We start from the raw sequence: 57,041 nt of genomic DNA on the forward strand, positions 1-57,041 counted from the left end.
AGCTCGTCAGGCTCATAACCTGAAGGTCGTAGGTTCAAATCCTACTCCCGCAACCAAATTTAGAGCCAGATAACAAAAGCTAACAAGCCGCCCCCGGGCGGTGTTTCTATTTGCACCGCCACCACTGGAAGCACTGTGGAAGCAAACGGGATACCCCGGGTAGGGGCTAGGTCGGGCGCTTTCAACCTGTTTTGCAGAGTGTGATCTAATTGCGGTCTGCTCAACGATGTGAGTGACGTGACACCAATATACGATGGCGCATGCCTCGCAACTGTTTCTGTTTGCCCCCGACGGCCAGATGCGGACGTTCTGGCAATACGGAACCACCGGCGAAGATATCCTGACGGATCTGCGACGGGAAATCGGAGCATGATCGTGCGCTTGAAATCGGATGTGTCATTGCCACTGCCTGAGATCATCTACACAGGAATCTGACCCTTGAAAGCTCTTCTAACCGCATTTCTGACATTTTTGGCTCTGACTTCGTCGGGGTTCGCCCAGAGTGCCAAGATTGAAGCCATTGACCCATGGGCGCGCGCCTCGATCGGGGTCAATCGTCCCGGTGCGGCGTATCTGACCCTGCGCAATACGGGTGAGGACCCGGTTGTGTTGACAGGTGTTGCCACTGATCTGGCCGGGCGACCCGAAGTGCACAACACTACGACAGACGCAAATGGGGTCAGTTCGATGGCTCCCGCCGGTCCCATCGAGATCCCACCGGGGGGAGAAGTGACGCTGGAGCCCGGTGGGTTTCATGTCATGCTGATGATGCTGAAACGTCCCATGGCGGAAGGCGAGAGCTTTACCCTCACGCTGGAATTCGAAGACGGCAATACTCGGGATGTCGACATTCCGATCTTTGCCCTTGCGGCGCGAGGTCCAAAGAAATGATCTGGTTGCGCCGATCTGTCCTTGGCCTTGTGGTGCTGGCCGCAATGCTGGCTTTCGGCTGGTGGCGGACGGATGGCCCCGGCGCGCAGGATGTAAACGACCTGCTGCCACGCGCCCTAAGCGAGATGCAGTTTCGCCTGACGGATCACGATGGGGCAATCGTTGGCCCGCAATCTCTGATTGGTCAGCCGACACTGGTGTTTTTCGGCTTCACCTATTGTCCGGCGGTCTGCCCCACCACTCTGGCCGATATCTCGGGATGGCTGGATGAACTGGGACCTCAGGCAGAGGGCATGAATGTTGTCCTGATCAGCGTTGACCCTGAACGCGACACGCCTGACGCACTGGCCGAATATGTCACCTGGTTCCACCCGACCATTCGCGGCTGGACGGGTGAGCCGGATCAGATCGCACGCGCCGCAAGCGGGTTTCGTGCCGAATTTGAACGGGTCGAACTGGAAGACGGAGACTACACCATGAACCACACGGCGGGCGTGTTTGTCTTCGATGCGAAAGGCGCGTGGAGATCGATCATAGATTTCCACGAACCACGTGAATTCGCGGTGCCCAAGATCCTTCGCGCCATCGACCGCGCGCAGCCGGTGACGGGTTAGGCCTGAACAGACCCTCAAAAATACCTCATTCCGCAGGACACGATCATGCAAGAGACCAGCCCCCAATCATCGCGCCCGAGCGGTTGACCGGTTGCTGCGGCAGTGCGGCGAAAACCAGCGCGACCACGCATGATATCCCGGCGGCCTCCTGCTGTGGTCCGGCTGATATCTCGGCTCCGCGATGGAAGCGAGTTGACTGGCTGTTGTGGGGATTTCCGGGATCATTGCGCTGTCATACTTCGCAGCTTTCCTGATCAGCGTCCTTGACGAAGGACACCATTAACCCTTGGCGTGGGGCGCAAGATCAAAGATGTCGGCTGCCTCGCCCTTAGTCAGCGACCCAAGTCCGGGATCATACGAGATCGAGATAGAAAGCGCTTTTCTCATAAGTGGCCGTTCCATGAGCCAAATCGACCGATGCTGCAATACGCATAGATGCGCTTTTGCGATGTTGCTGTATATCGTCCTTATCCTACTTGGTGCACACGCTAAGTGTATGTGCAGAGGTCGAATTGACGACGCTGAACGGAAACACTTTTGCCTCGGAGTATATCGGCTTTGGACTTAGGTCGCACGAACTAGACGATGCACATAGATCAGATAGCTAGAAGCAGCTTCGTTCGCCTCTCGGAAATTGCAAAGCTCACTTTTGAATGTCCAGTTTGGGCTGTCTCCAGTCAAAAATGCAAGCCGCAGAAAATGGCGACACTGAGCCCACACTGTGAATTTCGTTTTCTCGCTGCATGCGCGCGCAGCACAATAAGTGCTGCATCTGCAAGCTTCGCAACGCTGCGATGTGGCGGGGATAACGGTCATTGATGCGCAGGGCCGCGAAGATTGGCGCCACAATTTACTGGTCGCTTACAAACTCTATTTCAATGGGATGCGCAAAGGTCTGCATGCCTGCTAACTTGCGGCGTCGGCCAATGCCTGATCAAGACTTTTGGTCACCTGATCAACGTCATCCATGGAAAGACACAGCGGTGGCACCATGCGCAAACATTGCTGGAACGGTCCGGATTTCGACAGAATGATGCTCTGGGAGCGACAGGCCTCGAACACCTCGGTGGTCATCTCCCGGTCGGGTTCTTTGCTATCACGATCCTTGACGAACTCCACCGCCAGCATTAGACCCTTGCCCCGCACATCGCCGATGGCTTTGTGTTTGTCTTTCAGGTCGTGCAGGCGCTCCAGCAGCTTACCGCCAACATTAGCGGCGCTCTCTTGCAGGCCCTCGTCGTGCATCACGGCCAGCACAGCGCGCGCCGCGGCGGCCGAGGTTGGGTTGGCACCATAGGTATGGAACATGAATTTCTCGGCCATCGGCTCGGCGATGTGCTTCTTAGCGACAACCGCACCGATGGGGAAGCCATTGCCTAGACCCTTGGCCATGACGACGATATCAGGCACCACGCCATCGGCCTCGAAGCCCCAGAAATTGGCGCCGGTGCGGCCAAAGCCCGACTGCACCTCGTCAGCGATGTAAAGCCCACCCGCTGCACGCACTTTCTTGGCAGCGCCGGACATGTAGCCTTTGGGCATTTCGATGATCCCGCCATAGCCCTGCACGCTTTCGACGAACATGCCTGCAACCTTGCCGGAGGTCGCCGTGTTGATGGTGCGGTCGATCTCATCAAGGTAAGGCTGTGTGCCTTCGCCAAAGATGCCACGATATTGGTTGGGTTCGGGCACGAAGGCCACGTTGCCGGGCATGCCGGGGTGACGCCATCCCGAGATGCCGGTGATCGACTGCGCCGCAGCGGTCGGCCCATGATAGGCCGTGCGCAGCGCCAGAAGGTCGAGATTGCCGGTATAGGTTCGCGCCATGGTCATGGCCAGGTCGACCGCCTCAGATCCTGAATTGGTCAGATGCACCACCCAGTCATAACCTTTGGGCATGGTCGCGGCCAGTTCCTCGGCCAGATGGGCGGGCATGGGGTGGTAGAACATGGTAGTGCAGTGGGTCAGTTCTTGGGCCTGCGCTGTCGCAGCCGCCACCACGCGCGGGTGCGAATGGCCGACCGAGATGCAGACATTCATGCCCAGCAGGTCGGTATATTTGCGCCCATCCGTGTCCCACAGATACTGTCCCTGCCCTTTCTGGAACACGATCGGTTCGCGGAAGGGGGTAAAGCGGGTCAGCGAGGCGGCGTAGTACTGATCACGCCGGGCTGCGGTGTTCGAGAAATCCCAGTCGGTGTGCAGGGGGTGATCAGTCATGTGTTTGCTCCGGCTGTCAGTCGTGAGTTGCTTGGATCGAAGGGGGCTTCGGGAAGAATGGTCGCAGTACGATGCTGGCCGAGGATCGAGATTGTCAGCCCGTCGCGCGCGGTTGCATCACGCAGATAGGCCAGCGCCAACACCTTGCCGGTGCGGTGGCCATAAGCGCCCGAGGTGGCGATGCCCACCGGCTGGCCGTCGTGCCAAATGGTATGGGCGTAGAAGGGATCAACCTCGCCTGCCTCAACTTCCAACAACACCATGTCCCAGGCGTTCTCGCGGGCCAGCCCCGCGCGCAGGTCTTTGCGCACGAAAGGCGTCAATCCGGCCTCAAGCGGGCTGCGCTCGGTGGTCAGGTCGCTGCCCCACCCGCGATAGCCCTTTTCCAGCCGCATCGAATTGGCAGCATAGGCCCCATAGAAGCCAAGGCCATGGGGTTTGGCGGCCTCTTCGAGCTTGCTGAAGAGCGCGACGGCCTGGTCGCGCGCTACATGAAGCTCCCACCCGCATTCCCCTATGTAGGAGACCCGCAGGGCGCGCACAGGGATCCCGGCAACTTCGGCTTCCTGTACAGTGAGCCAGAGCATGGCGGCAAGCTCTGGCAATACCTCGGGCGATTTCGGCCCCATGACGCCGATCACCGCTAGGTCTTCGCAACGGTTGGTGACGGTGACGTCGAACGCTGCGGCGATCTTGGTCAGCTGGTCGAGGTCGATTTCCTCGGCTGCCGCGGCTGAGGTCAGATAGGCGTGATCCTCGGCCAGCCGGGTGACGGTGAATTCCGACAAAACCCCGCCCGCCGGTGTCAGCGCATGGGTCAGACCGATACGCCCCGGTTTCACGGCGCGATTGGCCCCAAGCGCTTCAAGGAAGCCCGCGACATCCGGCCCGGTGACATCGAATTTCGAGAAGACCGACAGATCGGCCATGGCCACGCGGTTGGTGGCGGCGTCAACTTCGACGGCCACGGCATCGAACCAATTGGCGCGGCGGAAGGTCTCATCGGTTATGGCACCGGGCATATCGGTGAACCAGTTGGGCCGCTCCCAGCCATGGGCCGCGCCCATCACCGCGCCGCGTTCGACCATCAGCTCATGCAGGGGGGAAAGGCGCAGACCCCGCCCGGCGGGGCGTTCCTCATGCGGGTAGTGCACGCCGAATTGCAGGCCGAAACATTCAATGGCTTTGGCCACACGATAGTCCCGATCTGCCCACGACCCGAACCGGCGGCTATCTACCGCCAGAGCATCCATCGGCGGCGCGCCATGCGTCATCCAATGGGCCAGGAACCAGCCCGCGCCGCCGCCCTCCATCACGCCCATGCTTGAGCCGGTCAACAGCCACGCGTTCTGCAATCCATGGGCCGGGCCGATCAGCGGGTTGGCGTCCGGGGTAAAGGTAATGGGCCCGTTGATCACCGATTTGACTCCGCCAGTTTCCAGCGCCGGGATGCGCTCCATCGCGGCCATGATGATATGTTCCACCCGGTCCAGATCGGGCGGCATCAGGTCAGCACCAAATTCCGGCGGAACGCCATCGACGGACCAAACCTGCGCCTCTTTTTCGTAAGGTCCAAGGATCAGCCCATCGCGTTCCTGACGCACATACCAGCTTTCTTCCGGGTCGCGGATCATCGGCAGCTCGGGCAGGCCCCGGGCAATCCGGTCGGCCACCACGCCTACGGTATCGGTCACCAGATATTGATGCAGCACGGGGACCGAGGGGATGTTCAGCCCCATCATATGCCCGATTTCCCAGCCCCAGGTGCCCGCAGCGTTGACCACATGGGTCGAGGTGACCTCGCCCTTGGGGGTATCGATCAGCCAATGATCGCCCTCGCGCCGGATGGCAGTCACCGGGCAATTGCGCCAGATCTGCGCGCCGCCTTTGCGCGCCACATCGGCCATGGCATTTGTGGCAAGGGTGGGATCGACATGGCCGTCATCGGGTTCATAGATACCCCCCAACAACCCGTCGAGCTTTACGAGCGGGTGCAGCTCGGCAATGCGGTCGGGCGTCAGAACCTCAAGCGGGTAACCGGTGAACTCGGACAGGCCCGCGACATGGCGGAACTCGTCCATGCGGTCGGGGTTGCGGGTGATGCGCATCGCACCCGAGCGGTGAAAGCCGCAATCATGGCCGGTCTCTTGGGGCAGGATATCGCGGTAGAGCCGCACCGAGGTTGCCCGCAACTCCTGAATCGTCGGGTTATGGGCGAAATGGGTGCATAGCCCCGCCGCGTGCCAGGTCGAGCCGTGGGTCAGGTCGTTTTTCTCGACCAGCAGCACATCGGACCAACCGGCCTTGACCAGATGATACATCAGCGACACGCCCATGGCGCCGCCCCCGATGATGGTAACCTGCGCTTTTGTCATGCGCGCATCCTTTCGCCTGAGGGATCAAAGGGCGGACGGCGCAGCGGCTCTGCGCTGTAGTCCTGCCCGGCGACCCGGATCGTGAATTTCCGCTCGCAGGTCTGAGTGAGCGTCTCGCCCGGTGCGACCGCGACCATGGCAAAGCAGAGGTTCAACCCCGTGCGTGGCCCCCTTCCGCCCGAGGTGGTCAGCCCTACATGGCTGTCGCCTTCGAAAACAGGTTCGTCATGCAGCATCAGGGCCTCGCCCTCAACGCTCAGCAGTATCAGACGTTGCGAGACGCCTTCAGCCTTTTGACGTTCCAGCGCCGCCTTGCCTGCGAAATCCTTGGACCAGTTGATGGTGAAGCCAAGCCCCGCCTCCAGTGGCGTGATCTCTGGCCCCAGCTCATGCCCCCAATGTTTAAAGCCCTTTTCCAGACGACAAGCATCGAGCGCATAGTGCCCAAGGGGTTTCGCACCCGCGCCAATCAGCGCATCGAACAGCGCTGGGGCGTCAGCATTGGCAACCGTCAGTTCCCAGCCAAGTTCGCCTACGAAACTGACGCGGGTGGTCCGGCAGGGAGTGCCGTTTAAGCGGGCCTCGGCAGCATGGCCGAACGCCATCTCGGGCAACTGACCCAGGCTTTGCAGCAACGCCCGGCTGCCCGCGCCCATGACGCCGATGGTGCAGAAATCCTCGGTCACGTCGCGGAGTGTGACATCACCCGTCAGGTGACGGCGCAGGTAGGCAAGATCGCGGGCACGGGTGGCGGCGCCCGATGTCAGGTGGAACGCCTCTGCCCCCAGCCGCGTCACGGTCACATCCATCTCGATCCCGCCGCGCATATTGACGATCTGAGTGTAGACCGCACGGCCCTCAGGCACATCCATTTGCGCCGTGGTCAGGTGGTTGAGCGCCGCCAGCGCGCTGGGACCGGTGATGTCTAGCTTGGTGAAGGGCGAAAGCTCGATCAAAGCCGTGCCTTGATCCATCACTGCCGCTTCGGCCCGTGCCAGCGACCACCAGCCCTGCGCGCCAACGGAGTATTCCCGCGCCGCGCCGTAATAAAGACCGCGTTCCCATCCGGCGGTGAGGCCGAAATGTGCTCCTTGCGCGGCCCAGTGGTCATGCAACGCACTTTTGCGCAGCCCGCGCCCGGAATTGGGTTGCTTATAGGGCCAGTGCAGGTTGAAGAGGTCGGCGACGGCCTCTTGCATCCGATCGGCCATGTGCTTGGGCGTCGCGGTGGCGGGATCGACGCGGGCGATATCGACCTCCCACATATCCATCGGGGGGGTGCCATCAACCATCCAATCGGCCATCGCGCGGCCGATCCCGGCCGAGGACATCACACCGACCGAGTTCATGCCAGCGGCCACAAACAGCCCGTCAATCTCGGTCTCACCCACCAAGGGCCGCGTGTCGGCGGTAAAGCTTTCCGGTCCGTTCATGAAGTGCTGAATGCCCGTGGTTTCCAGCATCGGGCACAGCTCCAGCGCGGCTTCCATGAAGGGGGCGAATTGGTCCCAATCTTCGGCCATTTCCAGGAAGGGGCGGTCGCCCTCGGGGCCATAAGCATCCCAGCATTTGGCATCGGGTTCAAAGCCGCCAATCACCAGCTTGCCCGCGTCGCCCTTGATATAAATTCCCCGATCCAGATCGCGGATCACCGGGAAGGGATTGGGCAGGTCGGGGATGGCTTCGGTCACCGCATACATATGCTCGACCGCCTGAAGGGGCAGCGCCACACCAACGCTGGCGGCCAGCTCACGCGACCAGGCACCAGTAGCGATGACCACCTGATCGGCGCCCAGTTCGGTGCCGTCGTTGAGGGTGACGCCAGTGATACGTCCGCCCTCTTTGCGCAAGTTTTGAACTCCGGTGTTTTCGCGGATCACCACGCCCCGATCCCGCGCGCCCTTGGCATAGGCCATACACAAGTCGACCGGGTTCACATTGGCATCCTCGGGCACATATAGCGCACCGACATGGTTGCTCAGTTCCAGTTGCGGCAGAGGAACCTCGGAAGCTTCTATGACACGGGGGTTCAGGCCTTGCGTCTGACCCAGATCGGCAATCCGGCGCAGCTCATCAAGGCGGGCGGGCTCGCGAGCCAGCCAGTAGCCCTCGGTCTGACGATACCCTGTGGACATGCCGGTCTCGGCCTCAAGCGCCGGAAAGACCTCCAGCGCGGCCATAGCCAGTTGTGTCATGTTGGGTGTGGCGCGCAGCGGGCCGACAATGCCCGCCGCATGCCACGAGGTGCCCGAGGTCAGTTGATTGCGCTCAAGAAGCGTCACCTGATCGGCGCCGCGTTTGGCCAGATGATAGGCAATGCTGAGCCCGATGGCACCGCCACCAATGATCACGATGCGCGCCATCAGAAATAATCCCGGTCGGGCTGTTCGGCCTTGCGCATGGCGATGTAGTCGCGCAGCGCGGCGTCGGTTTCGGGGTCAAGGCCGGGGTCTTCATAACCTGCCAGACGCTCTTTCCAAATCCCGTTGGCGCGGGTGGCGGCATCTTTCTCGCCATCGGCATGCCATTGCTCGAACGAGTTGTCATCGGGCGTCCATGGGCGGAACAGCGCGGTCATGAAATTGGCCTGAGTATGCTCGGACCCAAGGAAATGCGCGCCGGGGCCGGTGGCAGCAATCGCCTCCATCGCCTGTGCATTCTCGCTCATGTCGATGCCGTTGAAGAAGCGCCCGATCTTGCCGCAGATATCATGGTCGAGGATGGTTTTCTCGAACGAGGTCACCAGCCCGCCCTCCAGCCAACCGGTGGAATGGTTGATCAGATTGGCACCCGCAAACATCGACATCATCAGGCCCCAGACGGCCTCTTGCTGGCTCTGTCCGTCGGGCAGTTTCGAGGCGCTGAGCGTGCCCACCGTGTGCAGCGGCACCCCTAGACGGCGCGCGAGTTGACCGGCGGCGAGAACCATCAGCCCGGCTTCCGGCGTGCCAAAGGTGGGCGCGCCGGATTTCATTGACATCGTTGATGCAAAGCTGCCCATCAGGCAGGGCGCGCCGGGATTGACCAGTTGTGTCAGGGCCATCGTCGCCATGGTTTCGGCCAACACTTGCGCCAGCGTTCCGGCCACGGTCGAGGGCGACATGGCCCCGGTCAGCACCCAAGGGGTACAGGCCACGGGCTGCCCGGCGCGGGCATAGGTTTTCAGCGCGCCTGACATATGGCTGTCCATCACCAACGGGGCGTTGGTGTTTGAGACGCAGTAGAGCACCGGGTTTTGGTTCACGAACTCTTCGCCAAAGACGATCTTGGCCATGTCGATTGCGTGACCAGCCCGCTCAGCGCCGATGAACGCCCCCATAAAGGCACGATCAGAATGGCGGATATGGCTATAAAGCATGTCCAGATGGCGTTTGTTCGCGGGTAGGTCCACCGGTTCGCACACCACACCGCCCGAATGGTGCAACCAAGGCAGTGTATGATGCAGCTTGATCAGATCTGTGAAATCCTCATGCGATGCATAGCGCCGCCCCCGGTCCAGATCATGCACGAAGGGCGGGCCCCATGCGGGGCAGAGAACGCTGGCATCGCCGCCAAGCTGGACGTTGTTGGCCGGATTGCGCGCATGCTGTGTGAACTGAGTGGGGGCGGTAGCGGTAATGGTCCTGCGACAAAAGCCAGGGGAGAAACGCACGCGGGTGCCGTCCACATCGCACCCGGCATCTGCAAAAATCTGCAGGATCTCGAGGTCGTCCTGAAACTCCATTCCGGTCTCGGACAGGATGGTATCGGCATTGGCCTCGATCTGCTCCAGCCCCGCCTCGCTCAGCACATTGAAGGTTGAAAGCCTGCGCAGGATGAAAGGCGTGCGCGGCTCCTGCGCTCCAAGATGATTGGCAGGTTTGCGGCGGCGAGAAGTGCGTTGACGTGTCATGCCAGAACTCTTGACCAGAGCTTGACACAAACCAAGAAAATACGACCAGTATAAACTATTCTTATACTAAGGATGCGTTATGCTGGATCGCCGGAAACTGTCACCAAGCCTGATGCGCTCGCTTGAAGTCTTCGTTGCAGTTGCGGAGACAGGACAGATGCGGGCCGGGGCAAAACTACTTAACCTTTCACAACCCGCAGCTTCGCAACATATCACAGCGCTTGAGAAGGCCTTCGATACCACTTTGCTGGATCGCAGCACCCGCCCGGCGCGATTGACTTATGCGGGTGCGCGCCTGCATGGCAAAGCCCAGAAAATTCTGCATGCCATGTCAGATATGGAAACCGAATTGCGCCATGTAGGTCAGAACCCTTTGACCCTTCTGCGTGTCAGCATGCAAGCGTCAATCGCAACTACACTGACACCGGCTTTGATTGATCTTGCACAGCAGGACTTTCAGATCGAAGACATCATGCTGCACGCCGGTCAAAGTGGAAATCACGAACACCTCTTGCGCACCAAACAAGCAGACCTGGCGATCACCTCGAACCCGTTCCTTGATATGGATGGGTTGGAGCGTCACCAAGTGCTGAGTGAACGATACCTGCTGGTGCTTCCTGAGACCTATGATGGTCCGACAGACACTCTTGAGGCGATTCAATCGCAGCTGCCGCTGGTGCGGTTCGGAGACACCACAAACGCGGGACGCCAGATTGCTCAACACCTGCGTCGACTCAGGTTCGAACCTGACAGAGTCATTCAGGCAGATCGCTCAAGTATGGTCACATCCTGTGTATCTGCCGGTCAGGGGTTTAGCCTGCTGACACCAACGCTGCTGATTGATGGGCTTGTGGAAAACATGAGGCTCAAGCTGTTGGAACTCCCCGTTTCCGGCCTCTCCCGGACTTTAACAGTGGTTGCTAGAAAAGGAGAGTTGCAGGATCTACCAAAGGTGTTTGCTGAGACGTCTGGCAGAATACTGTTCCAACAAATCGCACAGCAGATGGGTGACATCGCCGAGTTGAACGTGGATCGCGGGTGACACTGGCTAAACAGTTCAATCACGGCCTCTTCGCAACAATCTCTGCAGCGCAAGAGAGCCGATGCCACAAACGAGAATAAATGCCAAATCAGCCATAGTTCAAAGTTGATTGACGGCAAAGTCCCGCGTCTGGTTTATCGAAATAGGTTGTGGCGAAAGCTCGGTTTTGACTTGGGTCAAATCTCAACCAACAAACGTCCAGTTTGGCAACATCGGCTGCACTGCAGCGTGAATTGTGCAGCGCCTGCAAGTAAATGCTGCGTCAGCAATGGCCGCAGGCGCACAAGTCGGCTTTGTCCGCTCCTTAGAGTTTTACAAATCTTACAGTACCAAGACTTCAAAATCCCGATTTTTGGAGCAGACGGTTGCGTAGTACGATATGTCTTGGTCAAGACTCTGCAAAAAGCCAAAAAACCAAATTGACTCACAAATCACGTCTTCAAAAGAATTGCGCGAATACTACTGCTGCAATCGAACGTAGGCGTTGAAATCACAAGCCGCGCCATGATGGTAGCTGCATTCAGGCCCTTGTTCTGTCTGGAAGCTGGTGGTGCTGTCCGGGATGATTGCAATCGCGCACTGTGTCTCGTTGTAGAGATCATCGACCAGATAGAGTTGACCGGCATCATTGCGTGCCAGTTTCCCCTCAACGACACCAAGGCAACCGTTGGCCAGGATCGAAGCTGTCGCGCGCTTGCCTTGGATATTCACAACAACCGTTGTGTTGTACTCGGTGTCGCCGCGATAGGTTCCTTGTTGGAGTTCCTGCGCTTCAGCAACAACCGGTGAGACTATGGCCACAGCAGCCAATGTTTTCCAAAAATAGGACATCGTTACCAAACTCCCTTGGGAAAATGACTTGGGATGGCAGCTCTCAATCAAAGAAACCGCCACCTTTCTTTTTCTTCTTTTTGGGACCAAAGAGCGTCATTTCGGTATCGTCCTTTTCACCGAACGCCGTCATGATCTTCCCTTCTTTCTTCTTGGTGTCGAAAGGATTGGTCTTGGACAAATTGACTTCCATACCCATGACATCCGTCGTGGCACCTTTGTCTCCGAAGGTCACGCCACCAACCTTGTAGTTGAGGCCCCGATCCGTAACTGAGACGTTCTCGCCCAGACCCACGGTCAGTTCTCCGTCACCGGACATGTACGTGCCACCGATCTGGATACCCAGTGGATCCACCAGCCTGCCAGTCTGTACCGGGAAGTCACGCTTGGGTACGCTCTCCGCCTTAGCATCAGTCTTCAATGCCTCTGGAATACCTTCCTCGTTAGACGCACTGGCCCCATTGCCTTGCTCGGCCTTAAAGAAGTGATCATGGATGGCGCGAGCAGAGACCAGAACACCATCGTTCCCCACGTTGCGCATCATCACGGCCGGGTTGATCCCGATGAGGTTATCTCCTGAATCCTGTGCCTGAAGCTCAACGTCGACCATCGCTTCAGCAGTCAGGCTTGAGTACCCCTTGCCTTCAACACTCTCTGGCATCTGGATACCGGCCATACTTGGGCCCCAATACATGGCGCTGCCGCCGTTCAAATGGGCGTAATCCCAGTTCTCATCCAGATTGAGGTAATGGACCTCACCAGCAAGCCATTTGGCGTCTCCAAGTTCCTCTCCGGTCTCCTGAAGATACTCTTCGACAATCTTATGTTCATTCCATGCGACTTGCTTCCAGACATTGGCTGTCATCGGGGCATAGAAGGTGATGCGACCCACCTGAAACTTGGTGTCCTCTGTCTCCTCGATTGTGGGATACATAACGACCAAAGAGCCTTCTGGAACCACCATCTTGCGACCTGCATATGCGATAGCAAAGGAACAATCAGCAAAGAAGTATTCCCATTCGAGCCTGGTTGGTGTCAGCAAAAACTTGCAGCCCTCTGGAAGCCCTGACGGCTTGGTGGCTGTGTATGGTAGTCCTTGCTGAGCCGTACGCTTGCCGGCCCCTTGCGTGGTCCCAGCGGCTTTGTTCACCGATGACGAGGAACCCCCGTTCTGGGTCTTCATGGTGTTCACAACCCCGACCCCGGCCGCAATCAGCAAAACCACACCGGTCAGGAACGGCCACTGAATATCAACCCAGGTGTACAGGGCCAAAGCAAGCAGGCCGCCGACGATCCATGCGTGCAGAACTTTCTTCTCCTTGGCCAACCAAGCCAGGCATCCCAAGGAGATCACCAATAGTATCGTCAAAAACATGTACTCAGTCCTTAAAATGCGTCGCGAATAGTTCTTTGTGCTTCTTCTTCAGTTCATCACTGAAAACCGATGGGTCTTCCTGTGCGAGGCGGAGAGCAATGAATAAAGATCTGGAGAAATTTGTAGATTTTCCGGTGACAGACTGGTGGCGGAATTCGAACCACTTCGCCTCATCTTCCGTGTCCGGTGCATGACGCTGAAATACGTCCTCCATACCCCGGAACAATGCGACGATCCCCAACGATCGCGTTTGACCGTCCTCCAGGATGACACTGCGCAGATCACCAGCTTCATAGGATGCGAATTCCGCAGAAGCTGTCTTGTAGATTTCGTCTATGACAGATGTGTCTTCGGGGATTTCAACGGCCAGCATGTTGTAGCTGTATTCCAGCTCGTAGTCTTCTGGTGTTGGCATATTGTGTCCTTAAAACAAAAAAACTCGGTAGACTGAGCCGAGCTTAATGGGTTTCATTGTTGAATCAATATGTTTGTTTACAGGGACTTAATGCACATCCGAGGCGCAGACATAAGTCTCATTATGATAATACAAAAGAAAAAGGGAAGCTTGTGGCTCCCCCTGTTGCCTTTAGAAGTTCCAGTCTGCGTCTTCGGTCGCGACGGCCTTCCACGCTTCCTTGTTTACGTCATAGGGAAGGAAGAACTTGCCCCTGCCGTTGCCCTCATAGCGGTTGGCAACCAGCACGGGCACACCCGTTTTGTTGCGGTAAACATGCTGGCTGTCAGCCGTACCAGCTGTCGGGTGCCGAAGGTCGGGTAGCGCGTTCATGCCTGCACTCCCAGACGCTGGGCCAGTGCACGGGCGGCCTGTCCCTGCTGCACCCCGTTCAGATAGGCAAAAAGGCTGATGGCATCGCCGCCTTTGTCATCCGTCGCGAAGTCGGCCCAAAGACCATCATGATTGATGCAACCTACCTAAAAGTGCATCGCACGGCGTCCAGCCTGCGGCTGAAAAAGGGGGGCGGTCGACTGATCGGGTGTACCATGGGCGGCATGAATACGAAGTTGCACGCCGTAGCCAACAGTGTCGGACGCCCCATCCGCTTCTTCATATCCGCTGGGCAGGTCAGCGATTATACGGGAGCCAGGGCACTGGTGAACAGTCTGCCATCGGCTGATTGGTTGCCGGGTGATCGCGGTTATGATGCGGACTGGTTCCGCGAAGCGGTTTGTCAGGACCGACTTCGCTGAACAGATCACTTTGCGCCAAGCGGTCGATATTGGCTTTGATCTCTGCTTGCAGGCTTTCCGGGTAGCACGGCGTAGTTACTTCACTGTTACCTACTCAGAGATCAGGCCGGACCCTGAATGTGTAAGTCAATGAAATTATGTATTTTTCAGTTTTGGCTTGTGATTTGTCCCCGCCGCAGCCAGACCGTTCATGATCCTGGCGAACACACCCATATCGCTCCATCGCTTCCACCGGGTGTACAGCGTTTTTGGTGGCCCATACTCACGAGGAGCATTGGACCATCGCAACCCATTGCGGTTAATGAAGATAATCCCGCTCAAACCACGGCGATCATCAACTCTCGGTTTGCCATAGCTCTTTGGAACGTAAGGCTGAAGGCGCGCCATCTGTTTGTCAGTCAGCGAGAATAGGTTGCTCACGATACACCCCTCAAACTCGGGGACTTGAATCATGCAACCGAACTAGCGGCAACAAAATTAATGGATCCAGAACCTAATCCAAACATACGCAATTGAGAAAATCGTCAAAGTACTTTTATGAGCTCTGCACAGTCAATTATTCCTGATCCCATTCTCCATTCGGCGGGTGTTGCGCGGTCATCTCGTTTGGTATAACCGACAACTTTAGCTGAATCGCGAATTTTTTCAATTAGTTCAGCAGGTTTCAGGGCCGTTGGGCTCCTGCGCCTTCTTACAGCGGCGACGACTCCAGCAGCGACGGCACAAGCGCCGGAAGTACCAGTCAGCGCAGCGTGTCTGTCGTGGGTTTCGCAAAACCACGTTGGAGCACAGATATCTGGTTTTCGTTGGGTCTTGGTGCCAATAGGTAGCAGCCCAGTAGGTTCTGGCCCTTGAGAACTCTCTCCGATCCATCTTCCGGTAGCGTCCACTGCACCAACGGTAAGAACAGACGGCAAACCGTTTGATCCCATAATGCTTAGGAAGGGGCCTCGATCCATGTACCCGCTTCTCAAATCGGGCCAAAATTGACCACTGTTGCCAGCTGAAAAGACAACATCGACATTATTTTTTACAAGGAATTTAAAGAGTGATGACAGCGGATGTTTGTGGCTGTCCGCATAAGTACCAAGGGGGCGGTCATACTTGCGAGCCAGTAGACCCCAAGCGCACACCACAACCCATGCCTCGCCAGGACGTTCGCCTATCAATTTCCACAACCTAAGAACCATGTCGAGTACATTCCAAGTGTACTTACCGACATGATCAATACGATCAGGTAAGATGGGCGCATCGATAAGGTGTATATGCGGTGCGATCGAAAGAATGCTACGGGCCACAGCGTTAGCGTGTCTCCGGCTTTGCCGTGCGTATGTCGGGTTCCTATTAACCAAAGGACCTTGAAGAGAAATCAAAGGGTTAGAATACCCAATCGACTTCAAATAGTCTTCGTCCAAACCCCCATCCACAATCACGACATTCACGCGTTGTGCACCCGAAGAGGCAAAGTTTCGGATTGCAGAGGCATCTATCAGATTCTCGGCGCCAAACCGGTCAAATGAGGCAGGTCCGGGCGGAATGTTACGCCGTCCGTTGTAATCTGCAAAATCGATCGGCGCATCAATTCCAACCAAGAACTCACCCGCGACGGTGACTCCTCCGGACACCGTCACGTCCGGTGCAATGATTTGGCCATCAATTAGAAACCTGTTGAAAACGTTGCGCACCTCGTCCTCAGTTGCTGGTGCGACGACAAAGTCTTCCGTTTCTGCGATAAGCAATTCTGCCCGCTCGAGATTGTCAATCCAGTCGATAATATCTGGGTCAGAGATTCCCCGCCAAATGATGTATCTGTTAATCTGGGACATGGCCGTGGCCTCACAAATGAGCGGAATTTAAGCTCTGGTCGAAAAATCCTTGAAATTAGTGTAAAGAAAAGAGGTCTGTTTATCAATTTTTGGCCCGTAAGCGGATATGGTTGAGCAAACGCTACTTAGCTGGAACACAGAATCTGCGGCTCAAGATCCTGCAAAAAGACTTGCGGCGATCATGTTTGCGGATGCCGTTGGTTTTACCTCGTGGACATCCAAAAATGAAGATCACGCTTTTGCGGTGCTTGATGATTTCTTGACGTCCATAGCATATCCGATGTTGGAGCAACTTGATGCAAAAACACGGAAAAACTTGGGCGATGGGTTGCTTGCGACGTTCAAAAGCGTGAAGTCAGCCGTAGCCTTTGCTGAGAATATTCATAAGGTCTTGATTGCAGATCGGTCATCAGGCCATCCCCGATGGAACGGGTTGAGGTTTCGTATAGGAATTAATTTTTCTACTGTTCTGTTTACTGACGATGACGTCTTCGGCGATGGCGTGAATTTGGCCAAACGCTTACAAGAAACCGCAGCAGCAGATTCTGTGATTCTATCTCACGCTGCCTGTGAGTTCATCCGCGAGTCGCGTTCGTCAGAGGTTCGCGACCTCGGGTTCATTGCTCTTAAGGGTTTTGAAAGACCAGTACGCGCGTATGCTCTGAACTCGGATCTGGAAACAGCCACGAGCGGGTCACGCGCGGGAGATGAAATACCATCCATTGCAATAATGCCATTTGAGAGTCTCGGCGCAACGGACGAAGACAGATACTTCTCAGATGGGCTTGTCGAGGACTTAATTAGTTCCCTTTCCGGTTTGCATGAAATGGTGGTGATTGCGAGAGCGTCCACCCTCGGTTTTCGGGATTGCCAGATCGATCCAAGGGAGGCGCGGCGCGTTCTGGGTGTGCGTTATGTTCTTCAGGGTACCTTTAGACGCCAAAATAAGAAGATAAGGTTATCGGTGACTTTAAGTGAATCCGAGAGCGGCGCGACCATGTTGTCAAAACGTTCCGAGATTGAGCAGGATCAAATTTTTGATCAACAAGATCAGCTGGTGGCGGAAATTATTGCGAATATTGCTCCGCATGTGCGCCACGCCGAATTGGACCGTGCGCTCCGTAAGCCTGCCGAAGTGTTCTCGGCCTATGACTGTCAGCTCAAAGCATTGGACTTGATGAGGCATTTGACGCGTGAAAGTTATACAGAAGCGCGCGCGTTTCTGGATCAGGCAATTGTAGACGACCCAAACTTTGCGGCAGCGCATTGTTGGCGTGCCGCTTGGTGGATCATGATGGTTGTTCAGGGATGGGTTCAAGACCGTGATTTTGCAACATCCGCCGCAGAAAAAGATGCGAAACGCGCGGTGGAACTAGATGACACAAATGCACAAGCGATTGCGGTCCTTGCTCAAACCAAGGCGTTTATGCTCGGCGATCACGAGGCGGCTTTGGCCCTGATGGAGCGGGCTAGGCACATCGGACCTGGAAACACTTTTGTGCTCATGATTTCTGCTGGAACCATGGCGTATGTTGGTCGCGGACAAGATGCGGTGAAGTACGCTGAACAGGCACATCAACTTATACCACTCGACCAAATCCCGTTTCGGGAGTTTGATTGGCTTTCGATTGCACATTATTCGGCCGGAAACTACGCGCGCGCTGCGTACTGGGCCCGCCGAGCTCTTGATGAACAAGCCGGGCACCTACCATCGTTGCGATTGCTGGCGGCTTCGCTTGCTGCAGAGGGCGATTCAACTGAAGCAAAAGACGCGGCAGACACTTTGTTGCAGTACGCTCCTGCTTTCCGCGTAGATGAATACGCAACGGCGCATTCAACATTTGCAGACGAACAGCTTCAACTGGCATGGTTAGAGCACCTTCGCGCGTCTGGACTACCGAATTAGGCGAGTTTTTATCAGTTTTTTTAAGGGGGAAGTAAAATGCACAATTCCAATAACTCTAATAACTCCAACAATTCCAATAACTCCAATAATTCGAACAACTCCAACAATTCGAACTCCTCGATGACGGGGTCTGCCGGCGGTGCTGGCGGTGGGAGGGTGCTGGGGATAACCGCAGATATCCTGCCCTCTAATGATCCAAAATCGAAAAATCCGAACCTTTGGTGGTGGCGTGGGCAGTCTTGGCCTCACGTCGATCCGAAAATTACCCACCGAACAGGTGGTGATATTAATACGGATCGCCCCCTGCATCTGCACGAGTTTTATAACTTAAAGATTGTCGGATCTTGGACTGATGCGCATTGGGCTCCATACAACTACGCCCGCAGTTTGCTACCTGAATTTGATCGGGCAATTCAGGCGTGGGCTCCGGTCTCAGGTCGGCCTGATAAGCTTGGTTTTCCCGCCTCCCAGGCTGGTCCGTTTAAGTTCGATCCGGTCGCTCTGGCTGATGCACCCTATGAAGAACTGCGGGCTTGGCCTGATCCAACACTGATTGGTATGCCAATCCTCCTTGATCAGGAGCTTGTCGAATTGGTCGGCCTCATTGAGTACCGGGCAGGGGTTTTGGATGAGGCGCTTGAGCAGGCGGTTTCGATCGACCAGTGTTTCAGCGGGATCATAACCTTCAATCGCATCACCCATCCCTACACCGCAAAGTTGGTGGCGTTCGCAATCGAAGCTGGTACTCACTTAGCCATGCTGTTCAAGGCATTTTACAATCGCCCGCGCCCTTCGCAGTTGTGCCCAACCCTGATGCCACCTATCGATCCACCGGAGCATTCTTCCTTCCCAAGCGGGCACGCAACTCAAGCGTGGCTAACAGCGCTGCTACTTAATGCAGCCATGGCGGAAAAACTGGAGCCTACCCCGATCCTTAACGTCACGATCTCGCCGGGACGGGTAAATCCACTCTTTGACATGGCACACCGGATTTCCAGAAATCGTGAGATTCTTGGATTGCATTTTCCCTCCGACAGTGAAGCCGGTCGGCGGTTGGCGCACGCCGCATATGCGTCGATCATTCGTAGTGCTGGTCGTATTGGTGAACTTATGACAAATGCGCGACGGGAATGGGACGCCGGGCCAATGTCCCAGCCGCGCAAGCCATGGCCATAGCGACAAAGCGTACTTAGGAAGTGGCATCACTGACCGCAACTTAATATTTGTTTTTGACGACGGTGACGCAAGTAGCGGCTAGTTTGGATTGTGGGAGAACTGTCGTCATACGGCTCAGCTTGGGCAAAACTAGGCCAACTCGCTATAGGTTTTTGTTAAACAATGACCTTTGGGCGAGGCAGCGCTTTCCTTCCGACCTGATAGTTCAATCACCCGCAGTTTACTCTGTTGTTAATTGCCATGCTTTCTTCCTCAGAGGAAATAACTCTGCCACAGCCTCCCGCTGCCGTAGTCCATCCCCGCTGGAAGCCACGGACGTGATCCATCTGCCGATCTTCTAGTCAATCTGCCAACTCACCCGAGATGTAACTCGACCTGTTGTCACTAAGCAGCAGCGGCTTGTGCAGAACTGTCGCCTGCGGTTCTTGTCGCGTTGGAGGAATCCTCTTGAATCAAGCTCTGCACCAGCGTCGTCAATACGGAGTAATAGCCGACAAATCGTCGTGAAACTCCGATGTTTCGTCAATCTGTCCTCTGCAGAATGACGATGTTCTCCGCCACTCTGGATTGAAAACCAGAATGAGGAGGCGCGTTATGAGCTGGAAAATTTGCATCGTCGGGGCTGGCAAGATCGGACAGATGATTGCCATGCTGTTGAAGGGGTCGCCAAACTATAGCGTTACGGTTGCGGATCATGATCTCAAGGCCTTGGGCGATATTGCCAAAATGGGCGTGGCGACCAAGCAGATTGACGCCTCGGATATTGAAGGTCTGTCGCAAGGGCTAAAGACGTTTAACGCGGTGATCTCAGCCGCTCCGTTCTTTTTGACACCGAATATCGCGCAAGCCGCCCAGCAGGCCGGGGCGCATTATTTTGATCTGACCGAAGACGTCGCGGCCACGAATGCCGTGCGCGCTCTGGCGGAAAACAGCAAGACCGCTTTCATGCCGCAATGCGGGTTGGCGCCCGGTTTTGTCGGGATCGCGGGGGCATCGCTGGCGGCTGAGTTTGATGAGATCGACAGCCTGCATATGCGGGTCGGGGCCTTGCCTCTCTTTCCGACCAACGCGTTGAAATACAACCTGACCTGGTCGACCGATGGGTTGATCAACGAATACTGCAACCCGTGCGATGCCATCGTGAACGGCGAACGGGTGAAGACCGCCCCGCTGGAAGACTATGAAGTTCTGGGCCATGACGGGGTGGAGTATGAATGTTTCAACACCTCAGGCGGTCTTGGAACCCTTCCCGAAACTCTCGAGGGCAAGGCACGGGCGGTGTCCTATCGTTCAATCCGGTATCCGGGTCATTGCGACATCCTGAAACTGTTGTTGAACGATCTGGGGCTGGGTCAACGCCGCGATCTTCTGAAAGGGATTTTTGAGGCCGCCCTGCCGCGCACCGATCAGGATGTTGTGCTTGTCTATTGCACCGCCAGGGGCAGAATCGACGGTACGCTGCGCGAAAAATCCCTGATCAACAAAAGCTTCGCGCGCGAGATCAACGGACAGGTCTGGAGCGCAATTCAGGTCACCACTGCAGCGGGCGTTCTGGGCGTGGTTGATCTGATGCGTACGGGCGTTCTGCCCTCGACCGGTTTTGTCCGGCAAGAGCAGGTGAAGCTGTCCGACTTCCTGAACACCGAATTTGGCCAGCTCTACCGGGCGGGCGACGTAACCCCACAGAACAAGGCGGCGTAAAAGATGAAAGACGTTGTGATGACTGCAGAAACCACTCTGGCCAATCTGGACCTGACCGCAGCGGAGCTGACAGGCGGCACATTGGCGGTAAGGTCTCCGATCGATGGGCACACCCTGGCCGAAGTACATGAAACATCAGCCTCTGAAATGGAGGCCATACTGACCAATGCCAAAACCGCTTTTAAAGCGTGGCGCACTGTTCCCGCCCCACGGCGGGGTGAGCTGATCCGTCTGCTGGGTGAGGAGCTGCGGGCGGCCAAGGACGATCTGGGCGCTTTGGTCAGCTGGGAGGCGGGTAAGATCACCTCGGAAGGTCTGGGCGAAGTGCAGGAGATGATCGACATTTGCGACTTTGCCGTTGGCCTGTCGCGGCAGCTCTATGGTCTGACCATAGCCTCGGAACGTCCCGGCCACCGGATGATGGAGACATGGCACCCGGCGGGCCCGGTCGGCGTGATCTCGGCCTTCAATTTCCCGGTTGCGGTCTGGTCGTGGAACGCGGCGCTGGCGCTTGTCTGCGGCGATCCAGTGATCTGGAAACCGTCCGAGAAATCGCCTCTGACCGCGATGGCCTGCCAGAAGATCTTTGAACGTGCGCTTGCCCGCTTCGGGGATGCGCCCGACAACCTGCTGCAAACGCTGATTGGCGGCGCTGCTCTGGGTGAGGCCCTGGTGGCCAGCGAAGACGTGCCAGTGATCTCGGCCACCGGATCGACGCGTATGGGCCGAGCGGTTGCGCCGATTGTGGCGGCGCGGTTCGGCAAGTGCATTCTGGAGCTTGGCGGCAACAACGCGATGATTGTCGGCCCGTCGGCCGATCTGGAAATGGCGGTGCGGGCGATTGTTTTCTCGGCCGTTGGAACGGCGGGTCAGCGCTGTACAACCTTGCGTCGCCTGATCGTCCACAACTCGATCAAGGATGAGCTGGTCGCACGTCTGAAGAAAGCCTATGCCGGATTGCCCATTGGTGATCCGATGGCCGAGGGCACATTGATCGGCCCGCTGGTCGATGAGGCCTCGGGCGCGGCGATGACAGCGGCGCTGAAAGCCGCCGAAGCCGAAGGCGGCGTGGTCTTTGGCGGAAAGCGCGTCACCGAGGGCGTTCCGAGTGGCGTTTACATGGAGCCTGCCATTGTTGAGATGCCCGGTCAGACAGCAACGGTGAAAACCGAGACCTTCGCGCCGATCCTCTATGTCATGGGCTATGACGATTTCAACGAGGCCATCGAGATCCAGAACGGTGTGCCGCAGGGCCTGTCCTCGTGCGTCTTCACCCTGAACATGCGCGAGGCCGAGCAATTCCTGACCGCAGCCGGATCGGATTGCGGTATCGCAAACGTCAATATCGGCCCGTCCGGTGCCGAGATCGGTGGCGCGTTCGGGGGTGAAAAGGAAACCGGCGGTGGACGCGAAAGCGGCTCGGACGCGTGGAAGGCCTATATGCGGCGTCAGACCAACACGGTGAACTATTCGGCAGAGCTGCCGCTGGCGCAGGGTGTGAAGTTCGACATCTGAACGCACGTCCGGCGACATGATCGCGCCGCCGGGCCGTCAATCTGAGAACAGGTAGCCCAATTGCATAATGGATTGGGCTGTCTCGGAATTCACCCCGAGGAACTTGGTGATTGCGGCCTCATTCTCGGCCCGATCCGATGTCTCGCGCAGGCGGAGATAGCCATCAATTCCGGCTTTACGGATTTGCTCGGATTCGTGTGCCAGATCATTGCGCAGCGTGGGCAGCAGGCGCGAGACGGTCTCGGATGGGCTGTTTTCACCCGCCAGGCCGACACGGCGCGCATGGCCGATCAGGTAGTCGTCGGAATACTGACACTCGATTTCCAACACATGGGTCTTGGCAACGTCGCCGCAGAAATCCTGAATGGCGTCCAGATTGGCCGGATCAAGGCACAACACCAGCCGGTTCGATCCGAAATGATCGAACAGCATCCGCACAACCGCCCGCCTGTGGCGTGAGCGTTTGGTCAGAGTCGTCTCGATCCCGCCGAGATCAGGCAACGGAGTGTCCTGCTCGTTGAACAGGTATTCGACGCAGGGGATGTCGGTGATCGAAGCGATCTGATCCACCAACCGCTTTGCCACATGCCACTTTTTGCAAACGATCAGAAACAGCTCTCGCTCTGGGCCCAGCGTATTACCGGCCTCCCAGAACCGCTGACCAAACCGGCGGCCCACACGCCCTCGCCCGGCAAGAAAGGCATAGAGGTTGCGCCCCTCATCCGAGATCGGGAAATCGACACCGGTGCTGGCGTAAAGTGTGCCGAGGCGCTCTTTCAACTCATGCGCTTCGGGGCTGATCTTTCGGGCAAACAGGTGGTTCTGGCCCAGCAGCATGTCGAAGTGATCATTATAGAAGGTTACCGGCATCCCGTAGTCCGAGAACATCAGGAAAGTCAGGGTGCGGTTTTCGACTTCGTCCTTCGGGATCAGATGGCGGACCAGCGTCTGAAAGAAGGTCTCGTCCGGAATCCAGGTAGAGGAGAAAAACCGGATCACGTCGCGCCGCTGTTTCAGGAAATCCAGAATCATCTCGACCGTGCGGCGGCGCAGGCACCACCATTGGCTGCCGATCATCACCTGGATATCGTCAGGGATGTCGCGCGTGATGTTGAAGCGTTTCTGCAACTCGTAAGAGGTGTAAAAGCGTTTGGGCTGTGTGCGTTCGTTGAAGTAGTGGCGATAGATCAGCCGGTCTTCCTTCATGCCGGTCTTGATCCAGTTGCTGGCAAAAAAGTCGTGGCTTTCGATGAAATCCTTGTCGTGTTCGTCCAGAAAGCGATGGGCGTATTCTGCGGTCTTGATGGCCATGCAATCGCCGGACAGCATGTAGAAATGCGTGGCACGCGGAAACGCGCTTTCGGCTGCTTGCAGGGCAAGTAGGGTGGCCTGCACCAAAGACCACTCTCCCCAGCCGCATTTGATGCGTTTGGCGGCAAAGGTGACGTTGGGGTTGTTTTTCAGTGCGGTGCGGATGCGGTCATAGTCCGATGCCTTTGCCCGGGCGTCGAAATGGATCGCCATACAATCATCGACGGCGGTCAGCTGCTCAGCCTGCGCGATGATCGCGTCGGGGTCTTTGTGACACAGCAAAATGTAGGCAATCTTTGCCATCTGGATTACGCGATTTCCGTTTCTGCCCGTTTGCTCCCGTGATACTGACGATGAGCGATTGAATAAACAGTATAATTTTGGTTCTTTGGTTTCAAAATTAGATTCACGTAAAGAGTTCTGACCCGTTGAGGAGGCATAGCAGATGGGGTTCCCCGGCACCTGGATGACCGAGAGCGAGAGCATGGTGTACCGTGTTGTGCCCAAATGTGCCTGCTCGACCATTGGTCAGATCATGTATTATTCCGACCATGGCCAGTTCTTTGATGGCGACATTCATGACGCCAAGGACGGGATGCACAAATGGGCCTTTGACCATAGCCAGGGCATGATCTCGGCCAATGTGCGCAATCATGGGTCTTATGCGTTCACCTGCGTGCGCAATCCCTATACGCGCATTCTCAGCTCATTCTTCGATAAGATCTGTGGCATTCAGCGCAATGGCAAGCGATACCGGGGCAAGCTGGTTCCGACGCTGGTCTATAACTATGGGATCGAGGTTGGCGGTGAGGATGGAAAAGGTGAGTTCGACCAGATCGCCAGTTTCCGTCGTTTCCTTCTGTTTGCGCGGGATACGATCCGGTGGCGCAGGCCGATGGACCCCGATATCCACTGGTCGGCCATGTCGGGTCACGTGTCGACCTTTGTGGTCAACGGCGGGCGCTACGACAACATTTTCTGGACCGAGACGTTCAACGACGGAATGCAGGACGTTCTGGACCATATCGAAACCGCACATCCCGTGGTGCTGTCCGAGATCCCGAGGTTCAACGAATCCGAAGGCCACGGACCCAAGCGCGCGCACCCGGTCGCGGATTATTTCGACGATCTTTCGATGCATCTGGTCTATGAGATCTACAAACAGGATTTCGAGCTGTTCAAATACGATTTCGAAAACCCGGCCAACAAGATGCCAATCGGTGAGATTGATCTGGACGAGGTACACGCCAAGCTGGGTGACTGAGCAGAAATAGGTGCTCCGGGCAGAGATGCATCTGCTTAGAACACGATTTGCAAGTCAGTGTCTGCTTTGAGCCCCAATCGACCTCAGTTAGTAGCCACGTTTCACTGGACGTTGAGGTAAGTAAGGCAGTCCAAATCATGGCTCCCTTCCGCCGCAAGCGCGAAAAGAATGTCCTTTTCAGTTTGAGTTGTAGAAGTCGACACGCGGTGTTTGACCAATTCGCTCGGACGTTCATAGCTACCCCCGCACACAAAAGGGCTGAAACACAGTTGATATTGGTAGAAGAAGGCTTCCGAGAAGCTAAGGTCCGAAATTTCCAGTTCCAACATTCCAAATTGAGTACCTGCCTCAATTAATCTGTCTATTACCGGGAAAAACTCTTCTCGATTCTCGGTGCACTGCCCCGAATTAATAGGAAACGCATCAATCTCGCCCCAAAAGTCGTTCGCAATCGAAAGGAGAGTGCCAAGCAAGCCGTTGGACACACTAGGTTTGGCTCCCATGTTCAGGAGCGTTTCAATTGCTTCTAAGTCAACTGAAACACCGAGAGGTGCATTTGAATCTTCATGAAACACGTACCGAAATTCGTGAAACAAGTCGTCACCGGTTTCGGTTCGATGGTCCAATACACTAGGGTTTTCTTCAATGATGGAACCGAGCAGGGCGTAGTCACGTTTCTCGGCTGCTGAAATTGCGTTTTGAAACGCTTTTTCTTGAACAGTCGTATTGACTTCTTGAGCCAAACTTGCCGGAACAAGAAACGATCCCAGAAGCCAGATGCTTAAGTAAGCTCTTAAGTCTATTCTCATTTTTGACCAGCAACCTTGCTTTGCATTGGCGTAACGGTATCAACAACTGCTGTGCTGTCCAATGACCGAAAAGTCCACACAGCAGAACAAAAACGGCCCACCGAATGGGTGGGCCGTTTTCGTTGAGCATTTTCTAACTCAAACCTGACGCACGGCTCCTTTTGCTGCGCTGGTGGTCAGCTTGGCATAAGCTTTCAGCGCGGTGGACACTTTGCGTTTGCGCGGTGCTGCCGGGGCCCAGCCTTTTTCGTCCTGTGCCTCGCGCCGTTCGGCCAGATCCTCATCCGAGACCGCCAGATGGATCGAACGCTTGGGGATGTCGATTTCGATCTTGTCGCCGGTTTGCACCAGCCCGATGACGCCACCTTCAGCCGCTTCGGGCGAGACGTGACCAATGGACAGACCCGATGTACCCCCCGAGAAACGGCCATCGGTCAGCAGCGCGCAGGCTTTGCCCAGACCTTTGGATTTCAGGTACGAGGTCGGGTATAGCATCTCTTGCATGCCCGGCCCGCCGCGTGGGCCCTCATAGCGGATAACAACCACGTCGCCCTCTTTCACCTTGCCGGTCAGGATGTCGCTGACTGCCTGATCCTGGCTTTCGCAGACATAGGCCGTACCGGTGAATTGCAGGATGTTGGCATCAACGCCTGCGGTTTTCACGATACAACCGTCACGGGCGATGTTGCCGAACAGAACCGCCAGACCGCCGTCCTGACTGAACGCGTGTTCCTTGGAGCGGATCACGCCACCTTCGCGGTCGGTGTCCAGCTCTTTATACCGGTTCGACTGGCTGAAGGCCTGTGTGGTGCGCACGCCACCGGGGGCCGCCTTGAACAACTCCTGCGCCTTCGGGTTATTGGCGATCTTGATGTCCCAGTTGGCAATCGCCTCGCCCATCGTGGTCGAGTGTACGGTCGCGCAGTCTTCGTGCAGCAGCCCGGCGCGGCTCAGCTCTCCGAGAATCGAGAAGATGCCGCCTGCGCGGTGGACGTCTTCCATATGCACGTTCTCGGTGTTGGGCGCGACCTTGCACAAGCAAGGCACCTTGCGGCTGAGGCGGTCCATGTCGGACATATCAAAATCGACGCCGCCCTCATAGGCGATGGCCAGCAGGTGCAGAACGGTGTTGGTCGATCCACCCATGGCGATATCCAGCGACATCGCGTTCTCGAATGCATCAAAGGTGGCGATTTCGCGCGGCAGGAAGCCCTTCTCGTCCAGATCGTAGTGCCGTTTGGTGATCTCGACGATGCGGCGACCGGCTTCAAGGAACAGCTCTTTGCGGTCCGAGTGGGTGGCCAGGGTCGAGCCATTGCCCGGCAGGGCCAGACCCAGCGCCTCGGCCAGACAGTTCATCGAGTTCGCGGTGAACATGCCCGAGCAGGACCCGCAGGTGGGGCAGGCGTTTTCCTCGATATGCTGAACCTGTTCATCGGTGAACTTGTCATCCGCTGCGGCAACCATGGCATCCACGAGGTCGATCTTCTTGGCGTCCAGATCGGCAAGGTCGATCTTGCCGGCCTCCATCGGACCGCCCGAGACAAAGATCGCCGGAATGTTCAGGCGCATCGCGGCCATCAGCATGCCGGGCGTGATCTTGTCGCAGTTCGAAATACAGACCATCGCGTCGGCACAGTGCGCGTTGACCATGTATTCCACCGAATCCGCGATCACCTCACGCGAGGGCAGGGAATACAGCATCCCGTCATGGCCCATGGCAATACCGTCATCCACGGCGATGGTGTTGAATTCCTTGGCGACGCCACCGGCGGCCTCAACCTCACGCGCGACCATCTGGCCCAGATCCTTCAGGTGCACGTGACCGGGCACGAACTGGGTGAACGAGTTGACGATGGCAATGATCGGTTTGCCGAAATCATCATCCTGCATACCGGTGGCGCGCCACAGGCCGCGGGCACCGGCCATGTTGCGGCCATGAGTAGAGGTTCTGGATCGGTACATTGGCATGATGCTGTTTCCCTATTGCCCAAGCTGCGATATTGGGTGTGTACGTTATAGCGCACGTATCATATGTACGTTATAACGCACAAGGCAAATCGCAAGGCGCGGATATGGAATCGGATGAAATCACGCTGAAACTAAAGGAAGTGCGGGCGGCGTCGGGTCTCAGCCTGTCCAAAGTGGCCGAGTTGACGGGCGTCAGCAAAGCCATGCTGGGTCAGATCGAGCGCGGCGAATCAAGCCCCACCATTGCGACCCTGTGGAAAATCGCCAAGGGGTTTCAACTTCCGCTGAGCGCCCTGATCGGGACTTCGGACGCGCGCGCGCAGGGCGTGTTTCGGACCGTAACCTTTCCGGGCAGCATTCAGGTCAAGATCGTCTTTCCCTTTGATCCCGCCCTTGGGGCCGAGACCTTCCATGTCGAACTGGCCGCCAACCAAAGTCATGAATCCCCCGCCCATGCTGTCGGGGTGACCGAGGAGGTCTTTGTCTTGAACGGCGCGCTTGAGGTTTTGCAGGATGGCAAATGGGTCGCCCTCAAGGCCGGTGAGGGGCTGCGCTTTGCCGCCGATCTGCCGCACGGCTATCGCGCTGGGCCAGATGGAGCGGGTTTTCTGAACATGCATCACTATTTTCAACCGGCCGAGCTGGCCTCGGTCGGGTAACCCGGGTTTTCAGGACTATTTGCAATGACGGACGTGCTGAACAGCCTGACTATCGTGGATGCCGTGGGATCAGCCGGCGCGCTTGTCGTGGTCGGGGCTTATTTCGCAACGCAGATGCGGATGATGAATTCCGACGATCTGGCCTTTCCGGTGATCAATCTGCTGGGGTCGGTGCTGATCGCCTACTCTCTGCTGCATAACTTTAATCTGGCCTCGATGCTGATCGAAGGGTTCTGGATTGTCATCAGCGTGATCGGAATAATTCAGTATTTCCGGCTGAAACGGCGTGCGGAATAGCGCTAACCCGGCTTGAATACGGCCCTTTGCGCGTATAGGGAAAACCCAACCGCGCTTAGGGGAGGCTTTGATGCAAGACGATCCCAAAACCCTCGTTTCAACCGACTGGCTTGCCGCCCATCTGAAGGACCCGGATCTGAGGATCCTGGACGGGTCGTGGTACCTGCCTTCGCAGAACCGTGATGCCAAGGCGGAATATGACGCGGCGCATATCCCCGGCGCGCGATTCTTCGATATTGATGACATTTCGGACCACCGCTCGGACCTGCCGCATATGGCCCCTCCGGTCGAGAAATTCATGTCGCGCCTGCGCGCCATGGGTGTGGGCGATGGTCATCAGGTGGTGGTCTATGACGGGGCCGGGCTGATGTCGGCCGCGCGTGTCTGGTGGATGTTCCGTCTGATGGGGCAGGAAAACATCGCTGTTCTGGATGGCGGTCTGCCGAAATGGCAGGCCGAGGGGCGCGAGATCGAAGACCTGCCGCCGGTGATCCGGGATCGCCATATGACGGTGCGGGTGCAGAACCATCTGGTGCGGGACGTGACTCAGGTCTCGGCAGCCGCCAAGCTGGCTGATCATGAGATTATCGACGCCCGCTCGGCCCCGCGTTTCGCAGGGACCGAGGCCGAGCCGCGCGAAGGTCTGCGCTCGGGCCACATTCCGGGATCACGAAATGTGCCCTTTGGCCAATTGCTGAACAAAAACGGCACGATGAAATCGCCCGAGGATTGCCGCGCCGTGTTCGAGGCCGCAGGCGTGGATCTGTCGAAACCCGCGATCACCTCATGTGGGTCGGGCGTGACGGCCGCGATCCTCATCCTTGCGCTAGAGCGCATGGGCAAAAAAGACCACTCGCTTTATGACGGGTCATGGGCCGAATGGGGTGCCTTCCCTACCCTTCCTGTCGCAACCGGAGAGACCTGATGTTCGAGAACCTCAAGCCGCAGCCAGCTGACAAGATTCTGGCGCTGATGCAGATGTACCGTGAAGACCCGCGCGATCAGAAGATTGATCTGGGCGTCGGCGTCTACAAGAACGCCGAGGGCGTGACCCCGGTGATGCGCGCCGTCAAGGCCGCCGAAAAGCGCATTCTCGAAGAGCAGGAGAGCAAAGCCTATACCGGTCTGGCCGGAGATCCGGCCTATTCGGACGCGATGATCGGTCTGATCCTTGGCGACGCGGTTGCGCGCGCCAACATTGCCGCCGTAGCGACCCCCGGTGGCACCGGCGCCTGCCGTCAGGCGTTCGAGATGATCCGCATGGCCAACCCCGAGGCCCGCGTGTTCGTGTCGAACCCGACATGGCCGAACCACCTGTCGATCCTGAACTATCTGGGCATGGAGACCGTCCAGTATCGTTACTTCGATGGCGAAACCCGTGGCGTCGATTTCGACGGCATGATCGAGGACCTGAAAACCGCCAAACCGGGCGACGTGGTTCTGCTGCATGGTTGCTGCCATAACCCTACGGGCGCGAACCTGAACCTCGTGCAGTGGCAAGAGGTCGTGAACCTGATCAACGAGCTTGGCCTCGTGGCGATGATCGACATCGCCTATCAGGGTTTTGGCGACGGTCTCGAAGAAGACGCGCAGGCAACTCGTCTGGTGGCCTCGTCGGTCAAGGAATGTCTGATCGCGGCGTCGTGTTCCAAGAATTTCGGCGTGTACCGTGAGCGTACGGGCCTTCTGATGGCGATCAGCGATGACGCGGCACAGACCTCGCTGAACCAGTCGACGCTGGCCTTCCTGAACCGCCAGAACTACTCGTTCCCACCGGATCACGGCGCGCGGGTCGTCACCACGATCCTGACCGATGACGCCCTGCGCGCCGATTGGCAGGCCGAACTGGAAGAGATCCGCCTGTCCATGCTGGGCCTGCGTCAGCAGCTGGCGGATGAGCTTCAGCGCCTGACCGGATCGGATCGGTTCAGCTTTGTCGCCCAACACCGCGGTATGTTCTCGCGTCTGGGTGCAGCACCTGAACTGGTCGAGAAACTGCGCGCGGACCACGGCATCTACATGGTCGGCGACAGCCGGTTGAACATCGCCGGTCTGAATGCGACGACAGTGCCAATTCTGGCCAAGGCGATTGTCGACGTCGGGGTCTAAAGCGTTTTGCGGTTTACTTGAGGCGAGACCATCGAAATGCGCGTTCGACCGCACGGAGAGGCAGCGTAGTTCGATTCAAATCAATCGCAAAGCGATCTAAGCAACGCTTCGTCACAAAACAATAAAGCCGCGCGGATCAGCGCGGCTTTATTGTTTTCAGCGTTGAGCAAAAGAAAAGGCCGGACGCGAATGCCCGGCCTTCGAGTGGTTGTCTCAGGTGTTAGCCTTTCGAGAACTCCGGATAGGCTTCCATGCCCAGCTCTGCCATGTCGAGGCCGTTGATCTCGTCCTCTTCGCTGACGCGGATACCGACGATTGCTTTCAGGACGATCCACAGGATCAGTGCGCCGACAAAGGTGAACACACCGTAGGCTGCGATACCCAGCAGCTGGGTGCCCAGAGAGGCCTCGCCGTAAAAGATGACGGCGATGGTGCCCCAGATGCCTGCAAACAGGTGAACCGGGATCGCGCCAACAACGTCGTCGATCTTGAACTTGTCCAGCATCGGAACCGCAAAGACCACGATGATACCACCCACGGCACCGATCCAGAGCGCGCCGAACAGGGTCGGGGCCAGAGGTTCAGCGGTGATCGAAACCAGACCGGCCAGCGCGCCGTTCAGCACCATGGTCAGGTCAGGCTTTTTATACAGAAGCTGTGTCAGGATCAGGGCAGTTACAGCACCTGAAGCGGCGGCCATGTTGGTGTTGGCGAAAATGCGCGAGACGTCGGATACATCACCCACGGTGCCCATCGCAAGCTGCGATCCGCCGTTGAAGCCGAACCAACCCAGCCACAGGATGAACGTACCCAAAGTTGCCAGTGCCAGGTTCGAACCGGGCATCGGATGCACCTTGCCGTCCTTGTATTTTCCGATCCGCGGGCCAAGGATGATCGCACCTGCCAGCGCGGCCCAGCCGCCGACCGAGTGTACAACGGTCGAACCTGCGAAGTCCGAGAAGCCCATGGCATCGAGCCAACCGCCACCCCATTTCCATGAGCCGGAGATCGGGTACAGGATACCTGTCAGAACGACCACGAAGATCAGGAAGGGGAACAGCTTGATCCGCTCGGCTACGGCGCCCGACACGATGGAGGCGGTTGCAGCCACGAAGACCAACTGGAAGAAAAAGTCCGAGCCGATCGAGGCATAGTCCAAAGCAGCCTCGGCAGGGTCAACACCAACCGGGTCCAGCACGGTTGGGCCGCCAATGGCAAAGAAGCCGTTGAAGTCGCCCGGGTACATCGTGTTGAAACCAACCAGCCAGTACATGATCGCGGCAATGGAAAACAGCGCCACGTTCTTGATCATCTGCATGGCCACGTTCTTGGAACGCACCAGACCGCCTTCCAGCATGGCAAAGCCTGCTGCCATGAAGAAGACCAGAAAGCCCGCCATCAGGAACAGCAGGGTGGTAAAGATATACTGGGTGTGCAGCGCAGCTTCGCCTTCGGCGGCAGCCTCTTGCGCCAGACCCATCTGCGGCAGCGCGACAATCGCGGCAGCAGGGATGAGAGATTTCATCAGGTTCATAGTCAGTCCTCGAATGATAGTGAGTGTGGGCGCCTTACAGCGCCTCTTCGTTCGTTTCCCCAGTCCGCACGCGCATGGCCTGCTCGACATCGAGGACGAAAATCTTGCCGTCACCGATCTTGCCGGTCTTGGCGGTGTTGGTGATGGTCTCGACGATCTGATCGGCCATCGTTGCAGGTACCACGATCTCGAGTTTGATCTTGGGTACGAAGTTTACGGCGTATTCCGCGCCACGGTAGATTTCGGTGTGACCGGATTGCGAGCCGAAGCCCTTGATTTCGGTCACCATCATGCCGCGTACGCCAGCTTCGGTCAGTGCCTCGCGCACCTCCTCGAGCTTGAACGGCTTGATTGTCGCAATGATCAGTTTCACATCTGTCCCCTCTGCTAATCCGGTTGGGCCGGTTTGTTTGCACCTGCAGAAAAAGAACGTGTGTAGACGCGTTAAGGAACGATTCCCGGACGGAAAGCTGACTGAAAATGGCGTCAAGTTGCACAATTTTTGCACAAAATGACCAATACGGCTAATTAATGGGCAGAAAAGAGAGGGATGGTTCAGGAAAATCGGACCTCAACATAAGCGAGACGTCAGGGTATGGTGAGGCAAAACTATAAACGGGCAGAGTTTGAGCATGACTGAGTCCAAGCGCCGAAAATCGACACTGGTCGCGGATAAGAGATACCCGTCGAAGGGACGCAAACCTTCGACGACCAAACGGGCTGCCAAGCCTTCGGGCAAGAAGTCGACCGCCCGAAAAACCGCGACCCGCAAGACGGCGCGGAAGAAAACGCGCAAGCGGTCGGGTGGCAATGGTGGCGGGTTTTTCCGCCGTCTGTTCCGTTGGATCTGGCGGCTTATCTGGGGCGTGACATGGCGCGTTGGGGCCGTGGTCGCCATGCTGATCGCGCTGGCGGTTGGGGTGGTCTATACCTCTCTGCCCGATGTCGATGCCTTGCTGGATGGTCGCGCGCGTGGATCGGTGACGATGCTGGACCGCGATGGCAAGGTCTTTGCCTGGCGCGGGGATCAGTTCGGCGGGGTGATCACCGCTGATACCGTCTCGCCCCACCTCAAGAACGCGGTGATCGCGACCGAGGACAAACGGTTTTATCGTCATTTCGGTGTCAGCCCGCGCGGTGTGGCCAGCGCGGTGCGCATCAACCTGAGCGAGGGGCGCGGCCCGCTCTCGGGCCATGGCGGCTCGACCATCACGCAGCAGACGGCCAAGCTGCTGTGTCTGGGTGTGCCCTATGATCCCGCCGAATGGGAATCTGAGGCCGCTTATGAATCGGATTGCCGTCAGGGTTCGCTGTGGCGCAAAGGCAAAGAGGCGATCTATGCGCTGGCGATGGAGGTGAAATACTCCAAGGACGAAATCCTGACCATCTACCTGAACCGCGCGTTCCTGGGTGCGGGCGCACGTGGGTTCGAAGCGGCCAGCCAGCGCTATTTCGGAAAGTCCGCGGCCGAGGTCTCACCGTCCGAGGCTGCGATGCTGGCCGGCCTTCTGGTTGCGCCCACGCGCTATGCGCCGACGAACAACCTTCAGCGCTCGCAGGATCGGGCGCGGCTTGTGGTTGGGCTGATGGAGGCGCAGGGCTACCTGTCCGGCGCGCAGGCCAGTGAGGCCCGCGCCCGTCCCGCGCAACTGTCCGAGGCCGCCGCCGCGCGTGCAGGTGGCTATTTCGCCGATTGGGTCATGGCCAGCGGGCCCGAGTTCTTCACCCGCAACACCACCGAGGATGTGGTAATCCGCACGACATTGGATCCACGCATCCAGACCTCGGCGGAAGAGGCGCTGCAATTCATCTTTCAGGAGAAGGTTCGGGAAGGGTCGAAAGCGCAGGCCGCGATTGTCGTGATGTCAGCGGATGGGGCGGTGCGCGCAATGGTCGGTGGCCGCAAGACCCGCGTCTCGGGCGCGTTCAACCGTGCGACGCAGGCGCTGCGGCAGACCGGGTCGTCGTTCAAACCCTTTGTCTATGCCACCGCGCTAGAGCTTGGGTATTCGCCCTATGACACGGTGATGGATGAGCCCTACTGTGTGAACATTCCCGGATCGGGGCAGTGGTGCCCCAAGAACTACACCAACAAATACTACGGGCAGGTCACGCTGGCGGATGCGCTCAAGAACTCTTTGAACATTCCGGCGGTGAAAGTGGCCGAGATTTCGGGCCTCGAAAATGTGCGTACGGTCGCCACCGGTTTCGGGATCGCCAGCGATCTGGCACAAGGCCCCGCACTGGCGCTGGGCGCGTCAGAGAGCACCCTGATCGAGATGACGGGCGCTTATGCGGGTATCCTGAACGGCGGATCGTCTGTTGAACCCTATGGCCTGACCGAGTTGAAACTGTTGGGCGATGAAACCCCGGTGATGGTGACGACCACAGGGATTGGTGAGCGGGTGATCAATGACAAAGCGGCCAAGGAATTGATCTGGATGATGGAGCGTGTGGTGTCCGAGGGCACAGGCGGCCGCGCCAAGCTGCCGGGATGGCAGGTGGCAGGCAAGACCGGGACAACACAGGCCGCGCGGGATGCGTGGTTCATCGGGTTCACGGCTGACTACGTGGCCGGTGTCTGGATGGGCTATGACGATAACACCCCCCTGTCCGGTGTCACCGGAGGCGGGCTGCCGGCCGAAATCTGGAAGGAAACGATGCTGCGCGTGACCGAAGGGATGACGCCCACGCCTCTGCCGATGATCGCGCCAGAGCCGCCAGTGCAGGTCGCGCAACCTCAGCCACGTCGCAATCAGGGCGGAGGGTTCGAGCGCGCCATCAACAACCTGATCCGGGATATCTTCGGCGGGAACTAACTCTTCAAGTGACAAGCATAAAAAAAGGCGGCACATTGCGGGCCGCCTTTTTCAATTCAATTGTGATCTAGGATCAGACGCTGGCGTCCAGCGCGGCCAGGATCGCATCGCCCATTTCCGAGGTCGAAACCGGGGTCACACCTTTATCGGCCAGCAGGTCTGCGGTGCGAACACCGTCGGCCAGCACTTTCTCGATCGCGGCTTCCAGACGGTCGGCCTCGGCCCCCTGATCAAAGCTATAGCGCAGCGCCATGGCGAAGCTGAGGACGCAGGCGATCGGGTTGGCTTTGCCTTCGCCCGCGATATCCGGGGCCGAGCCGTGGACCGGCTCATACATCGCCTTGGGGCGGCCATTGTCCATCGGGGCACCCAGCGAAGCCGACGGCAGCATACCCAGCGAGCCGGTCAGCATTGCGGCGCAATCCGACAGGATGTCGCCGAACAGGTTGTCAGTCACGATCACGTCGAACTGTTTGGGCGCGCGCACCAGCTGCATCGCACCATTGTCGGCATACATGTGGGAGACTTCGACCTCGGGGTAATCCTTGGCGACCTCGTTCACGACTTCGCGCCACAGAATGCCCGATTCCATGACATTGGCTTTCTCCATCGAACACAGCTTCTTGTTCCGGCGCATGGCCAGCTCAAAGGCCGAGCGTGCGGCGCGTTCGATCTCGGATTCGGTATAGCGCTGGGTGTTGACGCCTACGCGTTCATTGCCTTCTTCGAAGATGCCGCGCGGCTCGCCGAAATAGATGCCCGAGGTCAGCTCGCGCACGATCATGATGTCCAGACCGGCCACAACATCGGTTTTCAGCGACGAGAAATCCGCCAGCGCGTCAAAGCACTGGGCCGGGCGCAGGTTGGAAAAAAGGTCCATTTCCTTGCGCAGGCGCAGCAGCCCACGTTCGGGCTTCAGGCTGAAGTCCAGATCGTCGTATTTCGGGCCGCCCACAGCGCCCAGCAGAACCGCGTCTACCTCTTGGGCTTTGGCCATGGTCTCGTCCGACAGGGGCTTGCCATGGGCGTCATAGGCCGCACCGCCGACCAGATCCTCGCTCACGTCAAAGTGAAGGCCGCGATTGGTGTCGAACCAAGAGATGATTCTGCGCACTTCGGCCATAACTTCCGGGCCAATTCCGTCTCCGGGCAGGATGAGGAGCGAGGGGTTGGACATCGACAGTCTCCTTGCGTTTTGTCGCAAAGGGCCTAGCGTCTGCGCCGCACCGGGTCAATGAGACGATCCGGATGAATCACGAGGAAAACACATGTTGATACCGGGAAATCCCGTTCCAGGCCTGAAAATCGAAACCATTGGGCATGGACTGTTCGATCTTGAGGCCGACAAGGGCGAAAACGGAACACTGGTGATCCAGTATCGCGGCTTGCATTGCCCGATCTGCATCAAGCAGATGACCGAGGTCGAAGCGGCGCTGGATGATTTCGCCGCGCTGGGCGTCGAGGTGATCATGATCACCACAGATACCGCCGACCGCGCGGCTGAGGCCGCTGAAAAGGCCGGAGTGTCGCGCCTGCGCGTGGGTCACAGTCTTCCGCTGGCCGGCGCCCGAGAGGATTGGGGTCTGAACATCTCAACCGCGCGCGAAGGGAGCGCTGAGCCCGCCTTCTTTGCCGAGCCGGGGCATTTCTATATCGCAACAGATCGGACGCTGTACTACGCGTGGCAGCAGACAACGCCATTTGGGCGTCCGGCGATGGCGGATATTGTTGGTGGTCTGAAATTCACCCTCGGAAACAACTATCCTGCGCGTGGTACCTATACTGGCCCGCTCTAGGCCTTATGGCAGCGTGACATCGACCCACACCAGCCGGTGACGACTGGCGCGTTGGGCGGTCTCGCGCATCGGATTCTGAGGCTCAGGCCAGAACACGCCTGAATCGATGACCTGCAGGTCGGCTGAGGGCAGGACGTAGTCCACCCTCAGTTCTCCGACGGCTTTCCAGTTTACAGTTGCGACGTCGCCAGCTGAGGATTTGGGCTGGGGGTCCTGCAGGCGTGGGTTGGAGAGAAGTGCGGCGATTGTCTCGGTGCGTCCGTCGCTTTCGCTGGGGTCCAGATTGGCGTCACCTGCGATGACAAAAGGGCCATCCGGAACGGGGCCTAGCCGCCCGTCCAGCAGCAGGGACCAGAACCGGATTTCATCGCGATTGCGCAGGCCGTTGCGGTCCTCTGGCCCATCGAAGACCGGCGGAGTGGCGTGAAAGGTCATCAGATTAAGATGACCAAAAGGCGTGGTGACGGGAACCACCCAATGCCCGGTCGAAGACAATCGCTGTACCGCTTGCGCCTGCGCGGACGGGTAGGGCGCGCCATCCATGACCGGCAATTCGGCGCCCGGAAGCCCTGACCACAACAGAAGCGAAAAATCCTGCGCCTCGTCCTGTGCGATCTCATAGCGGGACAGAACGGCCAGCCCGCCATGGCCCGTGAACAAGCCCCAGCCCTGCGAGTCGCCTGGCCCTTGGGTGCGTCCGTCGCCGTCCAGATCCAGCCCGCTGTCTATCCCGGTATTAGGCTGCGCAGCAAAAAGGTGGGGATAGTCCAGCCCCGCCGCGCGCAGCGCGTCGGTCAAAGCGGTCAGCGCCAGACCGTCCATATCCCAGTCGATCCCCTGCAATGCCAGAACGTCAGGCTGGACCGCTACAAGGACATCAATAACGGCCTGAACCTGCGCGTCATCGCGCTGAATATCGCGCAGCAGCAGCCCGGGACCTTTGCGGCTGAGTTCGGTGTTATAGGTGGCAACGCGCACAGTCTCTGCCTGTGCGGCCAGAGGCAGCATCAGCAGGATCAGGGCACGGATCATGCGGTCTGGGTGGACTCGGTCGTGGAATAGGCGCGGCGTTTTTCGACGATCAGCCCGGCAATCCGCAGGGTCGCCATGCCGCGCATGATCATGCTTGCAGGCAGGAAGGCCCAGGCGCACATGGTCCAGATCAGGGTCTGAGGGTTGCTCAGCGAGATCGGCAGCAAGATATTTGTCAGCAGCTTCATCACCGCCGGGATCAGGAAGGGCAACAGGATACCAATGCAGATATTCAAACGCCCGTCGCGTTGCAGGCGTGTGACCACGTCACCGCCCTTGGTGGGGTCGAACAGAGGCAGGTTCGTCCAAACATTGAACGCCCCGTTCCCGGTCGGCCAGCCACGCAGTTTCACCGCATAGGCAAAGCTGGCGATGGTCACCAGTGCAGCCATATAGGCCATGCTGGCGGCGATGCGAACAAGCTCAACCAGCGGCTGGGCGGCATCTGCGGGCAGCATCAGTACGATCAGGCGGACCGGCGAGTAGGGGAAATCCACCACATTCGCGACGGACATGCCCATCGCATAGGAAAAGCGGGTCATTTCGGTCGGCGCATAGGCGTTTTTGCAGATCAGCGTCAGGAACGTGACCATCGACATCAGGCCAACGAACCGCAAACGGTTCACCGGAGGCGCATCACGGAATTCGATAAAACTGGGGAAGGCCGAGTTGTATTCGGCGAAGGTCAGAATGAACGCGAGAATCGCGAGGAAGACAACCACCTCGGTCCCGTTCGTCGATGAAACTGGCAGGTACAACGCGGGGGTCAAAATCATGACCGCAACCAAAATCCCACGTATCGCCGCGCCTGTCGTGCGTGCAATCACTATCCGAACCCTTTTTCAAACCGGAACCAGCCAATTCTGTGTCGGCTTCATTCCAACTTGTGCCCGTCGCCTGCTTTTTTTGACGGTTACCTCTTTCGATCCAACATGGACGACAAGCGGTATTTCGCTCAAGCCAGGGTGCAGATAACACGTGATTTCGGGCAAAATGATGGCGCAACTGGTGCGGGATTGCATCATTTTCGACGCAAATTCGGCGTGTATCTCATAATGAGACCTAGATGTTGTGGTTGTCGAATATGCAACCCCAAGAACGCGAACGGGGCCGCGATTGCGACCCCGTCCGGTTGAGTATCCACAGAATCATCCCCGGAATCACACCCAGGGGCGCGCCTGACCTGCGTGATCTTCGAATTTGTCGATGTGATGGTCTTTCTCCATCGTCAGGCCGATATCATCCAGACCGTTCAGCAGGCAGTGTTTGCGATGGGGATCGACGTCGAAAGTAATCTCGACACCATCCGAGGTGGTGATCTTCTGGTCTTCCAGATGCACTGTCATGCGGGCGTTTTCACCCTTATGCGCGTCATCCATCAGAATCGCATGGTGTTCTTCTGCAACCACGATGGGCAGGATGCCGTTTTTGAAGCAGTTGTTGAAGAAGATGTCGGCAAAGCTGGTCGAGATTACGACCTTGATGCCGAAATCCTTGATCGCCCAAGGTGCGTGTTCGCGCGAGGACCCGCAGCCGAAATTGTCACCGGCCACCAGAATCTCGGTCTGGCGATAGGCGGGTTTGTTCAGGACGAACTCTTCGTTCTCCTGCCCGTCATCGTGATAGCGCATCTCGTCAAACAGAACGACGCCAAGGCCGGACCGTTTGATGGTCTTCAAGTGAACTTTGGGGATGATCATATCGGTGTCGATATTGATCAGTGGCATTGGGGCGGCCACCCCGTGGACTTTGTCAAACTTTTCCATGTCTACACTCCTGCGGGGTAGGGCCGCGCCCGTGCCTCGCGTTTAAGCTTCTTTTGTTTCGCCTTTGGGTGCGTTCTTGACGAAGAACGCCATGAAGACCAATCCGAACCCGTTGAACAGCATCTCGATGCCCAGGAAGATCCCCAGAATGCTCAGCAGAGCGGCGGGTTCCTGCCCGACATAGCTCCAGATGATGCCTGCCAGAATGATCGACAAGATCCCCGAGATCATCGTGGGCCAGAAAAACTGCGTTCCCTTCATCTGGAACGACAGAATCACCCGCGCGATGCCACCCGCCATGAACAGAATCAGCATCACGGTCGCCAGCGTCAGCGTGCCCTGCAGCGGGTGATCCAGAAAGGACCAGCCCAGAAACAGCATGACCGCACCCATGATGAGTGACAGGATCTTGTTGCCAACGCCTTCAACCGTGAAGCCGCCAACAACCTGCAGCACCCCCGAGATCAGTAGCAACACACCGGTTACCACCGTCACGGCGACAGATGCCACAACAGGTGCACCCAGCACAAAAATGCCGAACGCAATGGATAGAAGCCCCAGCAGGAGCCATTTGATCCAGTCACTCATTTGTTCAATCCCTCAAATATCTAGATATGAGGGGACCTTACATCAATTCACGGACGTCTGTCAGCCGTCCTGTGATTGCCGCAGCGGCAGCCATCGCCGGGCTGAGCAGGTGAGTCCGCCCGCCACGTCCCTGACGGCCTTCGAAATTGCGGTTCGAGGTCGCGGCGCAGCGCTCGCCCGGCTGCAGCTGGTCGGGATTCATTGCCAGACACATCGAACATCCCGCCAGTCGCCATTCGAACCCGGCCTCTTTGAAAATCTCGGCCAGACCTTCTTCTTCGGCCTGAGCGCGAACAAGGCCCGAGCCCGGCACGACCATGGCGCGCATGCCGTCCTTGATCTTCTTGCCCTTCAGGATTTCCGCAGCGGCGCGCAGGTCTTCGATGCGGCCATTGGTGCAGGATCCGATAAAGACGGTGTCGACCTCGACATCGCTCAGCTTTTGACCGGCTTCCAGACCCATATATTCGATCGAACGGCGGGCCGCGTCGACCTTGCCGCCTTCGAAATCTTCAGGGTTCGGAACGGTCGCGGTGATCGGCAGCACGTCCTCGGGGCTGGTGCCCCATGTGACGACCGGCGCGATATCTTCGCCGCGCAAGGTGATGACCTTGTCGAAATGCGCATCTTCATCGGTGTAAAGCGTTTTCCACCAGTCCAGCGCTGCCTCCCACTGAGCGCCTTTCGGAGCATGCGGGCGACCTTTGACATACTCAAAGGTGGTCTCGTCCGGTGCGATCAGGCCAGCGCGCGCGCCGCCTTCGATCGCCATATTGCAGACGGTCATGCGGCCTTCCATCGACAGATCGCGGATCGCTTCGCCGCAATATTCGATGACATAGCCGGTGCCGCCTGCAGTGCCGGTCTCACCGATCACGGCCAGAGTGATGTCCTTGGCGGTCACGCCCGGCTGCAATTTGCCGGTAATCTCGACCTTCATGTTCTTGGACTTCTTCTGGATCAGGGTCTGGGTGGCCAGAACGTGTTCAACCTCAGACGTACCGATGCCGTGGGCCAATGCACCAAACGCACCGTGGGTGGCGGTGTGGCTGTCACCACAAACAACGGTCATGCCGGGCAGAGTCCAGCCTTGCTCGGGGCCGACGATGTGGACGATGCCCTGACGGACGTCGTGCACCGGGTAGTAGTGAATGCCGAAGTCCTTGGCGTTCTTGTCCAGCGCTTCGACCTGAATACGCGATTCGGGGTTTTCGATCCCGTTCACCCGGTCCGGCGTGGTCGGAACGTTGTGGTCCGGCACGGCGATGGTCTTTTCCGGTGCGCGCACCTTGCGGCCGGCCATGCGCAGGCCTTCGAACGCCTGCGGGCTGGTGACTTCGTGCACCAGATGGCGGTCGATATAAAGCAGGCAGGTTCCATCATCGGCTTCATGCGCGACATGGGCATCCCAGATCTTGTCATAGAGTGTTTTGGGGGACATCGGTCCTCTCCCGTATGTAATGAGAAATGGCTGGCGAGGTGGCTTAGACCGCCGATAGGCGGGCCAGAACCGTGCGGGCAGCCCCATAGAACCGTTCGCGCAACCGCGCGCGGTCTTCCAGATTCTGTTCTTGGGCTACATTGAGTCTCATGTTCCGGTCAGATATAGACACTGGCCGAGTCTATCAAGGTCTTGTAAAGCGCCCAGATGCCATCAGGGCACATTCGTGCGAGGCATCAGGCGTGCTTCATTGAAATGTCATGGGTCGCTTGCTACCTTGGATCTACCCTGCGCCGGGTGTTACGGCGCGCAGCAAAGGAGGACTATGTCCTGTCTCTACATACCCAGGCGGGTTTGCCCGCCGATGACGGGGCCGGTGTAATGGCCCACTCTCAGTCAATCAGCGACAAGCTGCTTGCGCGTATCCTTTCCTCACTTTCCGATGACAAGGCCGAAGATGTCGTGCAGATCAACCTGCAAGGTAAGTCTTCTGTTGCGGATCACATGGTGATTGCCTCGGGTCGGTCGACCCGTCAGGTCGCAGCCATGGCGGAAAAGCTGACGGATCGCATCAAGCAGGAATTCGGTTTCACCTCGAAGGTCGAAGGCAAGGATGCCGGCGACTGGGTGTTGATCGATACGGGCGATGTGATCGTCCATATCTTCCGCCCCGAAGTGCGTGAATTCTACCAGCTGGAAAAGATGTGGCAGCCTGCGGGCGGCAGCGCTTCGGCCAACTGAGGCGCCATCCCGGCCTTTATTAAAAGGCCGGAGGCGAGAGAGATATGCGTATCAGCATAGTTGCGGTCGGGCGATTGCGCGCCGGACCCGAGAAAACCCTGCTTGACGATTACCTGACCCGCTTCGACCGCACCGGCCGTGGCCTGGGCCTTGGTCCTGCGCGGGTGATCGAGGTTGAAGACAAGAAAAACGCAGGCATGGGCGCCGAGGTCGGGTTGCTGCGCAAGGCGCTGCCCAAAGGCGCAGTGATCTGCACGCTGGATGAGCGCGGACGGCTGATGTCCTCACCGGATTTTGCCCAAAAGCTGGGGAATTGGCGCGACGCCGGGCGGCAGGATCTGGCGCTGATCATCGGCGGAGCTGACGGAATTGACCCGTCACTGCGCGCCGAGGCGGATTTTTCCATCTCATTCGGGTCCATGGTCTGGCCCCACATGCTGGTCCGTGCGATGCTGGCCGAGCAACTGTATCGGGCTGCAACCATCCTGTCGGGCGGCCCCTATCACAGGGTTTGAAACGGGTCTGACATGGCGCAGCTTCTGATTGTCTATCATTCGCGCACCGGCGGTGCCCGGCAAATGGCCGAAGCGGCTGCTGAGGCGGGTAGGGATGAGGCAGATATCGTCCTGAAAAGCGCAGATCAGGCCGGACCAGAAGACCTGCTGGCCGCTGATGGTTACATTTTCTGCGCCCCAGAAAACCTCGCCGCGATTTCGGGTCTGATGAAAGAGTTCTTCGATCGCAGCTACTATCCCGTTTTGGGCCGGATCGAAGGTCGTCCTTATGCTCAGATGGTGTGTGCTGGGTCTGACGGAGAGAATGCGGCGCGACAAACCGCCCGCATCGCCACCGGCTGGCGGTTGAAAGAAGTGCAGCCGCCCTTGATCATCTGCACCCATGCTCAATCGCCTGAGGCGATATTGGCCGAGAAAACAATCCCCGAAGACCAGCTGGATCAATGCCGCGAGACCGGCGCAGCTATGGCAGCTGGGCTGGGCCTCGGGGTGTTCTAAAGGGTCGCAGGTTTAACCCGAAACGCTGTGAACCTCAGTTCAGGTTGATGATCGTGGTGTCTTCGCTCCAACCCCCGACATTGTCGCGGGCCTGAATCTGCACCTGCGTGGTACCTTCGGGAATCGAAACGCCGCTCAGCGAGCGGGTGAAGGGCTGTTCGTCCACATGCGGGTGATGCAACACGCGCATGCCAAGTTCGGCCCCGTCTATGTCCAGAACACGCCAGCCGTCGGCGTAGTCATCCCACCCGGTATCCGGATGCCGGATCGTCACGTCAAAGCGCCACGTGTCGCCGCTCTGGCGGGCCGAGACCTTTTCTATTGTGGGCGGATCGGCCAAGACGGGCGTGGCAAGGAAAGCGGTCAGAATCAGGTAGCGCATGGTCGGATCCTAAGGAATTGGTTGCGAAATAGGGATCACGTCTTGGTGTCAGGGGGCAAGGTCAGAAGCACCGAGCGGGAATGTGAGGCGAACTCACGCCGGTAGAGGACGCCGAAGGTGATCAGGGTGCCTATGATCAACGCGAGGGGGCCAAGAAACCACGCGAGCGAGGCAAGCGCGAAATAGGTGGCCCTGAGCGCGCGGTTGAAGCTGCGGGCGGCAGTCACGCAGATCTCGGCGGCTTGCGCGGCGCGCGGATAGGCTTGCGGGTCATCGGGATCATTCGGCACGGCCGCCATCAGAACGGCGCAGTAGCCGAACAAGCGGTGCGCCCAGACGTACTTTAGAAACGCGTTTGCCAGAAACAGGATCACGACGAGGATCTTGATCTCCCACACCAATGCAGGGGCGCTGCCGATGGCCAGATCGCTGGCAACGCCTGCCAGTTGCTCGGTATTGCCCAGCAAGGCCAGCCCCCCGCCAATGGCGATCATCGTGGTTGAGGCGAAGAAGGTGCTGCCCTGCCGCATCGCCGCAACAACCTGCGCGTCGAACATACGGGGCTGGCGGGTGACCATCTCGTGCATCCAACCGCGGCGGAAGTCGTCCATCATCATCGCAACGGACAGTTTGCCCGGCGATGGGTGTTCGATCTTCCAGCCGATCCATTGCCAGGCTGCCATCAAAAGAAAAACGGCAGCATAGTCCAGCGTCGAAAACATAAGCGCGCGATCAATCCAGGTCATGGCGCGACAGTAGGGTCAGATCATAAAACTTGCCAGACGGAGAAATTGGTAATATTATTTTACCAAATTGGAGGATCAGCCATGGAAATGCCCCAGCCAAATCCTGACGTGCTTGCCCGAAAGCAGGCCGTTCTGGCGCGATTGCTGCGGGTTTTGCCCGAGGACGCGGTGATTCACGACCCGTCGGAAACGCGGGCCTATGAGTGTGACGCGCTGACCGCGTATCGTTGCCCGCCCATGCTGGCGGTGCTGCCTTCAACCACGCAGGAGGTCTCGGACGTCTTGCGCATTTGCCATGAAGCGAGCGTGCCGGTGGTCCCGCGCGGCTCGGGGACTTCGTTGGCCGGCGGGGCGCTGCCAACGGCGGATTGTGTGATCCTTGGTGTGGCACGCATGAATGATGTGCTGGAGACGGACTATGACAACCGCTTCATCCGCGTTCAGACCGGCCGCACCAATCTCAGCGTGACCGGCGCGGTGGAGGAGGAGGATTTCTTCTACGCCCCCGACCCATCCTCCCAGTTGGCTTGCGCAATTGCGGGGAACATCGCGATGAACTCGGGCGGGGCGCATTGTCTGAAATACGGGGTAACCACCAACAACCTGTTGGGTGTGACCATGGTGATGATGGATGGCAGCGTGGTCGAGATCGGCGGCGCACATCTGGACTCCGGCGGTCTGGACCTGTTGGGGGTTATCTGCGGCTCGGAAGGGCAGCTTGGCGTCGTGACCGAGGCGACGCTGCGCATCCTGCGCAAGCCCGAAGGCGCGCGGCCTGTTTTGATGGGGTTCGATGACAATGAGGTGGCCGGTCAATGCGTCTCGGACATCATCAAGTCTGGCATCCTGCCGGTTGCGATCGAGTTCATGGATACGCTTTGTATCAAGGCGTGTGAGAACTTCGCCCATGCCGGGTACCCCGATTGCCACGCGCTGCTGATTGTCGAGGTTGAAGGCTCGGATGCCGAGATCGACCATCAGCTGTCGAAGATCGTCGAAATCGCCAAGCGCCACAATCCGGTGGAGCTGCGCGAAAGCCAGTCGGCTGAAGAAAGTGCCAGGATCTGGTTGGGTCGAAAATCGGCCTTTGGCGCGATGGGGCAGATGAACGATTACATGTGCTTGGACGGCACGATCCCTGTCTCGGCGCTGCCACAGGTTCTGCGCCGGATCGGAGAGTTGAGCGAGGATTACGGTCTGCCCGTCGGCAACGTTTTCCACGCGGGCGACGGCAATATGCACCCGCTGATCCTGTTTGATGCCAACAAGCCGGGCGATCTAGAGAAATGCGAGGCATTTGGTGCCGATATCCTGAAGCTCTGCGTGGATGTGGGCGGCTGCCTGACCGGAGAGCACGGGGTGGGCATCGAAAAGCGAGATCTGATGTCGCATCAATATAGCGCGGCCGATCTTGAGGCGCAGATGGCGGTGAAGGATGTGTTCGACCCGCAGTGGCTGCTGAACCCGGCCAAGGTGTTTCCGTTGGACGTGTCTCAGGCGCGGCGGATGGCTGCGGAATAGGGGGCTCTGCCCCCATCCCCCCGAGGTATTTTGGAACAGAAGAAGTGTCATGAGACCTGAGACAGAAACGGAACTGGCTGAGATCGTGGCCGGGTTGCAGGGGCCGGTGCGAATTGCAGGTGGCGGGACGCGCGGGGTGGATGGCCCGGGGGCGGTTTTGAATGTGGATGGGTTGCGTGGGATATCGCTTTATGAACCCGGCGCGCTGACTTTGGTGGCGCAGGCGGGAACCCCTGTGGCTGAGATTGACGCCGCGTTGGAGGCCGAAGGTCAGCAACTGGCGTTCGAACCTGCGGACTATCGCGCGCTGCTGGGCACCTCGGGTGAGCCGACGATTGGCGGGGTTGTTGCCGCCAATATTTCGGGGCCGCGGCGAGTGCAAGCCGGGGCGTGTCGGGATTTTCTGCTGGGCGTGCGCTATGTCGACGGACAAGGGCAGGTCGTCAAGAATGGTGGGCGGGTGATGAAGAATGTCACCGGCTATGATCTGGTCAAGCTGATGGCGGGCTCCTGGGGGACGCTGGGGGTGCTGACCGAAGTGTCGTTGAAAGTGTTGCCGAAACACGAAGCGGTCGTGACCCTGGGCGTGCCGGTTGCCCATGCCACGGGCGCGGTTGAGGTTCTGTCTGCCGCATTAAGGTCGCCTTATGAGGTGAGCGGGGCTGCCTTTGCCCCCGAAACTGGTCAGGCATTGCTGCGGCTTGAAGGCTTTGAGGATTCGGTTGCGTATCGTGTCGAGCGTTTGCAGGACGTGCTGTCGGGGTTCGGCGAGGTAGCCGTTGTTGAGGATTCAGATGCCACGTGGCGCGCCATCCGGGACGTGACCCCCTTCGCGGGGAAAGAGGGCGATGTCTGGCGTATCTCGGTCAAGCCCAGCGATGTGCCGGAAATCACTGCGCGGCTTGAGGCCAATAAACTCCTGCTTGATTGGGGCGGCGGTCTCATCTGGGCGTTGGTGGATGAGGGTACCGATGTTCGCGCGCGGCTTGGTGGTTTTCAGGGCCATGCCTCAATCGTGCGGGCGAAACCCGAGACCGTTCACGCGCTGGGCCGGTTTCAGCCGGAACCCGCGCCGGTTGCGGCCCTCAGCCACGGTTTGCGGCAGCGGTTCGACCCAAAAGCCCTGTTTAATCCGGGATTGATGGGGTAGGCCGATGCAGACGACTTTTACCGAAGAACAGCTGCAGGACCCAGGCATTCAGCGCGCGAACGAGATCCTGCGCAGTTGTGTTCATTGCGGGTTTTGCACCGCCACATGCCCCACCTATCAGGTGCTGGGTGATGAATTGGACAGCCCGCGCGGCCGTATCTACCTGATCAAGGATATGCTTGAGAATGAGCGTGTACCGGACGAGAAGACGGTCAAACATATCGACCGGTGCCTGTCCTGTCTGGCCTGCATGACGACCTGCCCGTCAGGCGTGCATTACATGCATCTGGTTGATCACGCGCGCGAGTATATTGAAAACAACTACAAGCGCCCATTGTCTGATCGTGTGCTGCGCTGGGTTCTGGCGCAGATATTGCCTTATCCGATGCGATTTCGCTGGGCCTTGATCGGGGCCAAGCTGGGGCGCCCGTTCCGATTTCTGATGCCGGATGCCCGGTTGCGGGCGATGCTGGACATGGCGCCGAAACACATCCCTCCGGTCAGTCGCAACGACGACCCGCAGAGCTTTGCGCCCAAAACGCCGCGCAAAAAGCGTGTGGCCTTGATGACGGGCTGCGCGCAAAAGGCTTTGAATACCGATATCAACGACGCCACGATCCGCCTGCTGACCCGGTTGGGGTGTGAGGTGGTGGTGGCCGAAGGGGCCGGATGCTGTGGTGCGCTGACCCATCACATGGGCAAAAGCAAGCAGAGCCACGCGGCGGCGGCGCGCAATATTCGTGCTTGGGTGCGTGAGATGGATGGGGATGGGCTGGACGCCATCGTCATCAACACCTCGGGCTGTGGGACGACGGTCAAGGACTACGGGCACATGTTCCGAAATGACCCTCTGGCGCAGGACGCGGCGCGGGTGTCGGCCCTTGCGATGGATATCAGCGAGGTCCTGATGCAATTGGACCTGCCCGAGCAATCGGATCAAGGGCTGACTGTGGCTTATCACGCGGCCTGTTCGCTGCAACATGGGCAACAGATAAAGATCTACCCGAAGGATCTGCTGAAACGCGCCGGATTTACGGTGGTCGAACCTGCTGACAGCCACCTGTGTTGCGGCAGTGCGGGCACGTATAACTTGATGCAGCCCGAGATTTCGGGCCAGCTGAAGCAGCGCAAGGTGCGAACGCTTGAGGCGAAAAAGCCCGATCTGATTGCGGCGGGAAATATCGGCTGCATGATGCAGATCGGATCGGGAACCGAGCTGCCGATCGTCCACACGGTCGAGCTGCTGGATTGGGCCACCGGAGGTCCGAAACCTCGTGGTTTGCAGGCGGGTAGGGCGACTTCCGAGGTGCCTATTTTGCGCTAGGCAGCGATGATGCGCCTTGGCATCAGTTGAACAGGAAATTTCCGCCAAGTCGACCTGCCCTATTTTCGCCCAACGCAGCCCATAGAACAGTTGACCGGAACGGATAGCCGGAGAACCGCGTGCGCAACTGGATCAGGGCCATCGTGCTGAGTGTGCTGCCAATGGCTGCCTCGGCGCAGGATACCGGGCTGAAAAGCCTTGAGACGTCTGATTCCGGGCGGCAATGGATGGCCGTGGGGCGGCTGGATATTGACGGCACCGGGTTTTGTACCGGCGCGTTGATCTCACCCACTCTGGTGCTGACCGCCGCGCATTGCCTGTTCGAAAAACACACCAAAAAGCGAATCGACCCGTCTCGGATCGAGTTTCTGGCGGGTTGGCGACGTGGGAGCGCCTCGGCTTATCGTCCGGCGCGGCAGGCGGTGATTCATCCGAAATATGTCTATAATGGCAGGGCCACCAGCGATCGTGTCCGCTATGATCTGGCGTTGATCGAGTTATGGCAGCCGGTCCGAAATACCACCGTTATTCCTTTTGAAACCGGCGCGCGCCCAGACCAAGGCGAGCAAGTGGGTGTCGTGTCCTACGCACATGACCGGGCCGAGGCCCCGTCGCTGCAGCAGGTTTGTTCGGTCATGGCCGGGCATCGGGGTGTTCTGGTGATGTCCTGCGACGTTGATTTCGGGGCCTCTGGCGCGCCGATTTTCTCTCTGAGTGGTGAGCGTCCGCGTATCGTGTCTGTGGTGTCGGCCAAAGCCGAGCTTAACGGGGAAAACGTTTCGCTGGGTACCGCGCTGGATGGATCGTTACAACTGCTGCAGGCGGAACTGTCCAATGGAAATGGGTTTGGCCTGTCTTCGGGCAGCACCGGGTCTGGCAAGAATGTCGGAGCAAGGTTTATCCGGCCATGAAACGCGTCTTCGCACTTCTCATCTTGTGCGCCTCTTTGGTGACCACGGCGGCGCAGGCCCAAAGCAACAAACGCACGCTGACGGATCGCGATGACCTCTACGGGTGGGAGGCGATCGGCCGCCTGGATGTCGGCAAGCGGTCCTTTTGCACAGGAACGCTGATTGCGCAGGACATGGTGCTGACAGCCGCCCATTGTGCCTTGGACAAACGCACCGGACTGGCCTATGAGCCGGGCGAGGTGACATTCCGCGCTGGGCTGAGCAATGGCGTCGCCCTGGCCGAGCGCAAGGTGGTCCAGATTGCCACGCTTCCAAGCTATGGGGCCAATGATCCTTTGTCGTCTCAAGGTGTGCGCGAAGATGTGGCGCTGATGCGACTGGATGAGCCGATCCCTTATTCGATTGCCGATCCTTTTGTTCTGTATCAGGGGCCCGTCATCGGCTCGGAACTCAGCGTTGCCTCGTACGGGCGCGGCCGGTCCGAGGCCATAACGCGCGAAAAATCCTGTCGAATCCTGGATCGGCGAGACGGGCTGATCACCTTTGATTGCGACGTCACCTTTGGCTCATCGGGGTCGGCTGTTCTGACCAAAAACGGGTCGCGCTGGCAGATTTTGTCGGTTGTCTCCGCTATTGGCGAGAGTGGGGGGCGCAAGATCGGCTTTGGGATGGAACTGTCTCCGGTCGTCTCCGAACTCAAGGCGATCATGCGGCGGGATGCACCCCAACCCAAAGCCAAGATCCGCAGATTGCAGGTGGGTTCGGGCAAGTCCGGGTCAGGTGCGAAATTCATCAGCTCGGGCGGGGGTTGAACTTATCCAAATCGTTACCCATGTGATTTGTATCGGATCGCCACAACGGGGTCCGGTATCACCCAAGGCCCGTCCGGATCGGAGGGCTGAATATCGTAAATCGCTCGAGGATGAGGATAACGACCCATGCGTACATTTGATTTTGCACCGCTGCACCGCGCCACCATTGGTTTCGACCAGATCGCCGACATGATGGACCGCGTTCTGACCAACGACGTGGCACAGCCCAGCTATCCCCCATACAACATCGAAAAAACCGACGCCGACACCTATCGGATTTCCGTCGCTGTCGCCGGTTTTTCCGAAGAAGACCTGTCCGTTGAAGTGAAGGAAAACGCACTGATCGTGGCAGGCAAGAAAGCCGCTGAGGATAAGGACCGCAGCTATCTGCACCGCGGTATCGCCACCCGTGCGTTTGAGCGCCGCTTTGCCCTGGCCGACCATGTTCGCGTGACAGGTGCCAGCCATGAGAACGGCATGCTGAACATTGATCTCAAGCGCGAAGTGCCCGAAGCGCTGAAGCCGCGCCGGATCCAGATTTCCTCGGGCAAGGCCATCGAAAAAGATGTGGTTGATGCCAAGGCCGTGAACTAACACGCCTTAAGTTCCTGCGGCGATCTCCTCCTCCCGGATTGCCGCAACACCCGCCCCGCGTTCCTCCAGACGCGGGGCGTTGTTTTTTGGCGGTCCTTGAGGGAACCGCTCCCTGATCAACCGCGTGGCTTTCCTGTTCCGATCCCCTTATAAGTGGATGAAAAGACCAAGAGCAGTCAGAGGTCATGCATGACCCTATTGGGCATCACATGTCAGAAGGATGACGGGCCGTTTCTGGTGGAATGGCTGGCCCATCACCTTGCGGCAGGCGTCGATCGGTTTCTGGTGCTGAGCCACAATTGCTCGGATGGGTCGGATGCGTTGTTGCAGGCGCTAACCCAGGATGCGCGGATCGAGCATCTTCCCTTCACCCCCAAAGGCAACAAGGCGGTGCAGTGGCAGGCGTTGAAACACGCCTCGGATCACCCGGCTTACGCTTCGGCCGACTGGGCGTTGTTTTTCGATTGTGATGAATTCTTGTGTCTGCGGGATGCTTCCCTGCCTGATCTCCTGACCCGGTTCGAGGCAGCGTCGGGGTCTTTTGATGCCCTTGCCCTTCCGTGGCGGTTCTTTGGCGCGGGTGGTCAGGTGCAGCGTGACAACGGTTTGACGCCCGAGAGGTTCACGCAAGCCGCGCCCGAGGACCTGCATTTCCCCCTCGGCCACCTGTTCAAGACGCTCCACCGTCCGGCGGCGTTTCAGAAGCTGGGGGTGCATCGGCCCCGCAGCAAACCGTCAAAACCCGCGCGTTGGATTGGGCCCGATGGGGCGAAATTGCCTCCGGGCTTTGCGGAGAATGACGGTGCGATTTCGCTCTATGGTTTGCCTATGGGCGCGCGGCAGGTCTGGTTGAACCACTATGCCCTGCGCTCGCGCGAAGAGTTCATGATCAAACGCATGCGGGGTTTGCCGAACCACATGGACCGCGAGATCGGGATGACCTATTGGGCCGAGCGCAACTGGAACACGGTCGAAGAGACAAGCATTTCGACGATGATGAGTGCGACCCGCGCTGTTTGTCAGGACCTGATGCGCCTGCCTGGCGTGGCTGCCGCGCATGAGGCCTGCCTGAACTGGCACCGCGCCGCCTATGCGTCCTTGCAGCAAGATATCGAGGCCGTGCGGCTGGAGTTCCGCCTGGGGCTGGTCAACAGCATCCCGCCCTCGGCGCAAGAGGGGGCTGCGTTTGTCGCCCGGCAGGTCTCGCTTTTGTCGAAGGCGGCTGAGTGATGGGGCTGATCGAACGGCAGCTTGCAGGTCAGGATCTGGGTGTCGCGATCCTGCTCGATGCGGTTGCGCATCAGGATGGCGGCGCGCAGGTCGTCACGTTGTTCTTTGACCGCTTGATTGTGCCCGAAGATGTCATCCCCCCTGAGGGCAGCGTGCTTGAGGAGGTCGGCGCTGTAGGCGACGCGCGCATCCTGCGATATCGTCTGCCTCACGACGCTCGGCCCCGGTTCACGATCTGCGGTGAGTCTTTTGAGACCTGCGCGCCCTCGGAATGCGCGCTGTTTGAGGGGCAGAACGCCTTCATCGCCCAACGCAATGGCGAAAGCGCCGAGATCGTGTTGGAGTGGCTTGCCTATCATATCGAAACCCAGGGGCTTGAGGCTGCGGTGATCCTCGACCGAGCCCCTCCCGGTGGCGAGGATGGGTTTGCCGCCGCCCTTCGCGAAGGTCTGGAAAGCCATGCTGTGGTCTGTCAGGTGGTTCTGGTCCAAAGCCCGGTGCCGCTGGGCAAACCCGACCTGCCGCCCGAGGCGCACCCGTTTTGCGTCAGCGAGTCTCCGGGCAAGGACCGGATGGAGGTCCCGCCCCCCAGCCCATGGGATAGCCCGCTGGGCGCGTTTTCGGTTTATGAAATCCTGCGTACACGGTTTCTGGCGCAGGCACGCGCCGTGGCAAACATCGACGTGCATGACCTGATGCTCGAAACGGATGTATCCGTCTTCGACGCAGCCGTCGCGGCCGAGGGCGGACTGATTGCGCTGTTTGGGCGGCATTGCTATCCGTGGCGCGTACGTGCGGGGCAAAAGGCACATTTCGGCGATCATATCTGTGTGCAGTTTGATGCAACGGGCGGCCGGCAGCGGTGGTGTATCGCACCGGCCAAATCCACCCCGGACGCGGTTTGGCGGCTGGTGCGGGTCGGAAATGCCCGCCCGGATTCGAGCCGAACCAAGGGGTTTTACCGTCACATGCTGTTGCGGCACCCGACACGCTCGATCTCGAAGATCGTGCCCAAGACCTCTCTGATCGAGCATGAGCCGCTGTTGCATTTGTCCGCCACGACCTGGGGGCACAAGCCCGTGCGGATGCCCGAGTTGGAGGTCACCTCAAAGAAAACAGGGCGCGGGCGGTGTGCCATCGTGACCACGATGAAGAACGAAGGTCCGTTCATTCTGGAATGGCTCGCCTATCACCGGGCCATCGGGTTCGATGATTTCCTGATATACACCAATGACTGCACCGACGGCACCGATACGATGCTGCAGATGCTGCAAAGCAAGGGCCTGGTTCAACATCGCGACAACCCGTTCCGGCAGATGGACATGCGCCCGCAGCACGCGGCCCTGCATTCCGCCGATGATGAGCAGATCGTCAGGGATGCCACGTGGGTCGCCTGCATTGATGTGGATGAATATGTGAACATCAAATGCGGCGACGGCACTCTGGACGCGCTGTTTGCCGCTGTGCCTGACGCCAACATGATCGCGATGACCTGGCGGTTGTTCGGCAATGGCGATCTGCACGGGTTCGAGGACAAGCCCATAATCGAACAGTTCCAGCGCTGCGCCCCGGAATATGCCCGCAAGCCGCATCAGGCCTGGGGGTTCAAGACACTGTTCCGCAATATCGGCCTGTTTCGAAAGCTGGGCGTGCATCGCCCCAAGGGCCTCAATCCGCAATTGTGGGAGGAGATCAACTGGGTCAACGGGTCTGGCGCGCCGATGCCGCGCTCGATGTTTCGCAATGGCTGGCGATCCACGATCAACACCTATGGCTATGATCTGGTGCAGCTGAATCACTACGCCGTCCGCTCGGCTGAAAGCTTTCTGGTCAAGCGCGACCGGGGGCGGGTGAACCATGTTGAGCGGGATCAGGGCCTTGCCTACTGGTTCCGCATGAACAACAACTACGCCGAGGATCATTCCATCGCGCGTATGGTGCCTGCAATGCGGGCCGAGCTGGACCGTCTGCTCAGCGATCCTCAGATCGCCGCCGCGCATGCCCATTCCGTAGATCGCCACCGCGCCAAGATCGCGGAGTTGAAAGCCACGCCGAACTACGCCGCTTTCTACGCCGAACTGACTGGCGCGCGCCTGGAAAAGCTTGCGCGCCTGCACCGGCATTTCGGGGCGAATGTGTTCCTTAAAGGCCCCTCATCCATTCCCGATGACGTGCTAAAGCGTGACCCCGACAAGGATTGGTTCTTTACCGTCGATCATGACGGGGAAACCCAGCACTAGATCGCTTTGCGTTTGATTTGAATCGAAATACGCTGCCTCTCCCTGCGGTCGAACGCGCATTTCGATGATCTTGCTTCAGGTAAAACGCAAAACGCTTTAGACCCTAAAGCGCGGCTTTCAGCCCGTTTACCAGCTCATCCATTTCCGGATCCAGCTTCATTGAGGCTGCCTTGCGCCGGTGCCATTCGACCGCCCGCGCATGCAGATCGCCCAAAACCGGGTCCGATTTCAGCTCACCTGCCAGCTTGTTGCTTTGGGGGGCGTAGCGCTCGATCGAGGTGTCTTTCTCGTCGTTGAGGTTGAACCTGTCCCAGTATTCCATGCCCAGCACGTGGTGGCTGTGGTTCGCCCGACCGCGCGCGCGTTTGATCAGAAAACTCTCCATCGAGCGCAACGCATAGTGGTTGACCTGCGCGTGGGTAAACAGGGGCGGGTTCTCGGTGCGGACGCCATCTACGACGTAGTCCGCGCCGCCGGGCAGAACACGCTTGGTGTCCGAGACATGCTCATCCAGAGACACCGGTGCATGCAGGCCCATCCGCTTGAATTTATGCTGGTTGGTGTAGAGGGATTTGACGAATTTACCGGTATTGGGTCGTTCCTTCGCGTCCCATTCAAGCTCACCCATGGTGAATTGCTGGGTCACGGGCGCGTCGTCAAACCGCTCGATATGGTCCGGGCCGAAGACCCGCCAAGGAACCGAGATCACATCCGCATCCGTACCAGACCCTTCGACCAGCGCGCGGGCTGAGCCATCGCCCATATGGATATTTAAGTACTCATCCACATCGCAGACAAAGACCCATTTGGCATCCATCACGATGTCATAGCGGCGCGAGGCCTGCCGCAGGGCCGAACGGTGAATACCGCCGCCGCGAATGATCGTGTTGTGTTGGGTGACCAGCCCCATCTCTTGCAGGCGCAGAAGGATTTCGACAGTGGGATCGGTGCAGTCATTCGTGCAGACCAGAATGTGGTCAAAGCCCAGCGTTTTGTAATGCGCCACCCAATCAATGATATAGGGGCCTTCGTTTTTCATCGTTGAGACGACTGTATAAGTCTCGTTGCTCATGACTGTCTGCTCGCTTGCATGCCTTGGCGTCTGGGTCTTATCTATGCGGCAAGAAGCGGGGTGCAGCAAGGTCACGCCCGACCACCTATTCGCGCCTGCTGCGTAATCTGGCGGTACCCAAGCGCGGCGCAAGACCTTAGGATCAAGAAAACGACGCGTGTGCCAAAATACACGCAGGCACAAGGATACGCGGATGGCACGCACGCGCGAGGTTGGCACGTTATGGATCGGTGGTCCGCTCAGTTGGCTTGAACAGCTGTGCCTGAAATCCTTTGTGGACAAGGGTCAGAAGATCACCCTGTTTTCCTACGAAGATATCCCCAACGTCCCCGATGGCGTGATCCGTCGTGACGGGCGCGAGATCATAGATACCGACGATTTCATCAAATACGAACACAAGAACTCTTTCGCGCTGTTCGCCGATTGGTTCCGGCTGCACATGATCCACAAATGCCCCGGCATGATCTGGATCGACACGGATGTCTTCTGCCACCGCCCCATGACCTATGACAGTGATTATGTCTTTGGGTATGAGCTGCCAGGCGCACACCGGGTCAACAACGCGGTGCTGGGAATGCCCTCGGACAGTGAGCTGCTGCGCCAGATGCTGGACTTCACCGAGGATCGCTATTCCATCGCGCCCTTCCTGCCCAAAGGTAAACAGCATGCCATGCGTCAGGCGGCTGAGCGCGGCAAGCCAGTGCATATTTCACAGCAGCCCTGGGGGGTCTGGGGGCCAATGATGGTCACCCATTTCGTTCATGCGTTGGGGTTGGAGGCACATGTCCTGCCACTGAATGCCTTTTATCCGATCACCTTTCCCGAACGGTTCAAATTCATGCGCCGCGTCTCGTTGGCCGCAGGCTTGATCACAGAAGAGACCACGGCGCTGCACCTGTGGGCGTCAAACAAGCGACCCTTGGGAAATAACCACGCAGGTCTGCCGCCCAAAGGCAGCTACCTTGCCAAACTTGTGGCCGAGACGGGCATCAACCCCGCCCTCGCGCCCATCAAGGGGCGTGGGCATACGGTGTTTGACGGCGCGCTGATTGATGAGGTCGACCTGACCGAGGTCCGCTCGGTCGCGGATCTGACAGGCAAGGCGCGCAGCTTTGTTCTGGCGCTGCATCACAAGTTCGATTGCGACGTCAAGCTGGTCGATGTGAACCGCCGCGGCAAGTTCAAATCCGATGAGGAGCCGTGGGTTTCCGACTACGTCACCTTTCTGACCGATCATGAGGTCGACCCGGACCGGATCGAAATCATCACCTCCGAGGATCGGCTGAAGCCGGTGGATGTGCTGTGCAATCTCGAAGGGTTTGGCGATCGCTACAAG

The 57,041-nt window shown here is 58.3% G+C and carries 51 protein-coding genes and 2 pseudogenes (1 of these 53 running past the window's edge); 28 read left to right on the forward strand and 25 right to left on the reverse strand.

Annotated features, from left to right (window positions below):
* Positions 1-253: 253 nt before the first annotated feature.
* The 3 genes from AC2FD8_RS18125 (at position 254) to AC2FD8_RS18135 (ending at position 1,505) form a co-directional block, all read left to right on the forward strand.
* Positions 254-373, forward strand: a complete 120-nt coding sequence (locus AC2FD8_RS18125) for a hypothetical protein (protein ID WP_496858608.1) — start codon at positions 254-256, stop codon at positions 371-373.
* 65 nt (positions 374-438) lie between these two features.
* On the forward strand, positions 439-891 hold the full coding sequence (locus tag AC2FD8_RS18130; protein WP_496858606.1) for a copper chaperone PCu(A)C: 453 nt from the start codon (positions 439-441) through the stop codon (positions 889-891).
* On the forward strand, positions 888-1,505 hold the full coding sequence (locus tag AC2FD8_RS18135; protein ID WP_496858604.1) for an SCO family protein: 618 nt from the start codon (positions 888-890) through the stop codon (positions 1,503-1,505). Before AC2FD8_RS18130 ends, AC2FD8_RS18135 begins: the two co-directional genes overlap by 4 nt.
* A gap of 906 nt (positions 1,506-2,411) precedes the next feature.
* Here AC2FD8_RS18135 and AC2FD8_RS18140 read toward each other — a convergent pair.
* The 4 genes from AC2FD8_RS18140 to AC2FD8_RS18155 are packed head-to-tail and all read right to left on the reverse strand — an operon-like array spanning position 2,412 to position 9,992.
* A complete protein-coding gene (locus tag AC2FD8_RS18140; protein ID WP_496858602.1) occupies positions 2,412-3,725 on the reverse strand; it encodes an aspartate aminotransferase family protein in 1,314 nt (437 codons plus the stop codon).
* The gene (locus tag AC2FD8_RS18145; RefSeq protein WP_496858600.1) at positions 3,722-6,100 is read right to left on the reverse strand and encodes a GcvT family protein; all 2,379 of its coding nucleotides are present in this window, start codon (positions 6,098-6,100) and stop codon (positions 3,722-3,724) included. The genes AC2FD8_RS18140 and AC2FD8_RS18145 overlap by 4 nt, the downstream gene beginning before the upstream one ends.
* A complete protein-coding gene (locus AC2FD8_RS18150; RefSeq protein WP_496858598.1) occupies positions 6,097-8,463 on the reverse strand; it encodes a GcvT family protein in 2,367 nt (788 codons plus the stop codon). Before AC2FD8_RS18150 ends, AC2FD8_RS18145 begins: the two co-directional genes overlap by 4 nt.
* Positions 8,463-9,992, reverse strand: a complete 1,530-nt coding sequence (locus AC2FD8_RS18155; protein ID WP_496858596.1) for a trimethylamine methyltransferase family protein — start codon at positions 9,990-9,992, stop codon at positions 8,463-8,465. Before AC2FD8_RS18155 ends, AC2FD8_RS18150 begins: the two co-directional genes overlap by 1 nt.
* Positions 9,993-10,071: 79 nt before the next feature.
* Here AC2FD8_RS18155 and AC2FD8_RS18160 point away from each other — a divergent pair, with 79 nt between their 5' ends.
* Positions 10,072-11,034, forward strand: coding sequence for a LysR family transcriptional regulator (locus AC2FD8_RS18160; protein ID WP_496858595.1), 963 nt, complete (start codon positions 10,072-10,074; stop codon positions 11,032-11,034).
* A gap of 459 nt (positions 11,035-11,493) precedes the next feature.
* Here the strand turns inward: AC2FD8_RS18160 and AC2FD8_RS18165 are convergent, their stop codons facing one another.
* From AC2FD8_RS18165 to AC2FD8_RS18180, 4 genes are all read right to left on the reverse strand, one after another.
* Entirely contained in the window at positions 11,494-11,928 is a 435-nt protein-coding gene (locus tag AC2FD8_RS18165; protein WP_496858593.1) for a hypothetical protein, read from the reverse strand.
* Complete coding sequence (locus AC2FD8_RS18170; RefSeq protein ID WP_496858591.1) at positions 11,909-13,240, reverse strand: hypothetical protein; 1,332 nt, start codon at positions 13,238-13,240, stop codon at positions 11,909-11,911. The genes AC2FD8_RS18165 and AC2FD8_RS18170 overlap by 20 nt, the downstream gene beginning before the upstream one ends.
* A gap of 4 nt (positions 13,241-13,244) precedes the next feature.
* A complete protein-coding gene (locus AC2FD8_RS18175) occupies positions 13,245-13,655 on the reverse strand; it encodes a hypothetical protein (protein WP_496858589.1) in 411 nt (136 codons plus the stop codon).
* 171 nt (positions 13,656-13,826) lie between these two features.
* On the reverse strand, positions 13,827-14,027 hold the full coding sequence (locus AC2FD8_RS18180; protein WP_496858612.1) for a hypothetical protein: 201 nt from the start codon (positions 14,025-14,027) through the stop codon (positions 13,827-13,829).
* A gap of 119 nt (positions 14,028-14,146) precedes the next feature.
* Between AC2FD8_RS18180 and AC2FD8_RS18185 the strand changes: the two are divergent.
* Positions 14,147-14,428, forward strand: a pseudogene (locus tag AC2FD8_RS18185) (transposase); the annotation flags it as partial.
* A gap of 177 nt (positions 14,429-14,605) precedes the next feature.
* Here the strand turns inward: AC2FD8_RS18185 and AC2FD8_RS18190 are convergent.
* Both AC2FD8_RS18190 and AC2FD8_RS18195 read right to left on the reverse strand, forming a co-directional pair.
* A pseudogene (locus AC2FD8_RS18190) lies at positions 14,606-14,869 on the reverse strand (transposase); the annotation flags it as partial.
* Between the two features lie 104 nt (positions 14,870-14,973).
* The gene (locus AC2FD8_RS18195; protein ID WP_496858587.1) at positions 14,974-16,275 is read right to left on the reverse strand and encodes a S8 family serine peptidase; all 1,302 of its coding nucleotides are present in this window, start codon (positions 16,273-16,275) and stop codon (positions 14,974-14,976) included.
* Between the two features lie 106 nt (positions 16,276-16,381).
* Between AC2FD8_RS18195 and AC2FD8_RS18200 the strand changes: the two genes are divergently transcribed.
* The 4 genes from AC2FD8_RS18200 to amaB all read left to right on the forward strand — a co-directional run bounded on the left by AC2FD8_RS18200 (position 16,382) and on the right by amaB (position 22,573).
* A complete protein-coding gene (locus AC2FD8_RS18200) occupies positions 16,382-18,181 on the forward strand; it encodes an adenylate/guanylate cyclase domain-containing protein (RefSeq protein ID WP_496858585.1) in 1,800 nt (599 codons plus the stop codon).
* A gap of 36 nt (positions 18,182-18,217) precedes the next feature.
* Positions 18,218-19,357, forward strand: coding sequence for a phosphatase PAP2 family protein (locus AC2FD8_RS18205; protein WP_496858584.1), 1,140 nt, complete (start codon positions 18,218-18,220; stop codon positions 19,355-19,357).
* A gap of 594 nt (positions 19,358-19,951) precedes the next feature.
* A complete protein-coding gene (locus tag AC2FD8_RS18210; RefSeq protein ID WP_496858582.1) occupies positions 19,952-21,058 on the forward strand; it encodes a saccharopine dehydrogenase family protein in 1,107 nt (368 codons plus the stop codon).
* Between the two features lie 18 nt (positions 21,059-21,076).
* Positions 21,077-22,573 carry an L-piperidine-6-carboxylate dehydrogenase gene (amaB, locus tag AC2FD8_RS18215; RefSeq protein WP_496858610.1) on the forward strand — a complete coding sequence of 499 codons (1,497 nt, stop codon included), beginning with the start codon at positions 21,077-21,079 and terminating at the stop codon, positions 22,571-22,573.
* A 36-nt stretch (positions 22,574-22,609) separates the two neighbouring features.
* On the opposite strand, the gene AC2FD8_RS18220 is transcribed toward amaB, so the two are convergent.
* A complete protein-coding gene (locus AC2FD8_RS18220) occupies positions 22,610-24,187 on the reverse strand; it encodes a DUF5928 domain-containing protein (RefSeq protein WP_496858580.1) in 1,578 nt (525 codons plus the stop codon).
* Positions 24,188-24,329: 142 nt separating this feature from the next.
* Here AC2FD8_RS18220 and AC2FD8_RS18225 point away from each other — a divergent pair, with 142 nt between their 5' ends.
* Positions 24,330-25,148: a sulfotransferase family protein gene (locus AC2FD8_RS18225; RefSeq protein WP_496858579.1), complete on the forward strand. Its 819-nt coding sequence runs from the start codon at positions 24,330-24,332 to the stop codon at positions 25,146-25,148.
* A 101-nt stretch (positions 25,149-25,249) separates the two neighbouring features.
* Here AC2FD8_RS18225 and AC2FD8_RS18230 read toward each other — a convergent pair whose 3' ends face one another.
* Both AC2FD8_RS18230 and ilvD read right to left on the reverse strand, forming a co-directional pair.
* Positions 25,250-25,957 carry a hypothetical protein gene (locus tag AC2FD8_RS18230; protein WP_496858577.1) on the reverse strand — a complete coding sequence of 236 codons (708 nt, stop codon included), beginning with the start codon at positions 25,955-25,957 and terminating at the stop codon, positions 25,250-25,252.
* Between the two features lie 138 nt (positions 25,958-26,095).
* Positions 26,096-27,928 (reverse strand): dihydroxy-acid dehydratase, encoded by a 1,833-nt coding sequence (gene ilvD / locus AC2FD8_RS18235; RefSeq protein WP_496858576.1) that lies wholly within the window; start codon positions 27,926-27,928, stop codon positions 26,096-26,098.
* Positions 27,929-28,032: 104 nt separating this feature from the next.
* On the opposite strand from ilvD, the gene AC2FD8_RS18240 reads away from it, so the two are divergent.
* The 4 genes from AC2FD8_RS18240 to AC2FD8_RS18255 all read left to right on the forward strand — a co-directional run bounded on the left by AC2FD8_RS18240 (position 28,033) and on the right by AC2FD8_RS18255 (position 30,993).
* Positions 28,033-28,587, forward strand: coding sequence for a helix-turn-helix domain-containing protein (locus AC2FD8_RS18240; RefSeq protein ID WP_496858574.1), 555 nt, complete (start codon positions 28,033-28,035; stop codon positions 28,585-28,587).
* A gap of 24 nt (positions 28,588-28,611) precedes the next feature.
* Positions 28,612-28,884: a CBU_0592 family membrane protein gene (locus AC2FD8_RS18245; RefSeq protein ID WP_496858572.1), complete on the forward strand. Its 273-nt coding sequence runs from the start codon at positions 28,612-28,614 to the stop codon at positions 28,882-28,884.
* A 70-nt stretch (positions 28,885-28,954) separates the two neighbouring features.
* A complete protein-coding gene (gene sseA / locus AC2FD8_RS18250) occupies positions 28,955-29,809 on the forward strand; it encodes a 3-mercaptopyruvate sulfurtransferase (RefSeq protein WP_496858570.1) in 855 nt (284 codons plus the stop codon).
* Positions 29,809-30,993 (forward strand): amino acid aminotransferase, encoded by a 1,185-nt coding sequence (locus AC2FD8_RS18255; RefSeq protein WP_496858568.1) that lies wholly within the window; start codon positions 29,809-29,811, stop codon positions 30,991-30,993. Before sseA ends, AC2FD8_RS18255 begins: the two co-directional genes overlap by 1 nt.
* A gap of 220 nt (positions 30,994-31,213) precedes the next feature.
* Here AC2FD8_RS18255 and AC2FD8_RS18260 read toward each other — a convergent pair whose 3' ends face one another.
* Together AC2FD8_RS18260 and AC2FD8_RS18265 are read right to left on the reverse strand one after the other, a co-directional pair.
* Positions 31,214-32,527: an ammonium transporter gene (locus AC2FD8_RS18260; protein WP_496858566.1), complete on the reverse strand. Its 1,314-nt coding sequence runs from the start codon at positions 32,525-32,527 to the stop codon at positions 31,214-31,216.
* 34 nt (positions 32,528-32,561) lie between these two features.
* A complete protein-coding gene (locus AC2FD8_RS18265; RefSeq protein ID WP_170379789.1) occupies positions 32,562-32,900 on the reverse strand; it encodes a P-II family nitrogen regulator in 339 nt (112 codons plus the stop codon).
* Between the two features lie 259 nt (positions 32,901-33,159).
* On the opposite strand from AC2FD8_RS18265, the gene AC2FD8_RS18270 reads away from it, so the two are divergent.
* On the forward strand, positions 33,160-35,346 hold the full coding sequence (locus tag AC2FD8_RS18270; protein ID WP_496858564.1) for a transglycosylase domain-containing protein: 2,187 nt from the start codon (positions 33,160-33,162) through the stop codon (positions 35,344-35,346).
* A 73-nt stretch (positions 35,347-35,419) separates the two neighbouring features.
* Here the strand turns inward: AC2FD8_RS18270 and leuB are convergent, their stop codons facing one another.
* A complete protein-coding gene (leuB, locus tag AC2FD8_RS18275) occupies positions 35,420-36,523 on the reverse strand; it encodes a 3-isopropylmalate dehydrogenase (protein ID WP_496858562.1) in 1,104 nt (367 codons plus the stop codon).
* A gap of 91 nt (positions 36,524-36,614) precedes the next feature.
* On the opposite strand from leuB, the gene AC2FD8_RS18280 reads away from it, so the two are divergent.
* Positions 36,615-37,142, forward strand: coding sequence for a redoxin domain-containing protein (locus tag AC2FD8_RS18280; protein ID WP_496858560.1), 528 nt, complete (start codon positions 36,615-36,617; stop codon positions 37,140-37,142).
* Positions 37,143-37,145: 3 nt separating this feature from the next.
* Here the strand turns inward: AC2FD8_RS18280 and AC2FD8_RS18285 are convergent, their stop codons facing one another.
* The 6 genes from AC2FD8_RS18285 to AC2FD8_RS18310 all read right to left on the reverse strand — a co-directional run bounded on the left by AC2FD8_RS18285 (position 37,146) and on the right by AC2FD8_RS18310 (position 42,120).
* Complete coding sequence (locus AC2FD8_RS18285; protein WP_496858558.1) at positions 37,146-38,174, reverse strand: endonuclease/exonuclease/phosphatase family protein; 1,029 nt, start codon at positions 38,172-38,174, stop codon at positions 37,146-37,148.
* Positions 38,171-39,001, reverse strand: coding sequence for a hypothetical protein (locus tag AC2FD8_RS18290; RefSeq protein ID WP_496858556.1), 831 nt, complete (start codon positions 38,999-39,001; stop codon positions 38,171-38,173). Before AC2FD8_RS18290 ends, AC2FD8_RS18285 begins: the two co-directional genes overlap by 4 nt.
* 333 nt (positions 39,002-39,334) lie before the next feature.
* The gene (leuD, locus tag AC2FD8_RS18295; RefSeq protein WP_496858554.1) at positions 39,335-39,940 is read right to left on the reverse strand and encodes a 3-isopropylmalate dehydratase small subunit; all 606 of its coding nucleotides are present in this window, start codon (positions 39,938-39,940) and stop codon (positions 39,335-39,337) included.
* Positions 39,941-39,982: 42 nt separating this feature from the next.
* On the reverse strand, positions 39,983-40,528 hold the full coding sequence (locus AC2FD8_RS18300; RefSeq protein WP_496858552.1) for an HdeD family acid-resistance protein: 546 nt from the start codon (positions 40,526-40,528) through the stop codon (positions 39,983-39,985).
* 37 nt (positions 40,529-40,565) lie between these two features.
* Positions 40,566-41,969: a 3-isopropylmalate dehydratase large subunit gene (leuC, locus tag AC2FD8_RS18305; protein WP_496858550.1), complete on the reverse strand. Its 1,404-nt coding sequence runs from the start codon at positions 41,967-41,969 to the stop codon at positions 40,566-40,568.
* A gap of 43 nt (positions 41,970-42,012) precedes the next feature.
* Positions 42,013-42,120 (reverse strand): isopropylmalate isomerase, encoded by a 108-nt coding sequence (locus AC2FD8_RS18310; protein WP_496858548.1) that lies wholly within the window; start codon positions 42,118-42,120, stop codon positions 42,013-42,015.
* 230 nt (positions 42,121-42,350) lie between these two features.
* Here AC2FD8_RS18310 and rsfS point away from each other — a divergent pair, with 230 nt between their 5' ends.
* From rsfS to AC2FD8_RS18325, 3 genes are read left to right on the forward strand one after another with little or no spacing between them, the layout of a single operon-like run.
* Positions 42,351-42,710 (forward strand): ribosome silencing factor, encoded by a 360-nt coding sequence (rsfS, locus tag AC2FD8_RS18315; protein ID WP_496858546.1) that lies wholly within the window; start codon positions 42,351-42,353, stop codon positions 42,708-42,710.
* Between the two features lie 44 nt (positions 42,711-42,754).
* Complete coding sequence (gene rlmH, locus AC2FD8_RS18320) at positions 42,755-43,225, forward strand: 23S rRNA (pseudouridine(1915)-N(3))-methyltransferase RlmH (protein ID WP_496858544.1); 471 nt, start codon at positions 42,755-42,757, stop codon at positions 43,223-43,225.
* Between the two features lie 12 nt (positions 43,226-43,237).
* Positions 43,238-43,723 (forward strand): flavodoxin family protein, encoded by a 486-nt coding sequence (locus AC2FD8_RS18325; RefSeq protein WP_496858542.1) that lies wholly within the window; start codon positions 43,238-43,240, stop codon positions 43,721-43,723.
* Between the two features lie 34 nt (positions 43,724-43,757).
* Here AC2FD8_RS18325 and AC2FD8_RS18330 read toward each other — a convergent pair whose 3' ends face one another.
* A complete protein-coding gene (locus AC2FD8_RS18330) occupies positions 43,758-44,105 on the reverse strand; it encodes a hypothetical protein (RefSeq protein WP_496858540.1) in 348 nt (115 codons plus the stop codon).
* 35 nt (positions 44,106-44,140) lie between these two features.
* The gene (locus AC2FD8_RS18335; RefSeq protein WP_496858538.1) at positions 44,141-44,851 is read right to left on the reverse strand and encodes a DUF599 domain-containing protein; all 711 of its coding nucleotides are present in this window, start codon (positions 44,849-44,851) and stop codon (positions 44,141-44,143) included.
* 81 nt (positions 44,852-44,932) lie between these two features.
* Between AC2FD8_RS18335 and AC2FD8_RS18340 the strand changes: the two genes are divergently transcribed.
* The 8 genes from AC2FD8_RS18340 (at position 44,933) to AC2FD8_RS18375 (ending at position 54,633) form a co-directional block, all read left to right on the forward strand.
* Complete coding sequence (locus AC2FD8_RS18340) at positions 44,933-46,372, forward strand: FAD-linked oxidase C-terminal domain-containing protein (RefSeq protein ID WP_496858536.1); 1,440 nt, start codon at positions 44,933-44,935, stop codon at positions 46,370-46,372.
* Between the two features lie 49 nt (positions 46,373-46,421).
* Positions 46,422-47,522: an FAD-binding protein gene (locus AC2FD8_RS18345; protein ID WP_496858535.1), complete on the forward strand. Its 1,101-nt coding sequence runs from the start codon at positions 46,422-46,424 to the stop codon at positions 47,520-47,522.
* A gap of 4 nt (positions 47,523-47,526) precedes the next feature.
* Positions 47,527-48,846: a glycolate oxidase subunit GlcF gene (glcF, locus tag AC2FD8_RS18350; protein ID WP_496858533.1), complete on the forward strand. Its 1,320-nt coding sequence runs from the start codon at positions 47,527-47,529 to the stop codon at positions 48,844-48,846.
* A gap of 119 nt (positions 48,847-48,965) precedes the next feature.
* The gene (locus AC2FD8_RS18355) at positions 48,966-49,757 is read left to right on the forward strand and encodes a trypsin-like serine peptidase (protein ID WP_496858531.1); all 792 of its coding nucleotides are present in this window, start codon (positions 48,966-48,968) and stop codon (positions 49,755-49,757) included.
* Positions 49,754-50,569, forward strand: a complete 816-nt coding sequence (locus tag AC2FD8_RS18360; RefSeq protein WP_496858529.1) for a trypsin-like serine peptidase — start codon at positions 49,754-49,756, stop codon at positions 50,567-50,569. Before AC2FD8_RS18355 ends, AC2FD8_RS18360 begins: the two co-directional genes overlap by 4 nt.
* A gap of 126 nt (positions 50,570-50,695) precedes the next feature.
* Complete coding sequence (locus AC2FD8_RS18365) at positions 50,696-51,163, forward strand: Hsp20 family protein (protein WP_170459373.1); 468 nt, start codon at positions 50,696-50,698, stop codon at positions 51,161-51,163.
* Positions 51,164-51,352: 189 nt separating this feature from the next.
* Positions 51,353-52,393 carry a glycosyltransferase family 2 protein gene (locus tag AC2FD8_RS18370; RefSeq protein WP_496858527.1) on the forward strand — a complete coding sequence of 347 codons (1,041 nt, stop codon included), beginning with the start codon at positions 51,353-51,355 and terminating at the stop codon, positions 52,391-52,393.
* Complete coding sequence (locus tag AC2FD8_RS18375) at positions 52,393-54,633, forward strand: glycosyltransferase family 2 protein (protein WP_496858525.1); 2,241 nt, start codon at positions 52,393-52,395, stop codon at positions 54,631-54,633. The genes AC2FD8_RS18370 and AC2FD8_RS18375 overlap by 1 nt, the downstream gene beginning before the upstream one ends.
* A 103-nt stretch (positions 54,634-54,736) precedes the next feature.
* Here the strand turns inward: AC2FD8_RS18375 and AC2FD8_RS18380 are convergent, their stop codons facing one another.
* A complete protein-coding gene (locus AC2FD8_RS18380; protein WP_496858523.1) occupies positions 54,737-55,705 on the reverse strand; it encodes a glycosyltransferase family 2 protein in 969 nt (322 codons plus the stop codon).
* Between the two features lie 193 nt (positions 55,706-55,898).
* Between AC2FD8_RS18380 and AC2FD8_RS18385 the strand changes: the two genes are divergently transcribed.
* Positions 55,899-57,041, forward strand: partial view of a hypothetical protein gene (locus AC2FD8_RS18385; RefSeq protein ID WP_496858521.1) — the 5' portion only. 1,068 nt of this gene lie beyond the right edge of the window; 1,143 of the gene's 2,211 nt are visible here — the first part of the coding sequence; it begins with the start codon at positions 55,899-55,901; the stop codon falls past the right edge of the window.

The sequence above is a fragment of the Ruegeria sp. YTSC192 genome (assembly GCF_059609705.1).

What these genes read in the sequence shown, in the direction of transcription:
- AC2FD8_RS18125 (WP_496858608.1), top strand. Translation starts at nt 254, where the DNA reads ATGGCGCATGCCTCGCAACTGTTTCTGTTTGCCCCCGACGGCCAGATG.
- AC2FD8_RS18135 (WP_496858604.1), top strand. Translation starts at nt 888, where the DNA reads ATGATCTGGTTGCGCCGATCTGTCCTTGGCCTTGTGGTGCTGGCCGCA.
- AC2FD8_RS18140 (WP_496858602.1), bottom strand. Translation starts at nt 3,725, where the DNA reads ATGACTGATCACCCCCTGCACACCGACTGGGATTTCTCGAACACCGCA.
- AC2FD8_RS18145 (WP_496858600.1), bottom strand. Translation starts at nt 6,100, where the DNA reads ATGACAAAAGCGCAGGTTACCATCATCGGGGGCGGCGCCATGGGCGTG.
- AC2FD8_RS18150 (WP_496858598.1), bottom strand. Translation starts at nt 8,463, where the DNA reads ATGGCGCGCATCGTGATCATTGGTGGCGGTGCCATCGGGCTCAGCATT.
- AC2FD8_RS18155 (WP_496858596.1), bottom strand. Translation starts at nt 9,992, where the DNA reads ATGACACGTCAACGCACTTCTCGCCGCCGCAAACCTGCCAATCATCTT.
- AC2FD8_RS18160 (WP_496858595.1), top strand. Translation starts at nt 10,072, where the DNA reads ATGCTGGATCGCCGGAAACTGTCACCAAGCCTGATGCGCTCGCTTGAA.
- AC2FD8_RS18170 (WP_496858591.1), bottom strand. Translation starts at nt 13,240, where the DNA reads ATGTTTTTGACGATACTATTGGTGATCTCCTTGGGATGCCTGGCTTGG.
- AC2FD8_RS18175 (WP_496858589.1), bottom strand. Translation starts at nt 13,655, where the DNA reads ATGCCAACACCAGAAGACTACGAGCTGGAATACAGCTACAACATGCTG.
- AC2FD8_RS18180 (WP_496858612.1), bottom strand. Translation starts at nt 14,027, where the DNA reads ATGAACGCGCTACCCGACCTTCGGCACCCGACAGCTGGTACGGCTGAC.
- AC2FD8_RS18195 (WP_496858587.1), bottom strand. Translation starts at nt 16,275, where the DNA reads ATGTCCCAGATTAACAGATACATCATTTGGCGGGGAATCTCTGACCCA.
- AC2FD8_RS18200 (WP_496858585.1), top strand. Translation starts at nt 16,382, where the DNA reads ATGGTTGAGCAAACGCTACTTAGCTGGAACACAGAATCTGCGGCTCAA.
- AC2FD8_RS18205 (WP_496858584.1), top strand. Translation starts at nt 18,218, where the DNA reads ATGCACAATTCCAATAACTCTAATAACTCCAACAATTCCAATAACTCC.
- AC2FD8_RS18210 (WP_496858582.1), top strand. Translation starts at nt 19,952, where the DNA reads ATGAGCTGGAAAATTTGCATCGTCGGGGCTGGCAAGATCGGACAGATG.
- amaB (WP_496858610.1), top strand. Translation starts at nt 21,077, where the DNA reads ATGACTGCAGAAACCACTCTGGCCAATCTGGACCTGACCGCAGCGGAG.
- AC2FD8_RS18220 (WP_496858580.1), bottom strand. Translation starts at nt 24,187, where the DNA reads ATGGCAAAGATTGCCTACATTTTGCTGTGTCACAAAGACCCCGACGCG.
- AC2FD8_RS18225 (WP_496858579.1), top strand. Translation starts at nt 24,330, where the DNA reads ATGGGGTTCCCCGGCACCTGGATGACCGAGAGCGAGAGCATGGTGTAC.
- AC2FD8_RS18230 (WP_496858577.1), bottom strand. Translation starts at nt 25,957, where the DNA reads ATGAGAATAGACTTAAGAGCTTACTTAAGCATCTGGCTTCTGGGATCG.
- ilvD (WP_496858576.1), bottom strand. Translation starts at nt 27,928, where the DNA reads ATGCCAATGTACCGATCCAGAACCTCTACTCATGGCCGCAACATGGCC.
- AC2FD8_RS18240 (WP_496858574.1), top strand. Translation starts at nt 28,033, where the DNA reads ATGGAATCGGATGAAATCACGCTGAAACTAAAGGAAGTGCGGGCGGCG.
- AC2FD8_RS18245 (WP_496858572.1), top strand. Translation starts at nt 28,612, where the DNA reads ATGACGGACGTGCTGAACAGCCTGACTATCGTGGATGCCGTGGGATCA.
- sseA (WP_496858570.1), top strand. Translation starts at nt 28,955, where the DNA reads ATGCAAGACGATCCCAAAACCCTCGTTTCAACCGACTGGCTTGCCGCC.
- AC2FD8_RS18255 (WP_496858568.1), top strand. Translation starts at nt 29,809, where the DNA reads ATGTTCGAGAACCTCAAGCCGCAGCCAGCTGACAAGATTCTGGCGCTG.
- AC2FD8_RS18260 (WP_496858566.1), bottom strand. Translation starts at nt 32,527, where the DNA reads ATGAACCTGATGAAATCTCTCATCCCTGCTGCCGCGATTGTCGCGCTG.
- AC2FD8_RS18270 (WP_496858564.1), top strand. Translation starts at nt 33,160, where the DNA reads ATGACTGAGTCCAAGCGCCGAAAATCGACACTGGTCGCGGATAAGAGA.
- leuB (WP_496858562.1), bottom strand. Translation starts at nt 36,523, where the DNA reads ATGTCCAACCCCTCGCTCCTCATCCTGCCCGGAGACGGAATTGGCCCG.
- AC2FD8_RS18280 (WP_496858560.1), top strand. Translation starts at nt 36,615, where the DNA reads ATGTTGATACCGGGAAATCCCGTTCCAGGCCTGAAAATCGAAACCATT.
- AC2FD8_RS18285 (WP_496858558.1), bottom strand. Translation starts at nt 38,174, where the DNA reads ATGATCCGTGCCCTGATCCTGCTGATGCTGCCTCTGGCCGCACAGGCA.
- leuD (WP_496858554.1), bottom strand. Translation starts at nt 39,940, where the DNA reads ATGGAAAAGTTTGACAAAGTCCACGGGGTGGCCGCCCCAATGCCACTG.
- AC2FD8_RS18300 (WP_496858552.1), bottom strand. Translation starts at nt 40,528, where the DNA reads ATGAGTGACTGGATCAAATGGCTCCTGCTGGGGCTTCTATCCATTGCG.
- leuC (WP_496858550.1), bottom strand. Translation starts at nt 41,969, where the DNA reads ATGTCCCCCAAAACACTCTATGACAAGATCTGGGATGCCCATGTCGCG.
- AC2FD8_RS18310 (WP_496858548.1), bottom strand. Translation starts at nt 42,120, where the DNA reads ATGAGACTCAATGTAGCCCAAGAACAGAATCTGGAAGACCGCGCGCGG.
- rsfS (WP_496858546.1), top strand. Translation starts at nt 42,351, where the DNA reads ATGGCCCACTCTCAGTCAATCAGCGACAAGCTGCTTGCGCGTATCCTT.
- rlmH (WP_496858544.1), top strand. Translation starts at nt 42,755, where the DNA reads ATGCGTATCAGCATAGTTGCGGTCGGGCGATTGCGCGCCGGACCCGAG.
- AC2FD8_RS18325 (WP_496858542.1), top strand. Translation starts at nt 43,238, where the DNA reads ATGGCGCAGCTTCTGATTGTCTATCATTCGCGCACCGGCGGTGCCCGG.
- AC2FD8_RS18330 (WP_496858540.1), bottom strand. Translation starts at nt 44,105, where the DNA reads ATGCGCTACCTGATTCTGACCGCTTTCCTTGCCACGCCCGTCTTGGCC.
- AC2FD8_RS18335 (WP_496858538.1), bottom strand. Translation starts at nt 44,851, where the DNA reads ATGACCTGGATTGATCGCGCGCTTATGTTTTCGACGCTGGACTATGCT.
- AC2FD8_RS18340 (WP_496858536.1), top strand. Translation starts at nt 44,933, where the DNA reads ATGGAAATGCCCCAGCCAAATCCTGACGTGCTTGCCCGAAAGCAGGCC.
- AC2FD8_RS18345 (WP_496858535.1), top strand. Translation starts at nt 46,422, where the DNA reads ATGAGACCTGAGACAGAAACGGAACTGGCTGAGATCGTGGCCGGGTTG.
- glcF (WP_496858533.1), top strand. Translation starts at nt 47,527, where the DNA reads ATGCAGACGACTTTTACCGAAGAACAGCTGCAGGACCCAGGCATTCAG.
- AC2FD8_RS18360 (WP_496858529.1), top strand. Translation starts at nt 49,754, where the DNA reads ATGAAACGCGTCTTCGCACTTCTCATCTTGTGCGCCTCTTTGGTGACC.
- AC2FD8_RS18365 (WP_170459373.1), top strand. Translation starts at nt 50,696, where the DNA reads ATGCGTACATTTGATTTTGCACCGCTGCACCGCGCCACCATTGGTTTC.
- AC2FD8_RS18370 (WP_496858527.1), top strand. Translation starts at nt 51,353, where the DNA reads ATGACCCTATTGGGCATCACATGTCAGAAGGATGACGGGCCGTTTCTG.
- AC2FD8_RS18375 (WP_496858525.1), top strand. Translation starts at nt 52,393, where the DNA reads ATGGGGCTGATCGAACGGCAGCTTGCAGGTCAGGATCTGGGTGTCGCG.
- AC2FD8_RS18380 (WP_496858523.1), bottom strand. Translation starts at nt 55,705, where the DNA reads ATGAGCAACGAGACTTATACAGTCGTCTCAACGATGAAAAACGAAGGC.